The 56,379-nt window shown below is 71.6% G+C and carries 52 protein-coding genes (1 of these 52 only partly in view); 34 read left to right on the forward strand and 18 right to left on the reverse strand.

Annotated elements, in window-relative coordinates; genetic code table 11:
- The first annotated feature begins 288 nt into the window (after window positions 1-288).
- Window positions 289-1,515 carry a cytochrome P450 family protein gene (locus ACZ5GT_RS32030; RefSeq protein WP_469033250.1) on the forward strand — a complete coding sequence of 409 codons (1,227 nt, stop codon included), beginning with the start codon at window positions 289-291 and terminating at the stop codon, window positions 1,513-1,515.
- 150 nt (window positions 1,516-1,665) lie between these two features.
- Here ACZ5GT_RS32030 and ACZ5GT_RS32035 read toward each other — a convergent pair whose 3' ends face one another.
- On the reverse strand, window positions 1,666-2,496 hold the full coding sequence (locus ACZ5GT_RS32035; RefSeq protein ID WP_469033382.1) for a helix-turn-helix domain-containing protein: 831 nt from the start codon (window positions 2,494-2,496) through the stop codon (window positions 1,666-1,668).
- Window positions 2,433-3,233, reverse strand: a complete 801-nt coding sequence (locus ACZ5GT_RS32040) for a hypothetical protein (protein ID WP_469033254.1) — start codon at window positions 3,231-3,233, stop codon at window positions 2,433-2,435. The genes ACZ5GT_RS32035 and ACZ5GT_RS32040 overlap by 64 nt, the downstream gene beginning before the upstream one ends.
- 639 nt (window positions 3,234-3,872) lie before the next feature.
- Between ACZ5GT_RS32040 and ACZ5GT_RS32045 the strand changes: the two genes are divergently transcribed.
- From ACZ5GT_RS32045 to ACZ5GT_RS32060, 4 genes are all read left to right on the forward strand, one after another.
- Window positions 3,873-4,493 (forward strand): L-threonylcarbamoyladenylate synthase, encoded by a 621-nt coding sequence (locus ACZ5GT_RS32045; RefSeq protein ID WP_469033255.1) that lies wholly within the window; start codon window positions 3,873-3,875, stop codon window positions 4,491-4,493.
- A gap of 534 nt (window positions 4,494-5,027) precedes the next feature.
- Window positions 5,028-6,017 carry a hypothetical protein gene (locus ACZ5GT_RS32050; protein WP_469033257.1) on the forward strand — a complete coding sequence of 330 codons (990 nt, stop codon included), beginning with the start codon at window positions 5,028-5,030 and terminating at the stop codon, window positions 6,015-6,017.
- A gap of 674 nt (window positions 6,018-6,691) precedes the next feature.
- A complete protein-coding gene (locus ACZ5GT_RS32055) occupies window positions 6,692-7,435 on the forward strand; it encodes a dienelactone hydrolase family protein (RefSeq protein ID WP_469033259.1) in 744 nt (247 codons plus the stop codon).
- Window positions 7,436-7,608: 173 nt separating this feature from the next.
- Window positions 7,609-8,808, forward strand: coding sequence for a glycoside hydrolase family 64 protein (locus ACZ5GT_RS32060; RefSeq protein WP_469033261.1), 1,200 nt, complete (start codon window positions 7,609-7,611; stop codon window positions 8,806-8,808).
- 82 nt (window positions 8,809-8,890) lie between these two features.
- On the opposite strand, the gene ACZ5GT_RS32065 is transcribed toward ACZ5GT_RS32060, so the two are convergent.
- Window positions 8,891-11,284 carry a M4 family metallopeptidase gene (locus ACZ5GT_RS32065; RefSeq protein WP_469033264.1) on the reverse strand — a complete coding sequence of 798 codons (2,394 nt, stop codon included), beginning with the start codon at window positions 11,282-11,284 and terminating at the stop codon, window positions 8,891-8,893.
- A 489-nt stretch (window positions 11,285-11,773) separates the two neighbouring features.
- On the opposite strand from ACZ5GT_RS32065, the gene ACZ5GT_RS32070 reads away from it, so the two are divergent.
- The 4 genes from ACZ5GT_RS32070 to ACZ5GT_RS32085 all read left to right on the forward strand — a co-directional run bounded on the left by ACZ5GT_RS32070 (window position 11,774) and on the right by ACZ5GT_RS32085 (window position 15,946).
- Window positions 11,774-12,484: an SMI1/KNR4 family protein gene (locus ACZ5GT_RS32070; protein WP_469033266.1), complete on the forward strand. Its 711-nt coding sequence runs from the start codon at window positions 11,774-11,776 to the stop codon at window positions 12,482-12,484.
- 48 nt (window positions 12,485-12,532) lie between these two features.
- On the forward strand, window positions 12,533-13,225 hold the full coding sequence (locus ACZ5GT_RS32075; protein WP_469033383.1) for an NADPH-dependent F420 reductase: 693 nt from the start codon (window positions 12,533-12,535) through the stop codon (window positions 13,223-13,225).
- Between the two features lie 85 nt (window positions 13,226-13,310).
- Complete coding sequence (locus ACZ5GT_RS32080; protein WP_469033268.1) at window positions 13,311-14,813, forward strand: metallophosphoesterase family protein; 1,503 nt, start codon at window positions 13,311-13,313, stop codon at window positions 14,811-14,813.
- A gap of 68 nt (window positions 14,814-14,881) precedes the next feature.
- Entirely contained in the window at window positions 14,882-15,946 is a 1,065-nt protein-coding gene (locus tag ACZ5GT_RS32085) for an LLM class flavin-dependent oxidoreductase (RefSeq protein ID WP_469033271.1), read from the forward strand.
- A gap of 1 nt (window position 15,947) precedes the next feature.
- On the opposite strand, the gene ACZ5GT_RS32090 is transcribed toward ACZ5GT_RS32085, so the two are convergent.
- Window positions 15,948-17,084: a TauD/TfdA dioxygenase family protein gene (locus ACZ5GT_RS32090; RefSeq protein WP_469033275.1), complete on the reverse strand. Its 1,137-nt coding sequence runs from the start codon at window positions 17,082-17,084 to the stop codon at window positions 15,948-15,950.
- A 231-nt stretch (window positions 17,085-17,315) separates the two neighbouring features.
- On the opposite strand from ACZ5GT_RS32090, the gene ACZ5GT_RS32095 reads away from it, so the two are divergent.
- Window positions 17,316-17,750, forward strand: a complete 435-nt coding sequence (locus tag ACZ5GT_RS32095) for a cupin domain-containing protein (RefSeq protein WP_469033277.1) — start codon at window positions 17,316-17,318, stop codon at window positions 17,748-17,750.
- A 134-nt stretch (window positions 17,751-17,884) separates the two neighbouring features.
- Here ACZ5GT_RS32095 and ACZ5GT_RS32100 read toward each other — a convergent pair whose 3' ends face one another.
- The 3 genes from ACZ5GT_RS32100 to ACZ5GT_RS32110 all read right to left on the reverse strand — a co-directional run bounded on the left by ACZ5GT_RS32100 (window position 17,885) and on the right by ACZ5GT_RS32110 (window position 19,721).
- Window positions 17,885-18,352: a peroxiredoxin gene (locus tag ACZ5GT_RS32100; RefSeq protein WP_469033279.1), complete on the reverse strand. Its 468-nt coding sequence runs from the start codon at window positions 18,350-18,352 to the stop codon at window positions 17,885-17,887.
- Window positions 18,349-18,729, reverse strand: coding sequence for a DoxX family protein (locus ACZ5GT_RS32105; protein WP_469033281.1), 381 nt, complete (start codon window positions 18,727-18,729; stop codon window positions 18,349-18,351). The genes ACZ5GT_RS32100 and ACZ5GT_RS32105 overlap by 4 nt, the downstream gene beginning before the upstream one ends.
- 341 nt (window positions 18,730-19,070) lie before the next feature.
- Entirely contained in the window at window positions 19,071-19,721 is a 651-nt protein-coding gene (locus ACZ5GT_RS32110) for a TetR/AcrR family transcriptional regulator (RefSeq protein WP_469033283.1), read from the reverse strand.
- 321 nt (window positions 19,722-20,042) lie between these two features.
- Between ACZ5GT_RS32110 and ACZ5GT_RS32115 the strand changes: the two genes are divergently transcribed.
- From ACZ5GT_RS32115 to ACZ5GT_RS32150, 8 genes are all read left to right on the forward strand, one after another.
- Window positions 20,043-21,515 carry an MFS transporter gene (locus ACZ5GT_RS32115; protein WP_469033285.1) on the forward strand — a complete coding sequence of 491 codons (1,473 nt, stop codon included), beginning with the start codon at window positions 20,043-20,045 and terminating at the stop codon, window positions 21,513-21,515.
- A gap of 203 nt (window positions 21,516-21,718) precedes the next feature.
- Window positions 21,719-22,840, forward strand: a complete 1,122-nt coding sequence (locus tag ACZ5GT_RS32120; protein ID WP_469033287.1) for an ATP-dependent DNA ligase — start codon at window positions 21,719-21,721, stop codon at window positions 22,838-22,840.
- Between the two features lie 160 nt (window positions 22,841-23,000).
- Complete coding sequence (locus tag ACZ5GT_RS32125) at window positions 23,001-23,777, forward strand: NPP1 family protein (protein ID WP_469033291.1); 777 nt, start codon at window positions 23,001-23,003, stop codon at window positions 23,775-23,777.
- Window positions 23,778-24,190: 413 nt separating this feature from the next.
- The gene (locus ACZ5GT_RS32130; protein ID WP_469033294.1) at window positions 24,191-25,834 is read left to right on the forward strand and encodes an ABC transporter substrate-binding protein; all 1,644 of its coding nucleotides are present in this window, start codon (window positions 24,191-24,193) and stop codon (window positions 25,832-25,834) included.
- On the forward strand, window positions 25,831-26,787 hold the full coding sequence (locus tag ACZ5GT_RS32135; RefSeq protein ID WP_469033298.1) for an ABC transporter permease: 957 nt from the start codon (window positions 25,831-25,833) through the stop codon (window positions 26,785-26,787). Before ACZ5GT_RS32130 ends, ACZ5GT_RS32135 begins: the two co-directional genes overlap by 4 nt.
- 17 nt (window positions 26,788-26,804) lie before the next feature.
- Window positions 26,805-27,731 (forward strand): ABC transporter permease, encoded by a 927-nt coding sequence (locus tag ACZ5GT_RS32140; protein WP_469033301.1) that lies wholly within the window; start codon window positions 26,805-26,807, stop codon window positions 27,729-27,731.
- Window positions 27,728-29,434 carry a dipeptide ABC transporter ATP-binding protein gene (locus ACZ5GT_RS32145; protein WP_469033304.1) on the forward strand — a complete coding sequence of 569 codons (1,707 nt, stop codon included), beginning with the start codon at window positions 27,728-27,730 and terminating at the stop codon, window positions 29,432-29,434. Before ACZ5GT_RS32140 ends, ACZ5GT_RS32145 begins: the two co-directional genes overlap by 4 nt.
- A 111-nt stretch (window positions 29,435-29,545) precedes the next feature.
- Window positions 29,546-30,673 (forward strand): peptidase C39 family protein, encoded by a 1,128-nt coding sequence (locus tag ACZ5GT_RS32150; RefSeq protein ID WP_469033308.1) that lies wholly within the window; start codon window positions 29,546-29,548, stop codon window positions 30,671-30,673.
- Here ACZ5GT_RS32150 and ACZ5GT_RS32155 read toward each other — a convergent pair.
- Complete coding sequence (locus ACZ5GT_RS32155; RefSeq protein WP_360757284.1) at window positions 30,645-31,187, reverse strand: helix-turn-helix domain-containing protein; 543 nt, start codon at window positions 31,185-31,187, stop codon at window positions 30,645-30,647. The genes ACZ5GT_RS32150 and ACZ5GT_RS32155 overlap by 29 nt on opposite strands.
- Before the next feature lie 433 nt (window positions 31,188-31,620).
- On the opposite strand from ACZ5GT_RS32155, the gene ACZ5GT_RS32160 reads away from it, so the two are divergent.
- From ACZ5GT_RS32160 to ACZ5GT_RS32205, 10 genes are all read left to right on the forward strand, one after another.
- Complete coding sequence (locus tag ACZ5GT_RS32160; RefSeq protein ID WP_469033312.1) at window positions 31,621-32,952, forward strand: hypothetical protein; 1,332 nt, start codon at window positions 31,621-31,623, stop codon at window positions 32,950-32,952.
- A gap of 110 nt (window positions 32,953-33,062) precedes the next feature.
- A complete protein-coding gene (locus ACZ5GT_RS32165) occupies window positions 33,063-34,037 on the forward strand; it encodes a carbohydrate ABC transporter permease (protein ID WP_469033316.1) in 975 nt (324 codons plus the stop codon).
- Window positions 34,037-35,008, forward strand: a complete 972-nt coding sequence (locus ACZ5GT_RS32170; protein WP_469033320.1) for a carbohydrate ABC transporter permease — start codon at window positions 34,037-34,039, stop codon at window positions 35,006-35,008. The genes ACZ5GT_RS32165 and ACZ5GT_RS32170 overlap by 1 nt, the downstream gene beginning before the upstream one ends.
- Entirely contained in the window at window positions 35,005-36,117 is a 1,113-nt protein-coding gene (locus ACZ5GT_RS32175; RefSeq protein ID WP_469033323.1) for a Gfo/Idh/MocA family protein, read from the forward strand. Before ACZ5GT_RS32170 ends, ACZ5GT_RS32175 begins: the two co-directional genes overlap by 4 nt.
- Before the next feature lie 298 nt (window positions 36,118-36,415).
- On the forward strand, window positions 36,416-37,201 hold the full coding sequence (locus ACZ5GT_RS32180; RefSeq protein ID WP_469033327.1) for an SDR family NAD(P)-dependent oxidoreductase: 786 nt from the start codon (window positions 36,416-36,418) through the stop codon (window positions 37,199-37,201).
- Entirely contained in the window at window positions 37,198-38,358 is a 1,161-nt protein-coding gene (locus ACZ5GT_RS32185) for a CaiB/BaiF CoA transferase family protein (protein WP_469033330.1), read from the forward strand. Before ACZ5GT_RS32180 ends, ACZ5GT_RS32185 begins: the two co-directional genes overlap by 4 nt.
- Window positions 38,355-39,527: an extracellular solute-binding protein gene (locus ACZ5GT_RS32190; protein ID WP_469033332.1), complete on the forward strand. Its 1,173-nt coding sequence runs from the start codon at window positions 38,355-38,357 to the stop codon at window positions 39,525-39,527. The genes ACZ5GT_RS32185 and ACZ5GT_RS32190 overlap by 4 nt, the downstream gene beginning before the upstream one ends.
- Window positions 39,524-39,979, forward strand: a complete 456-nt coding sequence (locus ACZ5GT_RS32195; protein ID WP_469033334.1) for a MaoC family dehydratase — start codon at window positions 39,524-39,526, stop codon at window positions 39,977-39,979. The genes ACZ5GT_RS32190 and ACZ5GT_RS32195 overlap by 4 nt, the downstream gene beginning before the upstream one ends.
- A complete protein-coding gene (locus ACZ5GT_RS32200; protein WP_469033338.1) occupies window positions 39,976-41,151 on the forward strand; it encodes an ABC transporter substrate-binding protein in 1,176 nt (391 codons plus the stop codon). Before ACZ5GT_RS32195 ends, ACZ5GT_RS32200 begins: the two co-directional genes overlap by 4 nt.
- Window positions 41,148-42,020, forward strand: a complete 873-nt coding sequence (locus ACZ5GT_RS32205) for an amidohydrolase family protein (RefSeq protein WP_469033340.1) — start codon at window positions 41,148-41,150, stop codon at window positions 42,018-42,020. The genes ACZ5GT_RS32200 and ACZ5GT_RS32205 overlap by 4 nt, the downstream gene beginning before the upstream one ends.
- 83 nt (window positions 42,021-42,103) lie before the next feature.
- Here the strand turns inward: ACZ5GT_RS32205 and ACZ5GT_RS32210 are convergent, their stop codons facing one another.
- The 3 genes from ACZ5GT_RS32210 to ACZ5GT_RS32220 all read right to left on the reverse strand — a co-directional run bounded on the left by ACZ5GT_RS32210 (window position 42,104) and on the right by ACZ5GT_RS32220 (window position 45,603).
- Window positions 42,104-43,120, reverse strand: coding sequence for a LacI family DNA-binding transcriptional regulator (locus tag ACZ5GT_RS32210; protein ID WP_469033342.1), 1,017 nt, complete (start codon window positions 43,118-43,120; stop codon window positions 42,104-42,106).
- 10 nt (window positions 43,121-43,130) lie between these two features.
- On the reverse strand, window positions 43,131-44,384 hold the full coding sequence (locus ACZ5GT_RS32215) for a CaiB/BaiF CoA transferase family protein (protein ID WP_469033344.1): 1,254 nt from the start codon (window positions 44,382-44,384) through the stop codon (window positions 43,131-43,133).
- A 223-nt stretch (window positions 44,385-44,607) separates the two neighbouring features.
- Entirely contained in the window at window positions 44,608-45,603 is a 996-nt protein-coding gene (locus ACZ5GT_RS32220; protein ID WP_469033346.1) for a DUF5937 family protein, read from the reverse strand.
- A gap of 137 nt (window positions 45,604-45,740) precedes the next feature.
- Here ACZ5GT_RS32220 and ACZ5GT_RS32225 point away from each other — a divergent pair, with 137 nt between their 5' ends.
- A complete protein-coding gene (locus ACZ5GT_RS32225; protein WP_469033348.1) occupies window positions 45,741-46,943 on the forward strand; it encodes an MFS transporter in 1,203 nt (400 codons plus the stop codon).
- 114 nt (window positions 46,944-47,057) lie between these two features.
- On the opposite strand, the gene ACZ5GT_RS32230 is transcribed toward ACZ5GT_RS32225, so the two are convergent.
- A complete protein-coding gene (locus tag ACZ5GT_RS32230; RefSeq protein WP_469033352.1) occupies window positions 47,058-47,543 on the reverse strand; it encodes a carboxymuconolactone decarboxylase family protein in 486 nt (161 codons plus the stop codon).
- Between ACZ5GT_RS32230 and ACZ5GT_RS32235 the strand changes: the two genes are divergently transcribed.
- From ACZ5GT_RS32235 to hemC, 3 genes are all read left to right on the forward strand, one after another.
- Window positions 47,542-47,673: a hypothetical protein gene (locus ACZ5GT_RS32235; RefSeq protein WP_469033355.1), complete on the forward strand. Its 132-nt coding sequence runs from the start codon at window positions 47,542-47,544 to the stop codon at window positions 47,671-47,673. The two genes, ACZ5GT_RS32230 and ACZ5GT_RS32235, sit on opposite strands and share 2 nt — an antisense overlap.
- 108 nt (window positions 47,674-47,781) lie before the next feature.
- The gene (locus ACZ5GT_RS32240; protein WP_469033357.1) at window positions 47,782-48,732 is read left to right on the forward strand and encodes an RNA polymerase sigma-70 factor; all 951 of its coding nucleotides are present in this window, start codon (window positions 47,782-47,784) and stop codon (window positions 48,730-48,732) included.
- Between the two features lie 64 nt (window positions 48,733-48,796).
- Entirely contained in the window at window positions 48,797-49,732 is a 936-nt protein-coding gene (hemC, locus tag ACZ5GT_RS32245) for a hydroxymethylbilane synthase (RefSeq protein WP_469033360.1), read from the forward strand.
- A 76-nt stretch (window positions 49,733-49,808) separates the two neighbouring features.
- Here hemC and ACZ5GT_RS32250 read toward each other — a convergent pair whose 3' ends face one another.
- The 4 genes from ACZ5GT_RS32250 to ACZ5GT_RS32265 all read right to left on the reverse strand — a co-directional run bounded on the left by ACZ5GT_RS32250 (window position 49,809) and on the right by ACZ5GT_RS32265 (window position 52,642).
- A complete protein-coding gene (locus ACZ5GT_RS32250; RefSeq protein WP_469033363.1) occupies window positions 49,809-50,330 on the reverse strand; it encodes a hypothetical protein in 522 nt (173 codons plus the stop codon).
- A gap of 191 nt (window positions 50,331-50,521) precedes the next feature.
- Window positions 50,522-51,382 (reverse strand): ABC transporter permease, encoded by an 861-nt coding sequence (locus ACZ5GT_RS32255; protein WP_469033366.1) that lies wholly within the window; start codon window positions 51,380-51,382, stop codon window positions 50,522-50,524.
- On the reverse strand, window positions 51,342-52,184 hold the full coding sequence (locus ACZ5GT_RS32260; RefSeq protein WP_469033368.1) for an ABC transporter ATP-binding protein: 843 nt from the start codon (window positions 52,182-52,184) through the stop codon (window positions 51,342-51,344). The genes ACZ5GT_RS32255 and ACZ5GT_RS32260 overlap by 41 nt, the downstream gene beginning before the upstream one ends.
- The gene (locus tag ACZ5GT_RS32265) at window positions 52,181-52,642 is read right to left on the reverse strand and encodes a MarR family winged helix-turn-helix transcriptional regulator (protein WP_469033371.1); all 462 of its coding nucleotides are present in this window, start codon (window positions 52,640-52,642) and stop codon (window positions 52,181-52,183) included. Before ACZ5GT_RS32265 ends, ACZ5GT_RS32260 begins: the two co-directional genes overlap by 4 nt.
- 344 nt (window positions 52,643-52,986) lie before the next feature.
- Between ACZ5GT_RS32265 and ACZ5GT_RS32270 the strand changes: the two genes are divergently transcribed.
- Window positions 52,987-53,865, forward strand: coding sequence for a SigB/SigF/SigG family RNA polymerase sigma factor (locus tag ACZ5GT_RS32270; RefSeq protein ID WP_469033375.1), 879 nt, complete (start codon window positions 52,987-52,989; stop codon window positions 53,863-53,865).
- 38 nt (window positions 53,866-53,903) lie between these two features.
- Here the strand turns inward: ACZ5GT_RS32270 and ACZ5GT_RS32275 are convergent, their stop codons facing one another.
- A complete protein-coding gene (locus ACZ5GT_RS32275) occupies window positions 53,904-54,221 on the reverse strand; it encodes an ANTAR domain-containing protein (RefSeq protein ID WP_469033377.1) in 318 nt (105 codons plus the stop codon).
- A gap of 210 nt (window positions 54,222-54,431) precedes the next feature.
- Between ACZ5GT_RS32275 and ACZ5GT_RS32280 the strand changes: the two genes are divergently transcribed.
- On the forward strand, window positions 54,432-55,235 hold the full coding sequence (locus ACZ5GT_RS32280) for a VOC family protein (RefSeq protein WP_469033378.1): 804 nt from the start codon (window positions 54,432-54,434) through the stop codon (window positions 55,233-55,235).
- Window positions 55,236-55,490: 255 nt separating this feature from the next.
- Here the strand turns inward: ACZ5GT_RS32280 and glgX are convergent, their stop codons facing one another.
- Window positions 55,491-56,379: the final stretch of a glycogen debranching protein GlgX gene (gene glgX / locus ACZ5GT_RS32285; RefSeq protein WP_469033384.1), read on the reverse strand. It continues 1,232 nt past the right edge of the window; the window shows 889 of its 2,121 coding nt (coding positions 1,233-2,121); its start codon lies off the right edge, out of view; it ends in the stop codon at window positions 55,491-55,493.

Here is a 56,379-nt window from a genome sequence, read left to right on the forward strand (position 1 = left end):
CTGCGGTGGCGGCTGTGACGACGCAGGAGTCGCCCCCCCCCCCTCCCCCCCCCCCCCCCCCCCCCCCCCCCTCTCCCCCCCCCCCCCCCCCCCCCCCCCCCCCCCCCCACGGCAGTTCATGAACAAGCTCAGAAACAAGTTCAGCGACCAGCACGGAAACGATCAGGAATCGGCAATCCTGGCGGCGAAATCCAGCTCAACCGTGCGCGAGTGATCGACGACGGTGTGTACTGTCCTGCGAGCGTCTCCGCGAGGGGCCGCGGACCGTGACCTTCCTGGAGATACGTCGTGACCGTGCCCGCCCGCGTCGCCCTCGATCCGTTCGGCGCCGACATCGCCGCCGAGACCGCCCGCCTGCGTGCCCTCGGCCCGATCGTTCCCGTCGAGCTGCCCGGCTCCATCCCCGCCTGGGCGCCCACCCGCTACGACACCCTCAAGGACCTGATCCTCGACCCCCGGGTCAGCAAGGACCCGCGACAGCACTGGAAGTTGTGGCCGGAGATCGGCGAACACCCCTCGTGGGGCTGGATCCTGGGCTGGGTGGGCGTGATCAACATGCTGTCCACCTACGGCGCCGACCACGCCCGGCTGCGCAAGCTGGTGGCCCCGAGCTTCACGCACCGGCGCACGGAGGTCATGCGTCCGCGCGTCGAGGCGATCACCACTCGGCTGCTCGACGCCATGGCGGCATCCGGCACGGACGTGGTCGACGTCAAGGCGGCGCTGGCCCATCCCCTGCCGATGCGGATCATCTGCGAACTGTTCGGCGTGCCGGACGAACTGGTCGACGACACCGCCCGCCTGATCGCCGCCATCATGGACACCTCCGACACCGGCCCGGAGCACGCGGCCTCGGTGCAGCGGCAGATCGGCACGGTGCTGCCCGCGCTGATCGCCCACCGCACCGAGCATCCCGGCGACGACCTCACCACCGAGCTGATCCGGGTGCGCGACGAGGACGGCGACCGGCTCAGCGACGAGGAACTGCTGTACACGCTGCTGCTGGTGATCGGCGCCGGCTTCGAGACCACCGTCAACCTCATAGGCAACGCGGTCGTCGCCCTGCTGACGCACCCGGAGCAGCTGGCGGCCGTACGGTCCGGGACGATCGGCTGGGACGCGGTCGTCGACGAGACGCTGCGGGTGCACCCGTCCATCGCCGCGCTGCCGTTGCGGTTCGCGGTCAGCGACATCGCCGTCGGCGACGTCACCGTCGCGGCGGGCGACGCGATCATCACCACGTACGCCGCCGCGGGGCTCGATCCGGCGCACTACGGGCCGGACGCGGACGACTTCGACGCGGCCCGCGGCGCCGACGACCATCTGGCGTTCGGGATCGGCGTGCACCGCTGCATCGGCGCCCCGCTCGCCCGCGTGGAGGCGCTGACCGCGCTGCCCGCCCTGTTCGACCGCTTCCCCGGTCTGCGACTGGCCGTCGACGAGGGCGAGTTGCGGCAGGTGCCGTCGTTCATCGCGTCCGGCTGGCAGGAGATCCCGGTGCGGCTGCGCGGGTGAACCCGCGGGGGGCCGACCGGTCCCCCGTTCCGGTCGCGCCCCCGCGGCCCGTCGAACCTACGTCGCCGGCCCGCGCCTTGTGAATCGTGCCGGTGCCCGCCCCGGCGTCCCGAGGACTCACCTGTGCACAACTGCGTCCGGATCGCCCGGCTATGCCCCATGGAGGGCGGGTGGTTCGAGGGCGCCGAGCGCCAGATGGGCGAGGACGACCTCGTAGAGGTCGCTGCCGGCGGCGAGGAGCTGGCGTTCCAGCACCGGTTCCGCGCTGCGGACGTGCTCGCGCACGGTCTGCGCGTGCACGCCCAGGGTCTGCGCGGCCCGCTCGGCGTTGCCCCCGGCGGCGATCCAGGTGCGCAGCGTGCGACGCAGGTCGCGGCTGTCCGCGGCCAGGCGCCCCAGCAGGTCGCCGGCCCAGGTGCGTAAGGCGGCACCGGTGAGGAGGTCGCCGAGCCGGATCCGCGCCGCGGCGTCGGCGTCGTCCTGCGGCGCCTCGGTGAGGCCGGCGTGCGCGTTCAGCGCCAGGTGGACGACGGCGCGGACCGCGAGGTCGGAGAAGTCCGTCCGCAGCAGGGCCTCCACGCGCTCCATGCGGGCGCGGACCGTGTTCCGGCTCACGCCGAGGACCTTCGCGGCGCTGACGGCGGTGAACTCCAGGCCGAGCCGCGTGGTGGCGAGGAGTTCGGCGCGGGTGTGGTGGGCGAGGCCGTCGAGGGGGCTCAGCACCCGGGCGGTCCAGCGGTGCAGCGCGGCCGGGTCCATCAGCCGCTCGGGGTGGGTGCGTTCGGCGTACACGGCCTGCCGGTCGGGCCGGAAGCGGGCGACGGCCAGGGCGCTGACGGCCTGACCGTAGGCGGCGGCGGTGCGGGCGAGGCTCTGCGGGGCGCTGCCGCCGAGGAAGGTGCCGGGCCGCCGGCCGATCAGGGAGCGCAGCTCGTCGGCGGCCGTGTCGCGCGGGGCGAGGACGATGACGTGCGCGTCCATGGCGGGGCAGCGCACCACGAGCACCCGCTCGCCGGTCGCCTCGATGCACTCCTCCGCGGTCCGGTCGCGGTCGTCGACGTGCCCCTCCAGCACGTACACGCACGCGGTGTCCGCGTCGAGCAGGCCGGGCCACAGACCCGCGGCCACCCGGCGCGCTCCAGCACGTACACGCACGCGGTGTCCGCGTCGAGCAGGCCGGGCCACAGACCCGCGGCCACCCGGCGCGCCGAGACGGTGTCCTCCACCATCAACAGTTGCAGGATCGCCAGGCGCAGATCGGCGGCGGCCCGCTCCAGCCGGCGTCCGGCGGCGGACGTCTCCCGCGCCCGGAGCAGCACCTCCAGCACCTGGGCGGTGTACGCCACGATGTCGGAGGCCCGCCGGTCGAAGGGGGTCTCGCGGGAGGCCACGAGCACGCCGGCCGGCGCGGGCCGGGGCCGCGCGACCCGTACGAGACGCAGGTGGCGCCCCTGACCGTCCCATGCGGCGGAGGCGATCCGGCCCGAGACGATGTCGGCGGTCAGGTCCTCCTCCAGCGGCGTCGGGGTGCCCGCGACGAGTGCGCCGGCGCCGTCCTGGAGGCAGGCGGTGCCCCGCACGGCGTCGGCCAGCCAGGCGACGACGTTGCCGACGTCCCGTCCGGTGGGCCGGAGGTGGTCGAGCAGTTGCCGCGCCCACGCCGGGCCGTCGTCCTCCGTCACCGCCGTGGCACGGGTCCCGTCCTTACGGCCAGCCATGTCGGGCTTCCCCTCGTCAAACGCGTCGGCCTCGGCACATCGCTCGGGGACGCTACCGCACACAACCCGGCCAACGCCCGACCTCGCGCCCACGCCCGCCCCCTGACAACGCGGCACCGGTCGTCCCCGAGCCCCACGGCCCAGTCAGGCGCCCGAGCCCCACGACCGGTCGGCGCCCACCGGCACAACCGCCCCTCGGCGCAGCCCAGCCGCTTCCCCCCGGCACAACCCCCACGCCCCCGACGGACAGCCCCACCGTCGCCCGGCGACACAACCCGGTCGGTGCCCGCCGGGCCCCCTCGGCTCCCGACAGCGTCGCCCCGCCGACGCCCGCCGGCACAACCGCCCACTCCCACCGACACAGCGACTTCGCCCCCGGCGCGCCGAGCCCCCTCGTTCCCGCCTGCACGCCACAGCCCCCACGACCCCACCTCGGCCCACCGCCCCCGGCGGCACGGCCCGCCGATCGCGCCGGCACGGTCCGCCCACTCCCCCAGCACAGCCCCGCCCACCCCCTACGACGCAACAGCCCTGTAGCCCACCCCCGACAACGCAGCCGTCCCATCCACACCGCCGGCGCAGCGCCTCCGCGGCCCGTCCCAGTGCGGTCCTCGTGCGGGGACGGCATAAGCTCGGCAGATGGCCAAGTACTTCGACGTGCACCCAGACAATCCCCAGCCGCGCACCATCGGCCAGATCGCCGCTCTCGTCCGCGCGGACGCGCTCATCGCGTACCCCACCGACTCCTGCTACGCGCTGGGCTGCCGGCTGGGCAGCCGTGACGGGGTGGAACGCATCCGTTCCATCCGCCACCTGGACCAACGGCACCACTTCACCCTCGTCTGCCAGGACTTCGCGCAGCTCGGTCAGTTCGTGCGGATCGACAACGACGTGTTCCGGGCGATCAAGGCGTCCACGCCCGGCAGCTACACGTTCATCCTGCCCGCGACGAGGGAGGTGCCGCGGATGCTGCAGCACCCCAAGAAGAAGACGGTGGGCGTGCGCATCCCCGACCACGTCGTCACCCAGGCACTGCTCGCCGAGCTGGGCGAGCCGCTGCTGTCCAGCACGCTGCTCCTGCCCGACGAGGAGGAGCCGATGACCCAGGGATGGGAGATCAAGGACCGGCTGGACCACGTGCTGGACGCGGTGGTCGACTCCGGCGAGTGCGGCACCGAGCCGACGACGGTGATCGACTTCTCGGGCGGCGAGGCGGAGATCGTGCGGCGCGGCGCGGGGGACGTGACACGGTTCGAGTGAGACCGGGGCCGGACGAAGCGGGCATCTCCCCCCGTGGAAACATGGGTGTTCGATCATCCGGCCCCGGTCGGGCCGGTGGTGTGCTCTTCCGCCGTCGACCGCAGAGAGGCAGCCCCTCATGACCTCCGTACAGGGAACAGCCGTCGGCATTCTTCGACTGGACCGGCAGAGCTGACCCCATCGGACCCGCTCGACAGCGCGTCCCCGGCCGTACGGGACCACGTCCGCTGGGTACGGGCCGACTGATCACCGACGTCCGATTGAGCGCCCGATTGACGGGGGCTCAGTGCCGTTCGGACTCAGGCAGAACCAGCCGAGCACGACCCGTGTCATTCTTTACACTCATCTCAATGTCAACGACGGCTTCCCCATGATTTCAGCTGCCAATTGAGCGGACCGATTACCGCAGTGGCGAGGTCACTTCAGGTGTGCTATGTGTGGAATCAGGAGGTCTTGGCTGATTGCGGGGCCGGGTGCAGAACTGGTCAATTGCTCAGCTATGGCTGACGTGACAGTCGCGGGCGGGAGCATCTGATGTCGGACCTTCTCGATGAGACGAAAGTGTTGGACTCGGTCCAGGGGGCCCGGGGGTACCAACAGCAACAACTCCTGACGCAGGTGGAGCGGGACAACGACAGGTTGTTGGAGGCTTGCAGGCTCCGGAAGGATGGTCCGGTCTACCAGAAAGAGGTCTCGAAGCAACTACGCAGGGCGGCGAACGCTGCGTACCAAGCGAGTCAGATCCGGTGGTGGCGCCGCGATGCCACCCTGGAGTTCGCGTGGGGTGAGGTCCATGAGGCTGAATCACAAATCGACCGCATCCTGAAGGATGGCGAGCTCGCTGCGACGGCTCGCGATCTCCTGGTCAAGGCAGGGAAATTGCTTCCGCCGGATGACGAACGTGTCACAGCCGTAAGGCGGGATCTGGAATGGCAGTGCAAGGCCCCGAAACGGTTCCTCGACCCCATCGCTGTCGGGCACTTGGCCCAAGCGGTTGAGGCCAAGGTTGACGAGAGCTACGTACAGACGCGAACCTTCCGCAATCGACTGCTGCTCCTATCCGCCGTAAGCTTCCTCGCGCTCGGCGTTCTCATGTGGGCCCTGTCCATCGGTTCCTACGCACTGACGGTGTCGAATCCTGCATCCCGGGCGGGTTTGGTCCTGCTGGTCGCCCTGTTCGGCGCGATCGGCGCACTGATCAGTACAGTGCCCACAGCAGCAAGGACTGGGGGGACGTGGAATCCCTTCTCGTTGCCGATGCAGCAACTGCTGCTGAAACTCGTGCTCGGACCGATATTCGCCCTGGTGGGCGCTGTCTTGATCACCAGCGACGCGATTCCTGGCATGCAATCTCCTATGTCACTGGGCGATCTGCTGGTCTGGGCAGCGGGTTTCGGCATAGCGCAGCAGGCGGTAACCCGTCTGGTCGACTCGCGAGTCCGTGGCCTGGTGTCGTCGAACCCGGAAGACAAGGCTCCGGAGGACGTCGGCAGCAAGGCCCGGCCTGCGAGCCCCGCCAGCTGACCTCCGGGGTCAGGCGGCGATGTGTTGCCCAGAGCTGCATCATGATCCATAGCAGGTCTGACCGGCCATGCCGTCGAGCATGTACCGCGTCCGGCCGAGGCTCCTGTCGAGGAACATCCCCACGGACCGCGCGTCGAGCGGCTGGGGCAAGCCGAATCGATCAAGCGTAGGCTGCGGCCCCTCGCACACGGCGCGACCGCGGCCGAGCCCGGGGGTGTGCAGTGGCTTCGCGCGGCCCTGCTACGGGAGCGCGGTCGTACCGGCTCCACGGCTGCGCCGGAGAATGTCCGAAGCAGTGGAGGCTGAGCCAAGAAACTGACAGTCTGCCAGGAACAGATGATGCGGAAGCATCACCCGCCCCCGGCATGACCGAGGCGGACCGTGCGGTGGTCGAGACACGACCTGTCGAGTTGCGGGCACGGCTGAACCGGTCGGCCACAAGCGCATGATCGACAGGGCGCACGACGAGGACGCCAGGCGCTGGGACACGAGGGACGGTCCGCGCCGTCAGTCACCGTGGCGGTGAGTACGCCGCCACGAGCGGGTCCGCTCGCGCAGTCATTACGGTCAGCAAATCGGGCCTTGATCCGCATAAGTATCCGGCCGCTGACATGCGGGTATACCCTGCCCTTGGCCGTGTGGCCACGATTGAACTCGACTGCAAAGGTTGAAGAATGTCCATGTCCGTGGACGTCCCCACCGAGGACGGCGTCGCCGACGCCTATCTGGCCCATCCCGGCGACGGCCGCCCGCACCCGGGCGTCCTGCTGTTCATGGACGCCTTCGGCATCCGGCCGCACCTGCGGTCGATGGCCGACCGGCTGGCCGGCGCCGGCTACACGGTCCTGCTGCCCAACACCTTCTACCGTCACGGCCGCACGCCCGTCTTCGAGCTGCCCGAGTTCATCGATCCCGCCGCGCGGCCGGAGATCTGGCAGCGGATCGGTCCGGTGATGCGGTCCCTGACGTCCGACCTCGCCATGCGCGACGCGGGCGCCTTCCTGCGCTGGATGGCGGACTCCCCGCTGGTCGCCGACGGTCCGGTGGCGCTGACCGGTTACTGCATGGGCGCCCGGCTGGCACTGCGCACCGCCGGCGCGTACCCCGACCGGGTCGCGGCCGCGGCCGGCTTCCACGGCGGGCAGCTGGCCACGGACGCGCCGGACAGCCCGCACCTGGCCGCCGGGAACATCACCGCCGAGCTGTACTTCGGCCACGCCGACGACGACCCCTCGATGACGCCCGAGCAGATGAAGATCCTCGAAGACGCGCTGACCGCGGCGGGCGTACGGCACCGCTGCGAGGTGTACCCGGGCGCCCGCCACGGCTACACCCAGGCCGACACGGCCGCGTACCAGAAGGAGGGCGCCGAGCGGCACTGGGCGGTCCTGCTCGACCTGCTGGAGCGCACCTTCTGAGCGCGGGGGCGAGCGGCGCCACCGGCCGGCGCCGTCCGCCCCTCCCGTTCACCTTATTGACATGCACGCGCCCGGATGCCACTTTGAGAGCGCTCTCATGAAGGTACGGACCACCGTCGGCCCACGCCTCGTGAGATCCCCCCACAACTGGTGAACCCCCACGGAGGTGGAGCGTGTTCAAAAAGCCCCTGCGCCGGCTACTGGCACCGGCCGCGGCGGCAGCGCTGCTCGGCGCGGCCCTCGCGGTCCACTCGCCCTCGACCGCCGAGGCGGCGGTGCCCGACACCATCCCCCTGAAGGTGACGAACAACTCCGGCCGCGGCGAGCCGGTCTACATCTACGACCTCGGCACCCAGCTCAGCACCGGGCAGCAGGGCTGGGCGGACGCGAACGGCACCTTCCACGCCTGGCCCGCGGGCGGCAACCCGCCCACGCCCGCGCCCGACGCCGCCATCCCCGGCCCCGCGGCCGGGCAGTCGACGACGATCCGCATCCCCAAGTTCTCCGGCCGCATCTACTTCTCCTACGGCCAGAAGCTCGTCTTCAAGCTCACCACCGGCGGTCTGGTGCAGCCCGCCGTGCAGAATCCGAGCGATCCCAACCGCGACATCCTGTTCAACTGGTCCGAGTACACGCTGAACGACTCCGGGCTGTGGATCAACAGCACCCAGGTGGACATGTTCTCCGTGCCCTACGCGGTCGGCGTACAGCGCTCCGACGGGACCACGGCCAGTACCGGCCACCTCAAGTCCGGCGGCTACAACGGCTTCTTCACCGCCCTGCGCGGCCAGCCCGGCGGCTGGGCCGGCCTGATCCAGACCCGCTCCGACGGCACCGTGCTGCGGGCGCTGTCCCCCGGACACGGCCTGGAGACCGGCGCCCTCCCGGCGACCGTCATGGACGACTACGTGAACCGGGTCTGGCAGAAGTACGCGACCTCGACGCTGACGGTCACCCCGTTCGCCGACCGGCCGGACACCAGGTACTACGGCCGGGTGTCGGGCGGCGTCATGAACTTCACCGACGCCTCCGGCGCGGTGGTCACCAGCTTCCAGAAACCGGACGCCGACAGCGTCTTCGGCTGCCACAAGCTGCTCAACGCCCCCAACGACCAGGTGCGCGGCCCGATCTCCCGCACCCTGTGCGCGGGCTTCAACCGCTCGACTCTGCTGGTCAATCCCGACCAGCCGGACACCACCGCCGCGAGCTTCTACCAGGACCCGGTGACCAACCACTACGCCCGCGCGATCCACGCGCAGACGGCCGACGGCAAGGCGTACGCGTTCGCCTTCGACGACGTCGGCAACCAGGAGTCGCTGGTGCACGACGGCAGCCCGCAGCAGGCATATCTGACGCTCGACCCGCTGAGCTGACGGCCGCTCAGCCGACGCGAAGGACCTCACCCCGCGCCGCGGGGTGAGGTCCTTGTGCTCGTGCTTGTGCGTGTGCGGTGGATCAGCTGGTCGTCAGGGCGGTGTCGTCCACGACGAAGCTGGTCTGGAGCGAGGAGTCCTCGACGCCGCTGAACTTGATGGTGACGGTGGAGCCGGCGAAGGAGGACAGGTCGAACGACTTCTGGGTGTAGCCCGAGGCGGCGTTCAGGTTCGAGTACGTCGCCAGGGTCGTCGATCCGGCGGTGACCGTCAGCTTGTCGTACTGCGTGCTGGTGGTGGTCTCAGCGGTGTCGACGTGCAGGTAGAAGGTGAGCGTCGCCTTGCAGCCGCTCGGGACGGTCACCGACTGCGACAGCGTGTCGGTGTGGGTGGAGCCGTAGCCGTCCAGCCAGGCGTAGTACGAGCCGCCGTGGGCCGACTGGCTGGTGGAGTTGGTGATGACGCCGCTGGAGGCGGTCCAGGTGGTGTTGCCCGACTCGAAGCCCTGGTTGCCCAGGAGCTGGGCCGAGGTGCAGGTGCCGCCGCCGCTGGAGCTGACCGTCCAGGTGAAGGAGGCGGTGCCGGTCGCGCCGGTGGAGTCGGTCACCGTGACGGTGGTGCTGTAGGTGCCCGCAGCCGTCGGGGTGCCGGAGATGACGCCCGTGGAGCTGTTGATCGACAGGCCGGTGGGCAGGCCGCTCGCGGAGTAGCTCAGGGAGCCGCTGTTGGTGCTGCTCGCCGAGATCTGCAGGCTCACCGCGGTGCCGACGGTCGAGGACTGGCTGCCCGGATTGGTCACCGTGACGCCGTTGCTGGGCGGGGTGATGTGGCTGCCGACGTTGATGCCGGCGAAGGCGTTGCCGACTCCGGCGTACTGCGTGGAGCTGGTGCCGTACAGCGCGGCGGCGGCGTTCAGGGCGGCGGTGCGGGCGCCCGCGTAGTTGGTGCTGGACGTCATGTACGTCGTCAGCGCCTTGTACCAGATCTGCAGGGCCGCGGCCCGGCCGATCCCGGCGACCGCGACACCGTCGGAGGTCGGGCTGTTGTAGGTGACGCCGTTGATGGTCTTGCTGCCGCTGCCCTCGGACAACAGGTAGAACATGTGGTTCGCCGGGCCCGACGAGTAGTGCACGTCGAGGTTGCCGACACCGGAGTACCAGCTGTCGGCGGAGGAGCCGTCCTTGCTGGGCTTGTCCATGTAGCGCAGCGGGGAGCCGTCGCCGTTGATGTCGATCTTCTCGCCGATGAGGTAGTCACCGACGTCGGTGGAGTTGTTGGCGTAGAACTCCACGCCGGTGCCGAAGATGTCGGAGGTCGCCTCGTTCAGGCCGCCTGACTCGCCGGAGTAGTTCAGGCCCGCGGTGTTGGAGGTGACACCGTGGCTCATCTCGTGGCCGGCCACGTCCAGCGAGGTCAGCGCGTGGGTGCCGCCGGAGCCGTCGCCGTAGGTCATGCAGAAGCAGGTGTCGTCCCAGAACGCGTTGACGTAGGCGCTGCTGTAGTGGACGCGGGAGTAGGCGGCCACGCCGTCGTTCTTGATGCCGCTGCGCCCGAAGGTGTTCTTGTAGAAGTCCCAGGTCTCCTGGGCGCCGTAGGCGGCGTCCGCACCCGCGGTCTGGGTGTTGGAGCCGGCCCCGGTGCCCCAGACGTCGTCGGAGTCGGTCATCAGGGTGCCGGTCCCCGACGTGCCGTTGTTCAGGTTGTACGTCTTGTGGCCGCCGCGCGTGGTGTCGTACAGCTGGTACGTCGAACCGGACAGCGTGGTGTTCAGCGTCACGGTGCCGCTGTACTGGGTGTTGCCGGTACCGGTCTTGATGTCCTGGTAGCGGCCGAGCTCCTTGCCGGTGGTGGCGTCGGTGATGACGTGCAGCCGGCTCGGCGTGCCGTCGTCCTGCAGGCCGCCGACCACGGTCTCCCAGGCCAGCTTCGGGGTGCCGTTGCCCGCCCAGATCACCTTGCGGGCACTGTCGGCGGCGGGCTGCTTGGCGTCCAGCGCGCGGGCCGTCTTCAGCGCCTTGGTCTCGGCCGCCGCCTTGGTCAGGGTGGCGGCGGTGGAGGCGACCTTGATGGTGCGCTTGCTGTTGAAGGTCGTGCTGACCGTGCCGGACGCCTTGGAGGCGGGCGGGGTGTGCACGACGAGGTCGCCGCCGAGGACCGGGAGGCCGGCGTAGGTGCGCTCGTAACGGGTGTGGACGGTGCCGTCGTTGTCCTTGACGACGTCCTTGACGACGAGCTTCTCCTTGGCGCCCAGGCCGAGCGTGCGCGCGGTGGCGGCGGTCTTCTTCTCCGCGCTCTTGATCAGCGCGGTGCGCTGGGCCGGGGTCAGCTTGGCCTCGAGGCCACCGGTGCGCAGGGGGCTGGGGTGGGCGGCGGCAGGCGTGGCGGTCGCCGGGACCGACTGGATGCCGACGGCGAGCATGGCTGCGGTGGAGACCAGGGCTCCTACCGCGACGCGCTTGCGGGGAATGCGTCTCACTCGTTCTCCTACTGCGACGGCCGCGGGGGCGACCGGGAACAGACCGGGCAGACGGGTGTACTGACCGGGACGAGACAGCTGTGCGGGGCCGTGACGGTGCGACGGGCACGTGGGGGGTGCGCGGCAGTTGAGGATGGCAGGATTGACCAGGTCATGTCAGCCCTGCCCGGGGCATTCGAGGGTTATCCCTCTGTCCGCGCACCGGGAGGGCAGGGCAGCCCCCTGACCAGGGACGGCCCCGCCGCACACGGACGGCGGCCGCTACCGGGCGGGGCGTGGAAGGGCTTCCCGGCGGGGTGCGGAAGGGCGTCTACGCCGGGTGCGGGAGGGCTTCCCGGCGGGGCGCGGGCGGACGTCCCCGCCGGGTGTGGGCGGGCCGCCGGGCAGGGCACGGCCGACCCCTTCCCGCGAGGCACGGACGGGCTTCCCGGCGGGGCGCGGGCGGCGCGCCCGGGCCGGTTGTCAGTGGCGGCGCGTACGGTCTGCCCCATGACCGATCAGTGGTGGGCGGGCGTGCGTCAGCGCGTCGCGGCGGTGGGCGCGGGAGCCGCCGGCGGCAAGGTCTTCGGGGCGGCGGGACACGCGTGGGTGCTGGAGGAACCCCTCACACCCGACGAACTCGCCGGACTCGAGGCACAGACGGGCGTGCGGCTGCCCGAGGAGTACCGGGACTTCCTGCTGCACGTCGGCGCGGGCGGCGCGGGGCCGGCGTACGGCGTCTTCCCGGTCCGGCACGTCGAGGGCCGCTGGCGCTGGGAGGGCGACGGCGCGGACCTGGCCGACCTCGACAGGCTCGCGGAGCCGTTCCCGGAGCACGGCCCGGACCCCGAACTGCTGAAGAGCCTGCACGCGCAGTGCCCCGAGGAGGAGGACTTCGCCGACATCGAGGACTTCGACGAGGCCATGGAGGCGTGGGACGAGCGGTGGTCGGCGGTCCTGTTCGCCCCGGAGCGCACCGCCGGCGCCGTCGCGATCTGCCATCTGGGCTGCGCCCTGCGGGAGTGGCTGATCGTCAGCGGCGACCTGCGGGGCACGGTCTGGTCCGACTGCCGCGCGGACGACGGCGTCCTCGCCCCGCTCCTCGACGAGGACGGCACGCCGCTGACGTTCGCCCGCTGGTATCTGCGCTGGCTGGAGGAGGCCGAGCGGACGACCTCGACCACACCCGCCACCGGCACACGACCCCTGACCGGAACCTGACCGGCAGCAGCCGCTCCCGAGAAGCCGTCCGGTTCGTGGAGACCTAGGCTGGTTCATGTCTTTCGTCACGCGGGAAGGGCGCGGTCCATGCGGGTCTTCATCATCGGCACCGGCAAGATGGCGGGCGGGATCGGCACCCGGGCGCTGACCGGCGGGCACTCCGTGCGGCTGAGCGGCCGGGATCCGGACAGGGCGCGAGAGCTGGCCGAGGAGCTGGTCCGCCGGGTGCCCGGAGGGGACGCGGCGGCCGCCGACGCGGACGCGGTCGGGGAGGCCGACGTGGTGGTAGCGGCCGTGCCGTTCGAGGCCGCCAAGGAGGTCATGGCCTCCTACGGGCAGCGGCTGGCGGGGAAGACGGTGGTCGACATCTCCAATCCGGTGGACTTCTCGACCTTCGACTCCCTGACCGTGGCGGCGGGCTCGTCGGCGGCCGAGGAGATCGCCGCGGCGGCCGCGGCGGGAGTGCACGTGGTGAAGGCCTTCAACACCACGTTCGCCGGGACCCTGGTGGCGGGCGAGGTCGCCGGGATTCCGCTGGACGTGTTCATCGCCGGGGACGACGCGGGCGCCCGCGCGCGGGTCGCCGAACTCGTCTCCTCCGGGGGCCTGAACCCCGTGGACGTCGGCGGGCTGCACCATGCCCGCGAACTGGAGGGGATCCAGCTGCTGCACATGGCGCTGCAGACCCGGCCCGGGGGGCACGGCTGGATGAGCGGCATCAAGATCATCGCTCCCTCCTGACGGGCAGCCAATCTCCGGCGCGGGCAAACCAGTTGATACCTGACCGGCCTCGATCGCCGGCCGCGCTCGTTGTTACCGTGCACCGGTGTCTGACTCTTCACGCGATACCGCCGCGGGCGCAGGCTGGGGAACCGCGGAACCCGGCGAGTACGAGCGGCTGATGCCGCCCAAGGTCGAGAAGCTCTCCTGGCTCAGCCCGAAGACGCTGTGGGCCGCCCGCAACGGCGTACTGGCCTCCTGGTTCGGGGACCCCACGGGCCGTACCCGCAGCCGCTGGGTGGCGCAGCGCGCGGCGGCCGGCGCGCCCGCCGACAAGGTGATCCGGCGCGACGGTCCCGACCCTTTCTCCTTCATGGTCGTCGGCGACACCGGGGAGGGCGACGCCTCCCAATACGCCGCCGTGCCGGGCTTCCTGAAGACCGGCCGGGGAACCGACTTCGCGGTCATCGCGAGCGACGTGATCTACCCGGTGGGCAGCGCGGACGACTACGGCACCAAGTTCTTCCGCCCCTACCAGCACTACCGGGCGCCGATATACGCGATACCCGGCAACCACGACTGGTACGAGGACCTGGGCGCCTTCATGCGCGTCTTCTGCGACGACGCGCCGCCCCTGGCCCCCGAGCCGGCGCCGCGCCCGTTCACCCGCGCCTGGCTGCGCTCACTCCTGTGGCACCGGCCGCGCCCGGCGGACGGTCAGCACCTCGAGAAGGACAGGGAGTTGCGGTCGTCGGCCGACCAGCAGGCCGTACAGCCGGGCCCCTACTGGGCCATCGACGCCGGGCCGGTGCGGATCGTCGGCATCGACACGGGACTGCTCGGCACCCTCGACGCCGAGCAGGGCGCGTGGCTGCGCGAGGTGTCCAAGGGCCCCCGCCCGAAGATCCTGATCACCGGCTCGCCCCTGTACGTGGACGGCGAGCACCACCCCTGCCCCATCGAGGGCGGCGGCACCGTCGACGACGTGGTCCGCGCCCCCGAGCACCGCTATGTGGCAGCGATCGGCGGCGACATCCACAACTACCAGCGCTATCCGGTCCAGGTGGACGGCCGCACCGTGCAGTACGTCGTCTCGGGCGGCGGCGGTGCGTTCATGCACGCCACCCACACCATCCCCCGCGTCGGCGTCGCCGGCGTCACCGAGCGGGACTTCCGCTGCTATCCGCTGCGCGGCGACTCCCTCGCCTTCTACAGCGCGCTCTACGGCCGCCGGCTGCGGCTGCGCCGCTTCTTCGCCCTCACCGAGGCCGAGGCGACGGCGGTGGTCTCGGAGCGCCTGGGCATCCCGCCGACCCGCGCGCCGGGCGGCCCGGTGCGGGTGACGCGGCGGATGCGTCTGCTGGCGAGTCTGCTGGGTGCGGGCGGCCGTCCCGACCGCACCTCGCGGTTCCGGCTCCCGGTGCGCAAGCTCTACACGCGGCTGTTCTCGCCGGGCTCGGCGACGTACAGCCCGCCGTTCTTCAAGCAGTTCCTGCGCCTGGACGTCACCCCGGAGGCGATCCGGCTGCGCTGTCACGCCGCCACCGGCAACCGCGCGCAGGAGGTCGACCCGCCCGTGGAGGACGAGGTGATCATCCCGCTGATCTGATCACATTTCTGCAATGTTCGGCTGCCACAATCGGGACGAGCACTGACGTACGAACGCAGGAGAGTCCCGTGCCGCCCACTCCACGACCGTTGCGCAAGCTGGGCTTCCTCACGATCGGGCTGTTCGACGAGGCGGACCCGCGGCGCGGGCACGAGTCCACGCTGGAGGTCATCGAGCTGGGCGAGCGGCTCGGCTTCGACAGCGCGTGGGTGCGTCACCGGCACCTGCAGTACGGCATCTCCTCCCCGGTCGCCGTCCTCGCCGCGGCCTCGCAGCGCACCCGCCGTATCGAGCTGGGCACCGCCGTGATCCCGCTCGGCTGGGAGAACCCGCTGCGGCTGGCCGAGGACCTGGCGACGGTCGACCTGCTGTCCGGCGGACGCCTCAACCCGGGAGTGAGCACCGGTCCGCCGATGCACTACGAGCGGGTCAGGGAGGCGCTCCACCCGGACACCGGCGACGCCGAGGACTTCGGCTACGAGCGGGTACGGCGTCTGCTGGGCTTCGTGCGCGGCGAGCGGGTCACGGACTTCAGCGGCACCGAGGGATTCGAGGTGTTCTCCAGCCAGGTGCAGCCCCACTCGCCGGGGCTGGGCCGGCGGATGTGGTACGGCGGCGGGAGCCTGGCCTCCGCGCGGTGGGCCGGCGAGCACGGGATGAACTTCCTGACCAGCAGCGTCGTCAAGGCGGAGGGGCCGGAAGGGGCGGCGCCGGAAGGAGCGGGACCGGACGGGGCGGCGGAGTTCGATTTCGCCGGGATCCAGCTGTCGCACATCCGGGCCTTCCGCGCCGCCCACCCCGACGGCGAGGCCGCCCGTGTCTCGCAGGGCCTGGTCGTCGTCCCCACCGACTCCGCGTCGCCCGGACAGCGCGCGAAGTACGAGCGGTACGCGGCCGCCCGGCTGCCCCGCACCGCGTCTCCGCAGGGTCAGGGGCGGCTGCTGTTCGCGCCGGACCTGGTCGGCCCCGCGGACGAGATCGCCGGGCGGCTGTCCGCGCACGCCGCGTTCCGCGAGGTCGAGGAGGTCGCGTTCGCGCTGCCGTTCACCTTCGAGCACGAGGACTACGTGCAGATCCTCACCGACATCGCCACCAAACTCGGCCCGGCGCTGGGATGGCGCCCCGCCGGCTGAGTCACCACAGACCCGGCCGGGTGCCCACGACCGGCTCCGACGGCCGTCCGTCCACCCCGACGGGTACGTCGCCCGCGAGCATCACCCGGTGCATGATCCGCGGGAATCCGAGGTGGGCGCTGTCGGCGGGCGCGAGGTGGATGGTGGCCCGGTTGTCCCAGAAGGCCACGCTGCCCGGCTCCCACCGGAAGCGCACCGTGTACTCGGGCCGGGTCGCCTGCTCCAGCAGCATGTCGAGCACGGCCCGGCTCTCCGGGCGGGACAGGCCGGCGATCTGCTCGACGTAGTAGCCGTTGACGAACAGCACCCGCTCCCCCGTCTCCGGGTGCACCCGCACCAGGGGGTGCAGGGAGGCGACCTGGTGGTCGAGCAGGTGCCGCACGTACGCGTCGTCGCCCGGCCGGGGCTGGTAGCCGACGCCGAGGCGGTGCTCGGCCCTGAGCCCGTCGGCGAACTCCCTGACCGGCGCGGACAGTCCGGCGTAGGCGGCCGCCAGGTTCGACCAGGTGGTGTCGCCGCCGTACGGCGGCACCGTCTCGGCGCGCAGGATCGTCGCCGCGGGCGGGTCGACCCGGGCGCCGTGGTCGCAGTGCCAGCCGCGCAGCAGGGTGGGCCGGCGGCGGTGCAGCCATTCGTCGTGGTCCATGCCGAACCGGCCGCCGAGCTCCAGCCGGTCGGCGGTCGTCTCGACCTCGGGGAAGTCCGGCGGGGAGGCGCTGCCGCGCCTGGGCAGCACCACCGGTTCGCCGAAGCGCCGGGCGAACGCGATGTGCCCGGCGTGGTCGAGGCGCTGCCCGCGGAAGAACACCACCTTCCAGCGCAGTACCGCCGCCCGGACGGCGGCGACCACGGCGTCGCCGAGGTCGCCGGTCAGGTCGACGCCCGTGATCTCGGCCCCGATGTGCCCGGTGACGGGCCTCACTCCGATCCCCGGGGCCTCCGTCCTCGCGGCATCGAGCACCGTGGCGTCGAGCACCGTGTCATCGGTCGCCGTGGCGCCGGTCGCCGTGGCGCCGGTCGCCGTGGCGCCGGTCGCCGTGGCGCCGGTCCCTGCGACATCCATCCCCGCGGCCGCGTCGGGCTCGGTGACCGCGTCGACCGCTGCCGTGTCCCGCCCGGTGCCCCGCTCCGCCGTCATGCGCGCTCCACCGCTCGCTCGTCCGCTCCGGCTCCGGCTCCGGTCGATCCGGGCCCCTTCCCCTTTCTTCTCTCCCCCGGTCGATCACTCCTCACCCCGCCCGTGACGCCGGGAGGCACGACGCGGCCGGGCGCCGGGCGGATGGGACCGTTCCGCCCCCAACTCCCTTGCCGGGCCTCTATGTTCACGGCGGTACCCGTTCGCAGCCCCGCCTCCCGGAAGGTCTTCCGCATGCGCCACGCACTCCGCACCGCCGTCATCGGCACGGTCGTCGCCGGCACCGTCCTGACCTGCGGCACCGCCGACGCCACGCCTCCCGGACCGGGGGTGACCGGCCGGCTGATCAGCCAGACCACGATCGGGGACACCGACTACGTCCTGCGCGAGATCACCGTCCCGCCGGGGCAGAGCACGGGTTGGCACTACCACGACGGAACGCTCTACGGCTTCGTACGGCAGGGCACTCTCACCCACTACCACGCGGACTGCACGGTGGACGGCGTGTATCCGACCGGCACCACGGTCCGCGAGCCGAGCGGGCCGGACGAAGTCCACCTCGGCCGCAACCTGGGCGACACGCCGCTGGTCCTCGACGTGCTGTACGTCCTGCCGCACGGCGCGCCGCTGTCCGAGGACGCGCCGAACCCGGGCTGCGACGTGGAGTGACTCCGCGCGCAGGGGGCTGTCGGCGCGCCGGCGTGGATCTCGTTGCTGACCACCAGGAGGTCGTGGGACCGGACGGCTTCACCCACAAGCCGCCGGACAGGACCGGCGCCTGCCACGACGCCGGTGGGCGGATGTCACGTCCGGTGGGCGCGCAGGGCGGCGAGGGCCCGGTCGGCGTGGGTGTTCATGCGCAGTTCGCTGCGGACCACCTCCAGGACGGTGCGGTCCTGCGCGATGACGAAGGTGACCCGCTTGGTGGGTGCGAGGGTGAATCCCCGCTTCACGCCGAACGCCTCACGCACGGCCCCGTCAACGTCGGACAGCAGCGGCATGCCGAGGCCGTGACGGCCGGCGAACTCCTGCTGGCGTTCGACGGGGTCGCCGCTGACGCCCACGGGCCGGGCGCCGACGGCGGCGAACTCGGATGCCAGGTCGCGGAAGTGACAGGCCTCCGCGGTGCACCCGGCGGTGAGCGCGGCGGGGTAGAAGAACAGCACCACGGGCCCGTCGGCGAGCAGTTCGCCCAGGCTGCGGTCGGTGCCGGTCTCGTCCGGCAGCGTGAAGTCCCCGACCTTGTCGCCGATTTCCGGACGCCCCGTCATGACCGGCCCTCCGTCCCGCGCGCGACGCCACGGGCCCACAGCACGAGGGGCAGTTGCAGCGGCAGGCGTCCGAAGGCCGCGGCCTTCTGCGGTGCGGGGCGGTGGCGCCAGTCCACCGCCATCTTCACGTTCGCGGGGAACACGCCGACGAAGAACGCGGTCGCGGCGAGCGCGGCGGCCTTCCGGGTGCGCGGCACCGCGAGGCCCGCGGCCAGCGCCAGTTCGGCGGCGCCGCTGGCGTACGTCCAGGTGCGGGGGGTGCCCGGCAGGGCTCTCGGGACGATCGCGTCGAACTGGCGTGGCACGGCGAAGTGGGCGGCCCCCGCGGCGGCCAGCAGGCCGGCCAGGAGCAGGGGCGAACGTTCGGACCGGGACACGGTTCCTCCTATGATCGTCTGCGGCGCGATGTTACCGGACGGTAGAGGCCGGCCGGGCCGGCAACGACCCCTTCCGGCCGCGGACCCGGACGCGTCGCGGCTCGGTCCGCCCGGACCTGCCGCCGGCGGAACCCCGGAGCGCGGCCGGACGACCGGCGGAAGATCTCGGCGGTCGCGCCGGCGGAGGGCCCGTACGCGCCGGTGGGCGACGTTCGTCACGGGCGCGTCGTGGGCGGCGGACTTCACGGGCGCGTCGTGGGCGGCGGACTTCACGGGCGCGCCGTGGGCGGCGGACGTGCAGGCTGCCGGGGCGAGTCGCGCAGCCGCCGCGGGCGTCCGCGTCAGCTGCCCGGTGTCACCGGCGCCAGCCAGAGGCCGACGATGGCGTCGGCCAGGCCGGTGGCGGCGTCGTGCCAGGTGGAGCGGGGCGTCGGTCTGCCCTCGGCGAGCGCCCGTTCCCGTTCGGCGGGCATCTGCACGATCAGGAGGCGGGCCATCTCGCCGCGTTCGGCGCGGACCTCGGCGGGCAGATCGGGCAGGCACCGGTTCAGGCCGTCGATGATCTCGCGCAGGGACGGGGAGGCGAGGGACTCCTCCACGACGATCTCGCGCAGCGCCGGGTCGGTCATCAACTGCGCGCAGAACCGCGCGTACCAGGTGGGGCCGCCCAGCTCGCCGAGGTGTTCCGACATGGGGCGCACCAGGCAGTCCACCCAGTCGCGCACGTCGGTGGAATCGCCGATCCCGGCCAGCAGCCGGGCCCGGATCTCCTCGATACGGGTGGCGTGCTTGCGGACGATCGCGCGCACGAGGTCGGCCTTGGTACCGAAGTGGTAGCCGACGACGGTGTTGTTGCCCTGCCCGGCGGCCTCGCCGACCTGACGGTTGGACACCGCGTTCACACCGCGCTCGGCGAACAGCCGCTCGGCGGCGGTCAGGATCAGCTCCCGGGTCGCGCTCACCTGCCGCGCCCGCACCGTCCTGCCGGCCATGATCACCACCGCACCGGGACTTCGCTCCGCCCGCCGGCGGCCAGTCCCTGGAGCCGCCGCGGGTGCGCCGCCGACGCGGCGGCCTCCCGCGCGAAAGCCTACGCAACGGCACGTCACAGGGGTAACGGCCCGCCACGCAGGTCCGCCGTACAGGCACCCGGCACCGCCCGGATACCTACGGCCGTAGCGGCCGTAGCGGCCGTAGGTATCCGCGGCTGTCGCGCGGCCCGGCAAGGACAGCCGCTACAGTAAGTCAATCACCTGCCTTAAATCATGCAGGCGCGCACGGCTCCCCACCACCCCTGATCCGGAGGCACCTCCATGCCCGATGCCCTCGCCGAACCCGCCGACGCCACGGCTTCGGCCCCGCCGCGGCCGAACGCCGTGGTGCCCGTGCTGGCCTTCGCCGGCATCGTCGTATCGCTGATGCAGACGCTGGTCATCCCCATCGTTCCCGAACTGCCCAGATTGCTGGACGCACCCGCGTCGGACACCGCGTGGGCCGTGACCGCCACGCTGCTCGCCGCCGCCGTGGCGACTCCGGTGGTGGGCCGGCTCGGTGACATGTTCGGCAAGCGGCGCATGCTGCTGGTCAGCGTGGTCCTGCTGGTGACCGGCTCCGTGCTGTGCGCGCTCAGCGAGTCGCTGGTGCCGATGATCGTCGGACGGGCCGTGCAGGGCCTGTCGGCCGCGGTGGTGCCGCTGGGCATCAGCATCATGCGGGACGAGCTGCCGCCCGAGCGGCTCGCCGGATCGACCGCGCTGATGAGCGCCTCCCTCGGCGTCGGCGGCGCCCTCGGCCTGCCGACGGCGGCGCTGATCGCCGACCACTTCGACTGGCACGTGCTGTTCTGGAGCTCGGCCGCCATGGGCGCGGTCGCCCTGGTCCTGGTGCTGCTGTTCGTGCCCGAGTCCGCGGTGCGCAGCGGCGGCCGCTTCGACGTGGTGGGCGGCCTGGGCATGGCGACCGGGCTGGTCTGTCTGCTGCTGGCGATCTCCAAGGGCGCCGACTGGGGCTGGTCCAGCGGCCTGACCCTCGGGCTGTTCTCCGCCGCCGTCCTGGTGCTGCTCGCCTGGGGCCGGTTCGAACTGCGCGCCTCCGAGCCACTGGTGGACCTGCGTGCCACCGCCCGCCGCCAGGTGCTGGTCACCAACCTGGCCTCCGTCGCGATCGGGTTCGCGATGTTCGCGATGTCTCTGGTCCTGCCGCAGTTGCTGCAGATGCCGGAGCAGACCGGCTACGGCCTCGGCAGGTCGCTGCTGACCGCCGGCCTGGTGATGGCGCCGTCCGGCCTGGTGATGATGGCGTTCGCCCCGGTGTCGGCCGCGGTCTCCCGGGCGAAGGGACCGAAGGTGACGCTGATGATCGGCGCGCTCGTCGTGGCCGCCGGTTACGGCCTGAACATCGTCCTGATGAGCCAGGTCTGGCACCTCGTCGTGGTGTCCTGCGTCATCGGCGCCGGCATCGGTTTCACGTACGGGGCCATGCCCGCTCTGATCATGGGCGCGGTGGACCTGTCGGAGACGGCCGCCGCGAACAGCCTCAACACGCTGATGCGCTCGATCGGCACGTCGGTCGCCAGCGCGATCGCCGGGGTCGTGCTGTCGCAGATGACGATCAGCCTGGGCGGTTACGAACTGCCGTCGGAGGACGGCTTCAAGGCGGTCATGGGCCTCGGGGCGGGCGCCGCCCTGCTCGCCTTCGTCGTGGCGTCCTTCATCCCCCGCAGCCGGCCCCTGGCCTCGGCCGAGGCCGTGCCCCAGGCGGCAGAGGCATCGGCCGGCGCCTCCTAGGAACCGGCGCGCCGCTGCCCGGCTGCGTCGAGGCGCTCGGACTCGCTTACGCTGCGGCCGAGTTGAGCGGGACCGTGACCGGCCCGTCCTGTCCCGGCCCGTCCCGGCCCGCCCCCTCCCCGGCGGGCCGGCGGTTGCGCCGTCCAGGGGAAACCGGTGGGCGGGACGCGTGGCGGTGGGCGGGGGCGTCGAGATCTTCTGCCGTGACCCTGCCGCTGATCCCGCCCATGCTCGCCACCCCGGGCAGCCTGCCGCCCGCCGCGCAGGACGCGCGCTGGGCCTACGAGACCAAGCAGGACGGCCAGCGGGTGGTCGTCTACCTCGAAGGCGACGGCAGTGTGCTGCTGCGCGCCCGGTCCGGGGAGGACATCACCGCGGCGTATCCCGAACTGGCCGCGCTGGGGCGGGCGTTGGGCAGTACGTCGGCGGTACTGGACGGGGAGGTGCTCGCGCTGGACGAACAGGGGCGGGCGGACTTCCAGTTGCTGCAGTCCCGCATGGGTCTGGCGCACGCTCCGGGGCGCGCCGCGCGCCGGGCCGCACAGGCGCCCGTCCATCTCGTGCTCTTCGACGTCATGCATCTGGCGGGCCGCCCGCTGCTCGGGCTCCCGTACACCCGACGGCGCGGGCGCCTGGAGAACCTCGCCCTCGACGGGCCCTTCTGGTCGACGCCCGCCGCCCTCGTCGGGCACGGCGAGCAGGCGCTGCGCGCCACCCGCGAGCACGGCCTGGAGGGACTGGTCTGCAAGCGTCTGGACTCGGTGTACGAGCCGGGTGTGCGCTCCCGGTCCTGGATCAAGATCCGCAACATGCGCAGCGAGGACGTCATCGTGGGCGGCTGGCTGCCCGGCAAGGGACGTCTGGCGGGTCTGCCCGGCGCCGTCCTGGTCGGCCAGCGCGCCGCGGGACGCCTGCGCTACGTCGGCAGCGTGGGGACCGGATGGAGCGAGGCCGAGCGGTCGCAGTTGGCGGCACTGTTGCGGGCCGCCGCGTCGGAGGTGTGCCCCTTCGATCCCGTGCCTTCGGTGGCGGGGGCGCGCTGGGTGCTGCCCCGGCTGGCCGGCGAGGTCCGCTACAGCGTGCGCACCCGGGCGGGGATGCTGCGCCAGCCGTCCTGGCTGCGGCTCAGGCCCGACCTCGCGCCCGAGGACGCGGCGGCCGACCTGCCGACCGGTCTTCCCGACAGCCTTCCGGACGACCCGCCAGGCGGCCTCGCGGACGACCCGCCCGACAGCCTCGCGAACGATCCATCCGGCGGCCTCACGGGCGACCTCCCCGGCACCCTTCCGGACCTCTCCGACGACATTCCGGACGATCCCGCCTGACACCGGCGCGACACTCACCTGGCGGCACGCCATGACTCAAGTTTTGGGCAACGGTTCACCGCTGGTACGTGCGTGACCCCTTGGCTCGGAAGTGAAAAGCGGGGAAGCTGAACTCCCTTTTCCCCCACAGCCGTTGGGCTGCGCCCAAGAGGAGGACGCAGTGTCGTCAACGAAGTTCAAGGCGCACCGCAGGAGATGGCTGACCGGCCTGGCCGGCGCCGCCGCTCTGGTCGTCGCCTTCCCCGCCATCGCCTTCGCCGCCCCGCCCCAGGCGCTGCCCGCCAACGCGGAGGCCGCCGAGTTCACGTACCAGCCGGCGTTCGACTACGACACCGACGGCTGCTACTCGACCCCCGCCATCGGCCCCGACGGCACGATCAACGGGGGCCTGAAGCCGACCGGCGCCCTCAACGGCAGTTGCCGGGACGCCTCGGACCTGGACAACACCAACAGCTACTCGCGCTACAAGTGCAACAACGGCTGGTGCGCGTACATGTACGGGCTGTACTTCGAGAAGGACCAGGCCCTGGCCGGCAGCAGCATCGGCGGGCACCGCCACGACTGGGAGCACGTCGTGGTCTGGGTGCAGGACGGCCAGGTCAAGTACGTCTCGACGTCGAACCACGGCTCGTTCACCGTCCACGCGGCGTCCGACGTCCGCTTCGAGGGCACCCACGCGAAGATCGTCTACCACAAGGACGGCATCAGCACCCACTGCTTCCGGCTGGCCAACTCGGGCGACGAGCCGCCGGAGAACCACAAGGGCACCTGGCAGTACCCGCCGCTGGTCGGCTGGAACGGCTACCCCGCGGGCCTGCGCGACAAGCTGAGCGCGTACGACTTCGGCAGCGCCCACTTCGGACTGAAGGACGACAGCTTCGCCTCGCACCTGTCCAAGGCGCTGCCGTCCGGCATCACCTTCGACCCCAACGCCTGACGCGACAATCCCGACCGGGCGGCCGATCCGTCGGCCCGCCCCCTCCCTCCGGGCTCCCGGAGCCACCCCGGCTCCGGGAGCCCTGCTGTGCGCGGCACGGTGTAACGAGGGTCCGGCCCGTCCGGCCCGTTTGTTAAACCTGTGTGTCGGCTTGCCCCGCGCGGGCCCGGGCGCCGCTCCGGACCGCCCGCCGCCGACGCGTGCGCCCGCATCACGGATTTCCCTGCACAGTCGCGGAGTTGACCGCTCCGGCGGGGACGGACGCGGATCACGCGGCCTGCCAAGCCCGTTTCCGGGGCTCTCGCCTGCGAGCCGGCTCACAGATTCCGCTGGTGGCGGACCCGCGATCCCCGGGTGTTTACTAAGCCAACCCAATCGACCCATTCCAGTAGACACCCTGGACGGTACCCAGCATGCCCTTGACCCCAGGACCGGCTTTCTCCGGCCGACGCACCGTAATCAAGACCGCCCTCGCCGGGGCCGGCATGCTGTCGGCCTCGGCACTCCTGGGCGCGTGTGGTGCCCAGCCGTCGAAGAAGACGTCCCCCGACGCGGCCGCCACCATCGGCAAGGACACCGGCAAGCAGATCGGCCTCCTGCGGGTGGCCCTGCCCGGCTCCCTCTCCAACCTTTATCCGGGCCAGGAGTCCGGCATCCTCAACTACGTCGTGGCCGGCATCTTCCTGGAGGGCCTGTTCGGCGTCGATCCGTCCGGGCAGCTGGTGCCCGGCCTGGCGACCAAGGTGCGCCGGTCCGGCGCCAAGCGGTACGTCTACACGATCCGGTCCGACGCGAAGTTCCACGACGGCAGCCCGGTCACCGTGGCGGACATCCTCTACTCCATAGAGCGGGCCCGGGACACCGCGGCCTCCCCGAGCACCGCCGCCTACTGGGCGGACCTGGACACCGCCGAGCAGACCGGCGACCACCAGATCACCCTCACCAGCAAGAGCGGCAACGAGTCCTTCGCCTGGCTCCCCTCCAACGCCGACGCCCTGTGGATCCTCCCGAAGGCCACCTGGCAGAAGGCCAAGGGCAAGATCGGCACGGCGTCCGCGCTGCCGGTGGGATCGGGCCCGTACAAGGTCACCAGCTTCGCCCCCGACTCGCACGTGGAGTTCGAACGGGTGGACACCTGGTGGGGCACCGCCCCCAAGGTCGCCCGGATCCGCTTCGACTTCATTCCCGACGACAACACCCGGCTGCTGGCCTGGAAGGCGGGCAAGGCGGACCTCGCGCTCAACGTGCCGCCGACCGCCTCCCGCCAGTGGGAGAACGCCCCGCACACCCGGGTCGTCCACGCCCCGGACCGCTCCTACGTCGGGCTGACCTTCAACACCGCCGTCAAGCCGTTCGACGACGTGCACGTGCGCAAGGCCATCGCCCACGCCGTCGACCGGCAGGCGATCGTCCAGGACATCCTGCACGGCCACGGGACGGTCGCCACCGCCCTGTCCACCCCCGAGCAGTTCGGCGGCCTGTGGGGCCCCGCCGAGGCCACCCGGCGGCTCGCGGCGGTCCCGCAGTACGACCACAGCCTGGACCGGGCCCGGCAGGAACTGGCCAAGTCCTCCGTGCCCAAGGGCTTCACCGCGAGCATCTCCTACCCCAACACCGGCCCTCAGCTGGGCACCGCCGCGCTGGCGCTGGCCGCCGACCTGAAGAAGATCGGCATCACGCTGCACGTCAAGGAACTCGCCATCGAGCAGTGGCTCTCCGAGCTCGGCACCCACCCGGGCCTCGGCTACATGTGGTACTTCAACACCACCGGCGATCCCGGCGAGCTGGCCTCCTGGCTGCTCGGCGCGGACAATCCCGCCCGCTACAGCAACCGCCGGGTCACCACCCTGCTCACCGACGCGGGGACCGAGTCGGACCCGGCGAAGCGGGCCGGGCTGCTGATCCAGGCACAGAGCGCCCAGGCCGCCGACGTCGCCTACGCGCCGCTGTGGTGGGGCCAGTCGGCCGTCGCGCTGACCGACGCGGTGGGGCTGAAGAACTACACGTCCTACACCCTGCTGGGTGAGTGGCCGACCCGGGTGTACGCGGCGAAATGACCCGGCAGCTCCTCGCCTTCCTCGCCCGCCGCCTGGGCATGACGGTCCTGCTGCTGCTCGCGCTGTCCCTGCTGGTGTACGGGCTGATGTTCCTGGCGCCCGGGGACATCGCCCGCAACCTGCTGGGCACCAGGAACGTCACACCGCAGGCGCTGGCCGAGGTCCGCGCTCAGTACCACCTGGACAAGCCCTTCCTGTGGCAGTACGCGCACTGGCTGGCGGACGCGGTCAGGGGTGACTTCGGCGACTCCATCCGCACCGGCGCCCCGGTCGGCCGGATGATGCGCGAACGCCTCGGCCTGACGGCGGCGTTGTCCGCGCTGGCCTTCCTGCTGTCGGTGCTGGTGGCGGTCCCCACCGGGGTGGTCGCGGCACTGCACCGGGGCGGCCGGCTGGACCGGGCGCTGGTGGGCTGGTCCGTGGTCGGGATCAGCGCCCCCGGGTTCGCGGTGGGCCTGATCCTGCTGTACGTGTTCGCGGTCGACCTGGGCTGGTTCCCGGTCTACGGGACCGGCACCGGGTTCCTCGACGGCCTGTGGCACCTGGTCCTGCCCGCGGTCACCCTCGCCCTGGGCCTGGGCGCCTTCGTGGTGAAGCTGACCCGGGCCGCGGTGGCCCGCGAGCTGGACGAGGACTACGTGGTCTTCGCCCGCAGCCGGGGCCTGGGCCGCGCCAGGGTGCTGACGATCGTGCTGCGCAACGCCGCCATCCCCATCCTCACCAGCCTGGCACTGATGGTGGGTTACCTGTTCGGCGGCACCCTGCTGGTCGAGGTGACCTTCGCGCTGCCCGGCCTGGGCGCGCTGCTGGAGCAGTCGGTGCTGTTCAAGGACTTCCCCGTGGTGCAGGCGCTCACCGTGCTGGTGGCCGTGGTGATCTCGCTGACCGCGCTGCTGGCCGACCTCGCCTACCTGGCGGTCGACCCGCGGATACGCACCCGGATGGCGCGATGAGGAGCCCCGTGAGAACCGTGAGGACAGTGAAGACGCCGAAGAGGCCGAAGACGGCGGAGACGACAGCGACGACGGAGACCGGGAAGTCCGCGAAGTCCGCGGAGACGCCGGAGACGCCGGAGACCGTGCGGACCCGCCGGCCGCTCGCCCCCGCCTTGTCCGCCCTGCTGCTGGTGGCCGCCGCGCTGTGCGCGGCCCTCGGCTCGCTGATCGCCCCGCACGCGCTGGACCAGGACCTCTACACCGGTGTGGTGGGCGCCGGGGTGGAGGGCCATCTCCTCGGCACCGACCAGCTGGGGCGCGACATCCTGCAGCTGTCCGTCGCCGGGGCGCGCTCGGCGCTGGTCGGCCCGGTGCTGGTGGCGTGCGGCTCGATGCTGCTGGGAGCCGGGCTCGGCCTGCTGGCCGGCTACCACGGCGGAGTGCTGGGCGCGCTCGTCGGCCGCTACGCCGATCTGGTGCTGGCGCTGCCCGCGGTCCTGCTGGCGGTGGTGGTGGCCGGACTCCTCGGCGGCGGCTACTGGGTCACCGTGGCCGTCCTGACCGTGCTGTTCTCCCCCTCGGACGTGCGCCTGGTCCGGGCCGCCGTGCTGGAGCAGACCACCCGCCCGTACATCGACTCGGCGCGGCTGCTGGGCATCGGCTCCTGGCGGATCATGGTCCGGCACATCCTGCCCAACATCGCGCCCACCGTCGTGGCGAACGTGCTGCTCAACGCGGCCTTCGCGCTGGTCGCGCTGTCCTCTCTGTCCTACCTGGGGCTCGGCGCGCCGCCCGGCGCCCCTGACTGGGGCAGGCAACTGGCCGACGGCCGTGAACTGCTCGGCGACAACCCGCTCGCCTCGATCGTCCCGGGAGTGCTCATCATTCTCACCGCGACCGCCGTCAACCTGCTCGGTGACTGGGTCTTCGAGCGTCTGGACCGCTCGGTGGCCCTCCGATGAGCGCGCCGCTGCTCTCGGCCCGCGGGCTGCGGGTCACCGGCCCGCTGGGCACCGTCGTCACCGACGTGGACCTCACCGTCGAGCACGGCCGCACGCTGGGCATCGTCGGCGAGTCCGGCTCCGGCAAGTCCCTCACCGTGAAGGCGCTCAGCGGCCTGCTGCCGCGCGGGCTGACCGCCACCGGCGCCATCGAGCTGGACGGCGAGGCGCTGGACCCCGACGGCTCCGCGCCGCAGTGGCGCCGGATCCGCGGCTCCAGGATCGCCGTCCTGCCGCAGGACCCGTTCACCTCCCTCTCCCCGCTGCACCGCTGCGGCACGCAGATCGGCTGGGCCCTCGCCGACCGCCGCCTCCGCGCCGGACGGGTGACCGAATTGCTGGCCGAGGTGGGGCTGCCCGCCGAGGTGGCCCGCCGCCGCCCGTTCGAACTGTCCGGCGGAATGCGCCAGCGGGTGGCCATCGCCGCCGCGCTGGCCGGGGACCCCGACCTGCTCGTCGCCGACGAGCCGACCACCGCCCTGGACGTCAGCACCCAGGCCGAGGTGCTGGACCTGATCGCCGGGCTCCAGCGCACCCGGCGGATGGGGGTCGTCCTGATCACCCACGATCTCGCCGTGGCCCGCAGCCGCTGCGACCGGATCATGGTGATGTACGCCGGGCGTGTACTGGAGGAGGGGCCCGTCGCCGACGTGCTGGAGCGTCCCGCGCACCCCTACACGGCGCGGCTCGCGGCCTGCGACCCGCCGCTGGACGTGCGGCTGGCCACCCTGCCCACCATCCCCGGAGCGGTGCCGCCGCCGCACACCGTGGGCAGCGAGTGCGCCTTCGCGGTCCGCTGCGCCCTCGCCGTCGACGCCTGCCGCACCACCCGGCCGGAGACGGTCGAGGTGCGGCCCGGCCATCTGGCGTCCTGCCTGCGGATCGGGCAGGCCGACCCGCGACCGCCGGTCACCGAGGCGCCCGAGCCGGAGCTCGCACGGGAGGAGGCCGGCCCGGCGCTGACCGTCCGCGGACTCAGGCGGCGCTTCCCGGGCGCCGAGCAGCCCGCGCTGGACGGAGTCGACCTGACGGTCCGTCAGGGCGAGGCGGTGGCGGTGGTCGGCGAGTCCGGCTCCGGCAAGACCACGCTGGCGCGCTGCGTCGTCGGCCTGGAGCAGCCCGACGAGGGCAGTGTCGAGTTTCCCGGCGCCCCGGCCGGGCCGCAGCGGGTGCAGATCGTCTTCCAGGACCCGTACTCGGCGCTCAACCCCGGTCTGACCGTCGGCGCTTGCCTGCGGGAGGCGCTGGCCGCGGCCGGCCGCCCGGCCTCGGAGGTCGCCGGACTGCTCGCCCTGGTCGGGCTGCCCGCCGAGCACGCCCGCCGCAGGCCCCGGGCGCTGTCCGGAGGAGAGCGGCAGCGGGTGGCCATCGCCCGGGCGCTGGCCCCGCGGCCGAAGGTCCTGATCTGCGACGAGTCGGTGTCGGCCCTGGACGTCTCCGTGCAGGCCGGGGTGCTCAACCTGCTCTCCGGGCTGCGCCGCGACCTGGGGCTGACCCTGCTGTTCATCACCCACGACCTCGCCGTGGCCCGGCAGGTCGCGGACCGGGTGCACGTCATGCACCGGGGGCGTGTGGTGGAGAGCGGCCCGGCGCGGACCGTGCTGTCCGCGCCCACCCATCCCTACACCCGGCGCCTGCTGGCCGCCCGGCCCGCCGCCCACTGACCGCCGTCACGCGCGGCCGCAGCCGGGCCGCGCCGGGCGCCACCAGCGCACCGAGCGTGCCGAACGCATGGAGCGTGCCGATGCGCCGAACCGAGAAACGAGGAACAACCCGTGTCCGTGCATGTCGATGTGCTGCCGGTGACCGGCGCCGTGGCCGAGGTCGCCGACGGGGTCGGCGACCTGCCCGAGGAACTGCTGCGGCGCTGGGACCGGCGCGGCGGCGTCCAGGTCGCCACCCTGGCCACGGCCCGGCGCGACGGCGAACTGGTGGGCGCCGCCTACGAGGTGCACCGCCCGCTGACCGCCTACCGGAAGATCGTCGACGTCTGGGCGCCGGAGCCGCACGTGGAGCGGCTGCTGGTGGAGACCCTCGAGGAGCGGGCCTGGCGCGAGGGCGCCGTCGTGGTCAAGCGCGAGTTCCGGGCCCGGGACGAGTCCTGGTCGCGGTCGCTGGAACGCGGCTGGACGGAGGTGCCGGCGCCCCGCTGGGCCGGGCCGGTGGCCGGACCGCACCGGCCCGGGACCGTCTTCGGCCAGGTGCGCCGGCGCGGCCGGGCGCCCCGCCGGACGGTGCCGTACATGCGGCAGACCACCGACTTCACCTGCGGGCCGGTGGCGCTGCAGATGGGCGCGTCGGCGCTCGGGCTGCTCGGGGAGCCAACCCGGGAGGAGGAACTGCGGCTGTGGCGCCGCGCCACCACCGCGGACGGCTGCGACCCGCTGGGGCTCGCCCTGGCGGCGGCCGACCTCGGCGCGGCGCCCGAGGTGCTGCTGTCCACCGAGCGGCCCGTGCTGCTCGAACTGTGCCGCACCGACGAGGAGCGTGACCTGCGCGCCTTCGTCCAGCGGGGTTTCCGCGCGGAGGCGGCCGAGCGCGGACTGACCGTGCGCACCGAGCCCTTCGGTCTGGACACGCTGCGCGCCGCGCTCGCCGAGGGGGCGGTCGCGCTGGTGCTCATCGAGGAGTTCGGCATGCACGACGAGAGCTGCCCGCACTGGATCGTGGTGCACGACGTGGACGGCGACGTCTTCCACGTCCACGACCCGTGGACGGACGCGCACTTGGGCGAGTCCTACCTGGACGCGCAGGACCTCCCGCTGCCCGCCGCGACCCTGGACCGGCTGGCCTGGTACGGCAGGCCCAGCTACCGGGGCCTGGTGCTGCTGCACGGCCAGGACGCCGCCCGCCGATCCGAGGGCCGGCCGTCACTCACTCCGAGGGCATCGACAGCACCGTGACCAGCCGGACCGGCCGCCCGCCGGCGACGTACCGGTGCTCGGCCTCGCCGGAGAAGCGCACCGCCTCCCCCGTGCGCAGCGGCACCGACCACTGCCCGACTTCCAGCGTCACCTGCCCGGACACCACGTAGGTGAACTCGTCGGATCCGCGGCCGTGCGGGGCGCTCTCATGAATCTCCCGGGCGGCCAGCGTCGCCTCGTACAGCTCGATCCGGCGCCGGTCGGGGCTGGAGAACAGGGTGCGGGTGCCTGCCTCCACCGCATGGGCCGGGAGCACCTGGGGCTCGTACAGCGGGACGCGGATCAGCTCGGCGAAATCCAGGCCCAGGGCGGCGCTGACGGCCGAGAGCACCTCGATGGTGGGGTTGGCGACGCCCCTCTCGAGCTGGGACAGCAGCGCCTTGCTGACGCCCGCCCGGTCGGCCAGGTCACGAAGGCTCAGTTCCTGGGCGTGCCGGGCGTACCGCAGGTTGGCGGCGATCGCCGAGCGCAGCCGCTGTGTCGCGTCGTTCATCCCGACGTAAGCTACACGGCCCCGCCTGCCGGAGTCCCCCGGCCCGGGGTCCGACCGCCCACCTGATGAACCCTCTCCGCGCCCGCCTCGCCCGGACCTCGCCCGGTCCTCGGACGCCCGTCGGGCCGCGAGCGACCCGGCAAGCCGTCTGCCGCGCGCTGTCCGCGGCACGGGCACCAAGTCGAGTGACGCCATCAGCGTGCCCGCCCTCGCACCGCTCCGGGTCGGCGGAGATCCGAAGAGCCAGTCAGGCCAGTCAGGCCAGTCAAACGATTGATCACGCGCCCATCTGCGGCCTAACGTTTACGTAACATCAACTTAATGCGGCAGATCAAACGATTGCCCTGTTGCTGATTCCCGGTCTAGCGTTTGCGCAACTCACCGCCCGCTCACTTCTCGTGGCGATGACCCGAGCCCCAAAGGAACAATCCTCATGAAGCCAGTTCGTGCTCGTCTCGGGAAGAAGCACCTGGTCGCGGCCGCTGTAGCGATGAGCTCCATGCTCTCGCTGGCAGCCTGCGGCAATGGTGCCTCCAGCTCTGCCGCCAAGCAGACCGACACCGGGGGAAGGATCACGGTGTGGGTCGACCCGCCGCGTGTCCCCGCGGCGGAGGCGTTCAAGAAGGCCCACCCCGAGGTGCCCATCACCATCAACCAGATCGACGGCACCGTCGGCGGGAAGTCGCTGCAGCAGCAGTTCGCGCAGTTCAACCAGGCCGGAAAGGGCTGGCCGGACGCGATCTTCTTCCCTTCCAACGACGACATCGCCTGGGCGACCGGCGCGAAGATCGACTACGCCGCGGATCTCACCAAGCTGCTCCCCAAGGTCATCAAGGGCTACAACCCGGCGGTGATCGCACCCTGCGACATCGACGGCGCGATCCGGTGCCTGCGCAACGACGCTGCCCCCGACGTCTTCTGGTACGACAAGAAGTTCTTCGATAAGAACGGCTACAAGGCGCCCGCCACCTGGGAGCAGTACGCCGATCTCGCCGTCCGGATCGCCAAGGAGCACCCCGGCAAGATCAGCGGCTTCACGGGCGACGCGTACGCTCCCGACCGCTACCTCTGGGCGAGCGACTGCCCGACCAACGACCGGCTCTCGGAGACCAAGGTCCACATCGACCTCGACGACCCGAAGTGCCGGCGGGCCAAGAGTCTGCTGACCAAGCTCGTCAAGGGCAAGGCCGTCTCCACCGCCGGCATCTTCGACGCGGACGCCGCCAAGTCCGGCAAGAACCTCGTGATGAGCCCCGGAGCCGTGTGGTGGGGCGACTACCTGTTCCGCCAGACCTGGAAGATACCCGCGCGTCAGATGACGGCCGTGCAGCCGCTGAAGTGGAACGGCGAGAGCACCCCCGCCACCGGTGACGAGGGCGGCGGACTGTGGGGCGTGTCCAGTCACATCAAGGGCAAGGAACTCCAGAACACACTGAAGTTCGCCGAGTTCGTCGCCACCGACCCGGCCTGGCAGGTCGACCTGTCCACCGGTCTTCCGGCGTACGGCCCCGTTCAGGACGCCTGGATCGCCAAGCAGGAGAAGACGAACTACTTCGCCGACAACAAGACGACGTTCGCCGCGATGAAGTCGGCCATCGGCTACGTTCAGCCACGCCACGCGTACATGCTGTACAACACCGGCAGCGTGTGGACCGAGAAGATGGCAGCCGACCTCGTGAACGGCGCCGACGTCGACTCCGCCTGGAAGAAGTTCGGCGATGAGCTCGACAAGCAGGCGAAGGCGATCGGATACACCGTCCAGTGAGTCTCCGGTGGGGGCCGGCCGATTCGGCCCCCACTCCGGACGTCGAGCGTGTGACACACCGTCGCCACCCGCCGTCGTCCACCACCCCGCAACACTTGAAGGAGTCGAGCATGACCACGGGTGTGACGGAGAAGCACGTGGCAGTAGCCCCTGCCGAGGAACCCGTCCGAACACCTCTTCGGCGAACCAGAGGCTCACGCCCGGCCGAAAGCCGGGGCGCCTGGCTCCTGATGGCCCCCTACTCCGTACTGCTGCTCGTCGCCGGTGCCATTCCGATCGGCTACGCGATCGAAACCTCTCTGCAGAAAGCACCGACGGACCTCAATCCGGACGCCGGCTTCGGCGGCATCGACAGTTTCCGCTCGGTGGTCACCGACTTCCGATTCGTGGACACGTTCGTCAACATTCTCTCCGTCCTGGTGGTCTGGCTGCCGATCATGATGATCGGGATCGTCGGTCTGGCGCTCCTGCTCCACGCCAGTCCCGGCCGGTTCGGCGCCACGATGCGTTTCCTCTACTTCATCCCGGGTGCGCTGGCGGGAATCGCCAACCTCGTGCTCTGGGTGTACCTCCTGAACCCGAGCCAGTCGCCGATCGAAGGCCTCTGGCACGCGATGGGGATCACCACCATCAAGCAGGCCGTGGTCGCACCCCATCAACTGCCGGTGATTCTCGCGGCCATGATGTTCTTCCAGGGCGCCGGGTCCTGGATCATGGTGGTAAACGGCGGTCTCAACGGGATTTCCGAGGAAATACTCGAGGCCGCCCGCCTCGACGGCGCCAACGCCTGGCACCTCGCCTGGCACGTGAAGCTGCCGATCATCCGCCCGTGGGTCGGCTATGCCGCGCTGATGAATCTGGCTTACGGATTCCAGCTCTTCCTCGAGCCCCAACTGCTCGACCAGGTCGCGTCCAACGCGTTGCCAGATCAATGGACGCCCACGCAATTGGGCTACGCGTTCGCGTTCAGCAATTTCAACTTCCCGGCCGCGGCCGCGATGTCCTTGATCCTCCTGGTGATCACCCTTGGGATCGGACTGGTCATCGTCTTCCGCAGCGGCCTGTTCGGCAAGGAGGACCGCTGATGAGCACATCGGCCGCAGCCGGAGTCAGATCGGCAGAGCCCGTACGCGGCTCGTCACCGCGGCGCCAGGGCGGAATCGCGACCTGGAGCGCGGGCCGACTGGCCCGGGTGGTCACGATGCTCTTCGTCGCCGCCCTGTTCGTCGTTCCCATCGTGGGCTTCATCGCGATGGCGTTCCGCTCCAACGACCACGTCCAGGCGGGAAGCGACGGCTTTCTCGGTCTGGCCGGCGTCTCCTGGCAGAACCTGAAGTACAACTGGTCACAGGTCGATGCCTTCGGACCCGACGGTGGACTCTTCACCCAATGGATCCTCAATTCGCTCACCGTGAGCGTCGGCGGCGCCGCCATCGGCCTGGCCGCGGCACTTCCGGCCGGTTATGCGATGGCCCGGCTTCGCTTCCGTGCCCGTCGGGCGATGCTGCTGATCACGCTCGTCACGATGGTCATGCCGAACACCGTGCTGGTCATTCCGCTGTTTCTCGAAGTGAACGCGGTGGGGGCAATCGGCGAGTTGTGGCCGGTCGTCGTGATCATGGGTTTCTTCCCGTTCGGGGTCTATCTCTCCTACATCCACTACATCACGGCAATGCCGGGTGAACTGGTCGAGGCAGCCCGCATGGACGGCCTCGGAGAGCTGTCGATCTTCTTCAGGATCGCCGTGCCCATTTCCAAGCAGGCCGCTGTACTCGTCACCTTCTTCGCGTTCGTCGCCAACTGGACCAATTTCTTCCTGCCCCTCGCACTGCTGTCTTCCGACCAGTCGAAGAAGACCGTCTCCACCGGCCTGCAGGATCTCATCGGCTCCAGTCCCCTCTTCAATCCGACGGTGGCCGCCGGTCTGAACGTCAAGCTGTACATGCCGCAACTGGCACTGGCGACCTTCCTCAGCATGCTGCCACTGCTCGTCATCTTCCTCGGGGCACAGAAGTACCTCATCCGCGGCGAGGCTGTCGGGGCGGTGAAGGGATGAGCGAGTGGCAGACCACCCCGGATGTGCCCGAATTCCATCCCCACCCGGGGTACACCTTGACTCCGCCGCGTGATCCACGCCCGATCGTGATCGTCGGCGCCGGCGGAATCGTGCGCGACGCTCACCTTCCCGCGTACAAGAAGGCGGGCTTTCCGCTGGCTTCCATCGTCGACCGGCGCCCGGAGGCCGCCCGTGCGCTGGCGGACGAGTACGGCATCCCTCACGTGTACAGCCATGTGGCCGACGCGGTCGCCGCAGCACCCGACGGCGCCGTCTTCGACCTGGCGATCCCGCCGGAAGCACATGTCGAGGTCCTCGAGTTGTTGCCCGACGGCGCACCCGCGCTGATCCAGAAGCCGCTCGGCAATCACCTCCCCGAGGGAGTGCGCACCCGAGAGGTGTGCCGGCGCAAGGGTCTGGTGGCCGCCGTCAACACGCAACTGCGGTTCGCGCCCTACGTCGCCGCCGCACGTGAGCTGATCGCCTCCGGTGCGATCGGAGAGCTCTACGACATGGAGATCCGGGTCTGCGTCGAGACGCCCTGGGAGATGTTCCCTTACGTCCTGGAGCTCGATCGTCTCGAGATCAACATGCACAGCGTGCACTACGTCGATCTGATCCGCTCCTTCCTCGGCGACCCCACCGGCGTCTCGGCGGTCACCGTGCGCCACCCGCGCAAGACCCATGCCAACAGCCGCTCCGACATCGCCCTCCACTTCGGCGGCCGGCCGGTGCGAGCCGTCGTCTCCACCAACCACGACCACGTCTTCGGCCCCCGCTATCAGGACAGCTTCATCAAGTGGGAAGGCACGGCCGGTGCGGTCCGTGCCCAGATGGGACTGCTGCTGGACTACCCGACGGGCGGCCAGGACCTGCTCGAATACGCCCTGGTCGACGAACCCGAGGCCGGCTGGCGGCCGCTGCCTTTCAGCGGCTCGTGGTTCCCGGACGCCTTCATCGGGTCGATGGGCGTCCTGCAGCGCTTCCTCGAAGGATCCGTCGACTCCCTGCCGACCTCGGTCGAGGACGTCTTCCGCACCATGGCCGTCGTCGAGGCCGCCTACCGGTCGGCCGAGTCCGGCGGCGAGCCACCGCCGTACGACGCCTGAATTCCGACTTGCCACGTGACTCTCACCGAAAGACACCGATGAAACTCGCCCGCCTCGGTCCCCGAGGATCCGAAATTCCCGTCATCGCCGGCGATGGCGGAACCTGTCTCGATCCGCGCCCCGCCACCGGGGGCAGGCCGCGGCAGCTCCCCGGCGCCGGAAGCTCCGGTTTTGGCAGAGCCGGTGGTTCTCACGAAGGATGGCTCCACGATCGCGGGTCCGTTCGCCTGGGCGACGGCGACGTCGTCGAGTTCCCGGTCAGCGGCCTCGGCGCCGCCCGGCAGACCTTCGAGGCGGCATGAGCGGCGAGTACGACGGCCTGGTCGCGGCAGTGACCGGCGGTGCGGCCGGTATCGGGGCCGCCGTCGCGGAAGAACTCCGCCGCCGGGGCGCCCGGGTAGCGGTACTGGACCTCGACGTGTCCGCCGTCCCCGCGCACCTGACCCCGGCGCTCTGCGACGTCACGGACCGTGCGTCCGTGTCCGCGGCCATCGCCGGAGTCACCCAGGAGCTCGGCGGGCTCGACGTCCTGGTCAACAACGCCGGCGTCAGCGCCGTAGGCACCGTCGAGGACAACGACGACGCCGAGTGGGCGCGGGTTCTGGACGTGAACGTGACCGGCATGGCCAGGGTCACCGCGGCGGCGCTGCCCCACCTGCGACACTCCCGGCACGCGGCGGTCGTCAACCTGTGCTCGATAGCGGCGCTCAACGGATTGCCCCAGCGTGCGCTCTACAGTGCCTCGAAGGCCGCCGTACTGGGTCTCACGTACGCCATGGCCACGGACCACGTCGGCGAGGGCATCCGGGTGAACTGCGTCAGTCCCGGCACGGTGCACACAGGGTTCGTCGACCGAATGCTCCAGGGCTTCCCCGACCCGGTGGCGGAGCGGGCCGCTCTCGACGCGCGGCAGGCCACCGGCCGCATGGTCACCCCACAGGAAGTGGCGGCCGCCGTGGCCTACCTCGCCAGCCCCTTGTCCGGATCCACCACCGGCACCGCCCTCGACGTCGACGGTGGCGTCACACACCTGCGCGTTCGGTCCGTACAGGCCGTCGCCGCTTCCCGGGGGGAATCCCAGTGACCGACTTCGGACTGCCGCTCGAAGGCATCACCGTCCTCGACTTCAGCCAGTTCCTCGCGGGTCCCGTCGCCGCGCTGCGATTGGCGGACCTCGGCGCACGCGTCATCAAGATCGAGCGTCCCGGAACCGGTGACCTCGGCCGGCGACTGGCGTTCGCCGGACGCATGGCAGGCGACGACAGCATGTCCTTCCACGCCATGAACCGGAACAAGGAGAGTGTCACCGCCGACCTGAAGGACCCCGACGACCTGGCTTTCGTCCGCGGCCTCGTCCGCGAGGCCGATGTGGTGATCCAGAACTTCCGGCCGGGAGTGATGGAGCGCATCGGCCTGGACTTCGCCTCGGCCTCACAGCTCAATCCCACGCTGGTGTACGGCAGCGTCAGCGGATACGGAGACCACGGCCCGCTCAAGGACCGGCCGGGGCAGGATCTGCTGGCCCAGGCTGTCTCCGGCATCCCCTGGCTCAACGGCTCGGCCGACGACCCGCCGGTGCCGATCGGCCTCGCCATCGCCGACCACCTCGCCAGTTGCCACCTCGCGCAGGGCATCACCGCGTTGCTGGTGCGGCGCTTCAGGGACGGACGGGGCGGCCTGGTCCAGACGAGCCTGCTGGAATCACTCCTCGACCTGCAGTTCGAGCTTCTCACCACCCGGCTGAACGACCCGACGGTCACGGTGCGGCGCAAGGGACCCCGTTCCGCGCACGCGTTCCTGTCGGCGCCGTACGGGATCTATCCCACGAGTGACGGCTGGCTGGCCATCGCGATGAATCCGGTTCCCGCCCTCGGCCGGCTGCTCGACATACCGGAACTCGTCGAGATGACGGATCCCGCGACCTGGTGGGAGCGGCAGCAGGAGATCGAGGATCTGCTCTCGAAGCGGCTGGCCGCCCGCACCCGCGACGAGTGGCTGGCCGTACTGGACCCCGCCGATGTGTGGTGCGCTCCGGTGCTGACTCAGGAGGAGCTGCTCGGCCACGAGGGATTCCGGGCCATCGCGATGACCCAGCGGCTGAACCGCGAGGGACTGGACCTGACGACGACGCGCAGCCCGATCCGCCTCGACGGCCGCCGTCTGCTGAGCGACCGCCCGGCTCCGCGGCTCGGCGAGCACAACCACGTACTTCGCGAACGCGGGACGGGAGTGACCGCATGACCAGGTTGCGCGGCATGACATGGGAGCACCCCCGTGGCTACGACTGCCAGGTGGCGGCGGCCGAGGAGTACGCCAGATCGACCGGCGTCCAGGTGGTGTGGGAATTCCGCTCGCTGCAGGCGTTCGCGGACGCGCCTCTGGAGGTGCTCGCCCGCGAGTACGACCTGCTGGTCATCGACCATCCGCACGTGCCGTTGGCGGCGCACGAGAACCTGCTCGCACGGCTCGACGGCTGCGGGCACGACCAGGAGCTGGCAGCCCTGGCGGCCGCGTCGCTGGGCGCGGCCCACGGCACGTACGCCCATGACGGGCACCAGTACGGCCTTGCCACGGACTCGGCCGCGCAGGTCTCGGTCTTCCGCCCCGACCTCCTGCCGAGGCGGCCGGAGACGTGGGACGAAGTGCTGGAACTGGCGAAGCGGGGCAAGGTCCTGTGGCCGGCCAAGCCCATCGACGCGTTCTCCACCATGCTGACGCTCGCGGCCAACAACGGGACCCCGGCCAACGCCGTCCCCGGCACGTTCCTGTCCGAGGAGGAGGCGGCGCCCGTACTGGAGCTCATGCACCGGCTGACCGAGCACGTCCCCGAGTGGTGCCTCGACGCCAATCCCATCAAGGTCGCGGAAGCACTCAGCACACAGGACACCTGGTTCTGCAGCCCGCTCTCGTTCGGCTACACGAACTACTCCCGCACCGGCTTCAGGCCGCACCGGCTGCGGCACGCCGACATCCCCCGCGGCCCGCGTGGCGTCGCCGGGTCGCTCCTCGGCGGTGCCGGGGTCGCCGTGTCGGCGCTGTCCCCCCATCTGGACGCCGCCCGCGCCTACGCCTTCTGGGTGGCCTCACCCGAGGTGCAGGCCGGCGTCTACTACGACGCGGGCGGCCAGCCCGGCTACGCACCGGCCTGGGACGACGACCGCCTCAACGCCGACTCGTGGGACTTCTTCAGAGGCACGAGGCAGACCCTTGAGCAGGCGTACGTCCGCCCGCGCTACGCCGGCTACATGGAGTTCCAGGACACCGTGTCTCCCTGGGTGACGCAGGTCCTGCGCGGGGAGCTGACCGACGCCGAGCTGATCCGCCGCAGCTCACATCTTGCCGAGCTGCTTCTCACCGCGGAGGACGGGCAGCGCTTCCAGGCTTCCGAGACCATGAAGGAGATGTCATGAGGACCGAAGACCGCTGGTTCGAGGACTACCGGATCGGTGAGTCCCGCACCTCCGTGGGACGCACCATCACGGAGGCCGACATCGTTCTCCACGCGGGCCAGACCGGTGACTTCTTCCCTCACCACATGGACGCGGAGTGGACGGCCACCCAGCCGTTCGGGCAGCGCATCGCTCACGGCACGCTGATCCTCTCCGTCGCGGTGGGGATGACCGCGGGCGACATCAATCCTCAGTCGATGTCCTACGGATACGACCGCATCCGTTTCATCAAGCCGGTGTTCATCGGTGACACGATCACGGTCACCGCCGAGATCACCGAGAAGGCCGACCACCCGAAACTGCCCGCCGCGTACGGCTACGTCCACGAGAAGGTCACCGTGGTCAACCAGCGCCGTGAGACCGTCCTCGTGCTCACTCATCTCTACCTGACCAACAAGAGGACCGACGCGTGACCGATCGTCCGTTGCGGCTGCTCGGCCGTGACTTCGCGGGATTTCGTGGGGCCGTCACCGCCCACTCCTTGGCCTGGCCCGCGGGCACGGTCACGGCACGGTGGGTGGAGCTGCGAGTGCTGCGGGAGTCCGTCCTGCGCCAGGACACCGACGCGGAACTGCTGCTGGTGCCCGCCGACTGGTTGCCCGCCCTCGCCGCGCGCGGCGCGATCACCGGCCTGACCGGTCATCTCGCGCGGCAGCGGCCCGAGGGATGGCCCGACGCGTGGTCGGCGTCGTTCCTCGAGGGCGTCTCGTTCTCCGGTGACGTGTGGGGACTGCCTTTCCACGACGGCCCCCAACTGCTGTTCACCCGCACCGACCGGTATGCCGCCCACGGCCTGACGCCTCCCGCGACGTGGGCCGAGCTGGCCGAACACGCCGCTCGGCTGCACGAGCCCGGCCGCTGCGCCGGAACCGTCCTCGCCGGCGCACCCGATGGCCACAACAACGTCTACGACTTCGTCGTCCACCTCTGGCGTTACGGAGGTGACCTGTTCGGCGACAACGGTGTGCTGCTGGACGGACAGCCCGCTCGGCGCGCTCTGTCCTTCATGCGGGAACTCGTGACGACCGTCGTCGACCCCGGCGCCCACGCGCTCGACAGCGCCGGCAGCGGAGTGGAGTTCGCGGAGGGCCGGGTGGCGGTGACCGTCAACTGGGCGGGCTTCGCGGCCCTGGCGGCGGACGGTCCGGTGGCAGGGCGGTTCGACACCGCGGTGGTCCCCGCTCACGACACCGGGGAGCCGACCACCACCGTCAACGCCTTCTGGGCCTTGGCGGTCAGCAGCCGCTGTGACCGTCCGGTGCTCGCCTGGGACTACCTCTGCCACACGGCGTCCGCCGCGATGGACCGCGCCACCAGCCAGGCCGGAGCCTCGGGTGTCCGGAAGAGCACCTGGACCGACCCGGAGGTGCTGGCCCGACGGCCCGAATACCGGCTTTTCGAGGCCGCCCACGCGCACTCCAGACCACTGCCGCGCGTCCCTGAGCTCGTGGAGGTGGTGGAGATCCTCAACGGGCTCGTCGACGCCGTGGTGTGGCGCGGTGAGGAAGCCGGGCCGGCACTCGCGCGTGCCCACGCCCGGATCGAGGACGAACTGCGGGCCTCTCGCAGGAAAGGCATTTCATGATCATCGACGCTCACCAGCACGTGTGGGACCTCGACCGTGCGCCGTACCCGTGGCTGGGACCGCACGTTCCCCAGTGGAACCGGACGTTCACCTTCGAGGAGCTCCAGCCGGACCTCCGTCGCAACGGCGTCAGCGCGACCGTCATGGTGCAGTCGGCCGACAACGACCAGGACACCGACCACATGCTCGCGGTCGCCGACGAGCATCCGGAAGTGGTCGGCGTCGTCGGATACGTCCCCCTGGAGAAGCCCGGGGAGGCGAGCGCGCGGCTGGCGGAGCTGCGTACGGACCGGCGCGTCGTGGGCATCCGCAATCTGACCCACGACCGCCCCGATCCCGACTGGATCCTCCGCCCCGACGTGGACGAGGGACTGAGCATGCTGGAAGCCGCCGGCATTCCGTTCGACTACGTGGCGGTGATCCCGCGACACCTGGAGCACGTCCCCGTGCTGTCGGAGCGGCACCCCGAGCTGAACATGGTCATCGACCACCTCGCCAAGCCCCCGATCGGCCGCACGGACGTCGAGCCGTGGTGGAGCCTGCTGGCAACCGCCGCGGAGAACCCGCGTGTCTGTGCCAAGATCTCCGGTCTGTACCCGGGCGAGGCACCGGACCGATGGAACGCCGACGCCATCAGGCCCTTCGTCGAGCACGCGCTGGAGGTGTTCGGGCCGTCCCGGCTGATGTACGGCGGTGACTGGCCCATCTCGGTCGCGGCAGGGGGCTACAACCGCGTCTTCGACGGTGTCACGCAGGCCCTTCAGGGGGTGGCCCGGCAGGACCGGGACGAGATCCTGTCAGGTACCGCGCGCCGCTTCTACGGCCTGGACGACGATCTGCTCGCCGCCGCCGTGGCGCGGAGCAGCTGACAGGTCGTCCCCTCTCCCCCGCCGGTGATCCGCCTGGCCATGAGATCGCTCATGGCCGGGCGGATCTTGGCTTGGGATGCCGCTCATCGGGTGTGCGGCGGCGCCGTGGACTCGCGTACGACGAGCACGGGCGCCGGGTCGGTGATGACCTCGTCGGTGGTCTTGCCCGTCTCGATGCGGCGGATCACCGCGCGTACCGCGACGCGGCCCATGGTGTGGAACGGCATCCTGACCGTCGTCAGGGGCGGCCAGGTGTTCTCAGCGGTCCACGAGTCGTGGACCGACACGATCGAGAGATCCTCGGGGATCCGGATGCCGAGCGACCGGGCCTCGGCCAGGACACCCACCGCGGCGTTCACATTGGCGACGACTATTCCGGTCGGCCTCTCCGGAAGCGACATCAGGTTCCGCAACGCCGCCCGCCCGTTCTCCGGCGTATAACCCAGCCGCGTCTCGTAGCTGCCGTTGAACGGCAGGCCCGCGGCGGACATCGCGTCCTTGAATCCGAGACGTCGTTTCTGGGCGGTGAAGGAACGCCTCAGTCCATTGGCCAGAGCGATTCTTCGGTGCCCCAGTTCGATGAGATGCTCGGCTGCCAGACGGGCACCCGTCCGGTCGTCCAGGACGACCGAACCGACATGATCACGGCACGCCGTGTTGAGCAGTATGACCGGGGCCGGCATTTCCAGGAGATCTTTCAGACCGGCCGGCGGAACCGCATCGCCCAACTGCACGACCATGCCGTCCACACGGCCTTCGCCGATCAGCCGGGCGATGACGTCACCACCAGGACGAACGTCGTCGGAACGGCCGAGCAGGACGGTGTAGCCGTTGGCTGACGCTTCCTCCTCAGCTCCGTGCATGAGCTCGGTGAACAGCGCGTTCGTGAGGTCCGGAACCACCAGGCCGATCACCTGGGTACGCGCGGATTTCAGCGCGCGCCCGGCGAAATTCGGCCGATAGCGGAGATCACGGGCAGCGTCCATGATCCGTTGGCGGGTGGCCTCGCTGACCCGGGCCGAGGGGTGGTTGCTGAGCACCCGCGATACAGCCGAAATGGACACGCCAGCGCGTGATGCGACATCTCCCAGTGTGACCATGCGATAAAGCCTACTGATCGTCGGCACCTTGGCCTACGAGTGCGACGTTCCGCTCGCCCGTGATGGTGGACGTATGACGGGCGCGATCGGAGATGATCTCGTCACGTACGTGGCCGTCTTCGCTCACTCTCGGTGCCGCCTTCGCGGAAACCAGGCGGTGGCCGTCTATACGGATGGGACTCCGGGTCGTCACCACCCTCACCGGGGCCGTGCCGGCAGTCCGCGGAGGACGCAGCACTTCCTGGGTCATGCGGACTGCCCGGAAGGCCTCGTGGTCCAGCAGTTCCTCGAGGGACAGGACCGGAGCGCACCAGCCGTCCTGACCGGACAGCAGGTCGACCCAGTCCTGCGTCGACCGCACGGCGAAGGCGGCACGCAGGGGTCCTTCGAGGTGGGTCCATCCGTCCCGCCGCTCGTCGGGGTCGTCGTACCGGGTGAGCCCGGAGTCGCCGAGGACGCGGCTGAGCACATCCATGGGTACGTGATCCAGTGCGATGTGCCCGTCGGACGTGGCGAAGACACCGGCTACAGCCGACGAGTGGCCGCGCACGTGCCGAGTCGCCGAGTCGCCCCCGGCCGGGACCGGGGTCGGGGCTTCGCTGAGTCGCGCGGTCAGGCGCTCGAACTGCAAGTCGAGCATGGCCTCGAGGAGGCTCGTCTCGACGAGACCGCCAACTCCCGTGCGTGCCTTGCGGACCAGGAGGGCAGTCACTCCCTGCGCTATGTGGCAGCTCATCAAGTGGTCGGCGACAGCCAGGCCCATCGGCACCGGGCGGTCCCCCGTCGTCACCGCCCACGGCAGCGCTGAGACGGACTGTGCGAGCAGGTCCTGGCCCGGCCTCCGCGCCCAGGGGCCTTCATCGCCGTAGCCGGTCGCACTCACGTAGATCAGACCGGGGTTGATCCCGCGCAGGGTCTCGTGGTCGAGCCCCAGGCGCGCCATCACGCCCGGCCGGAAGTTCTGGATCAGCACGTCCGCCCGGGAGACCAGCTCCTTGACCAGCTCCAGGTCAGCGGCATCCTTCAAGTCCGCGACGACCGCCCGCTTGTTGCGGTTCATCGCGTGGAAGGACAGCGTGTCACCGTCGGCCCATCTGCCCGCGAAGGCGAGTCCGCGGCCGATCTCACCGACGCCGGGCCGCTCGATCTTGGTGACGTCCGCCCCCAGATCGGCCAGCCGCAGCGCGGCGACCGGACCGGCGAGGAACTGGCTGAAGTCCAGGACGCGCACGCCGTGAAGCGGCAGATCGTGTGCCCCGAGCATGTCGTCCCCTCGCCGGTCGAAGGGGGCAACTCGCGCCTTCCTTCGGATGAGCAATCGTTTTATCAAGGATAGGGTCAGCATCCGAGTCAGAGCAACCACGACTCGACGGGGACCCCACCGGCCCCGGAGAACACACGGGTCAGCGCCGCGTGGACGCAGGCAGGACGTGCGGGTCCGCCGCGGTGTGCGCCGGCCGTCTCCGCCGGTGCCCCCTCCCGCAGGATCAGGGCTGACGGCCCTCGGCCAGGGCGTCGCCGAGGGCGGTGCGCGCATACAGCACGTAGTAGCCCTGGCGGCGCGCGTCGAGCAGGCCCGCCTCGCGCAGGACCGTCAGGTGCGCCGACACGGTGGACGGGGCCATTCCGTGCCGACGGGCGAGTTCCGTGGTCGAGGCGGGCGCGGTCAGGCCGGTGAGGACGGCGGCCCGCCCGCGGCCCAGGAGCCGGGCGAGCGCCTCCGGCGGGCGGGGCGCCGGTGCGGTGTGCAGCCGGCCCATGCCGCGGGCGGGATAGACGACCGTGGGCTGCCAGGGGCGGGCGAAGCCGCTCACCACGTCCGGCCAGACGAACACGCTCGGCATGAGCAGGACGCCGCGCCCGTCGGCGCGCTGGGCGTCGGCGAGGTCGCCGTACATGCGCAGGGTGAGGGTGTGGCCGGCCCAGTCGATGCCGGGGTGCAGGCCGGTGAGCAGCGCGTCGAGGCCGCCGTCGGCCGCCCGGCGCGAGCGGTGGGCGATGTCGGCTTCCAGGACGGCCCGGTGGCGCGGCCAGTCGGGGGCGAGCAGGGCGTGCCAGGCCAGCTCGGTGAGGCCGGCCAGGCGCCGGACGGTCCCCGCCGGGTCGTCGAGGGCGGCGCGGCCCGCGGGTGACTCGGCGAGCCCGGGGGTGCAGGCGAGCGATCGGGCCATCTCGGCGCGGGCGAGGGCGGGATCGGTGGCGCGCATCCGCGCCAGTTCGTCGTCGATGGACGGGAACGGCTCGTCGGGGGGCGCGCCGAGGAAGTCGGGGGTGTAGCCGCCGGGGCTCGGGACGAACAGCCACAGGGGTGACAGGTCCAGGCCGGCCAGGGTGCGGCGCATCCGGCGGAGCCAGGCGCGGTGGTAGCCGTGCCGGGCCGGGCGGCGCAGCATGCGCAGCGCCTCATGGGTCTGGCACAGCGGCGAGACCGCGAACCGGCAGCGCGCCAGATCGTCGGTGCCCAGGTGCAGGGTGAGCGGCAACACGGCCTCCTGGAGCGCGGCTTCTGTTTCGGCCCGGACCGAAACAGTAGAAGCCCCGCCGTGCCTCCGGAAACGCTGGTCCCGGCCCCGTCGGCGGCCACCTGGACCACCTACCCACCTACCCGGAGGACACCTGAATGGGCAGCGGACGTCCGGCCGCCTGGCGCAGGGGAGCCCTCGTCGCGGCGCTGATGCTGGCGGCGTTCACCTTCAACACCGTCGAGAACCTGCCGGTGGGCCTGCTGTCGCTGATCGCGGCCGACCTGCGGGTGTCGCTCGCCGCGGCGGGCCTGCTGGTCACCGGGTACGGCCTGACGGTGGCGGTGGCGTCGCTGCCCGTCGCGCACGTCACCCGCTCGGTGCCGCGCCGGTATCTGCTCGCCGGGCTGCTCGGCCTGCTGGCGGTGGCGAGCTGGATCCCGGCGCTGGGCACCGTCTCGTACGGGGTGCTGCTGGCGGCGCGGACGGCGACGGCGCTCGCGCAGGCGCTGTTCTGGGCGGTGACGGGGCCGGTCGCGGTGGGGCTGTTCCCGCCCGAGCGGCGGGGCCGGGTCATCGGGCTGCTGTCGGTCGGCGGGTCGCTGGCCACGGTGCTCGGCGTGCCGGCGGGGACCTGGCTGGGCGGACACCGCGGCTGGCCGGCGCCGTTCGCGCTGCTCGGCTGTCTCGCGCTGGTCTCGCTCGCCGTCGTCGCCGCCCTGCTGCCGACCTCACGGCCCGAGGAGAGTCACGCGGCGTACGGCGCCGCCCCCGACCGGCGCCGGTTCCTGATCGTCCTCGCCACGACCGCGCTGTCGGTGACGGGCGCGTTCACGGGCTTCACGTACGTCGTCGCCTTCCTGAACGACGTCAGCGGGTTCGGCGGGGGCTCGGTGAGCGCGGTGCTGTTCGCGTTCGGCGTGGCCGGGCTGGCCGGGGTGACCGCGGCCGGGCCGCTGCTGGACCGGTTCCCGCGCGCCACGCTGAACGTGCCGGTGGCGGCGCAGGCGGCGGCCCTGCTCGGGCTGTACGCGGGCGGCAGCGGCCGGGCGGTGGCCGTCGCGCTGCTGATGCTGCTCGGCGCCTCGGTCGGGCCGGTGTTCATGGCGACGCAGAGTCAGGTGCTGCGGGTCGCGCCGGGCCGCACCGAGACGGCGCTGGCGGCCAACTCGGCCGCGTTCAACGTGGGCGTGGCGGCCGGGGCGCTGCTCGGCGGCGTCCTGCTGCCCGTGGCCGGGGTGCGGGGCGCGTTCCTGGCCGGCGGGCTGCTCACCGCGGCGGCGCTCGTGGCGCCGGCCCGGCCGGAGCCCCGGGCGGGCCGCGCGGCCGGCCGGCGGGCCCCGGTGGAACACGGCGGGTAGGCCGCGGTGGAGCGCCTGCCGCGGCACGCCCGGAGCGCGCGGTGGGCCGCGGTGGAGCGCGCCGCCTCCGGGCCGGGGCGAAGGTCCCCCGGACCGGACGCGGGCGCCGGTCGGTCAGCCGAGCATGGCGGCGAACATGCCGGGCTCGTAGGAGCCACCCTTCTGGTGCACGATCACGGCGAGCCGGTTGGCCGCGTTGATCAGGGCGACCAGGCAGACCAGCGCGGCGGTCTGGTCGTCGTCGTAGTGCTCGCGCACCTGGGACCAGGTCTCGTCGGAGACGCCCTGCTGGGCGTCGGCGAGGCGGGTGCCCTCCTCGGCGAACGCCAGGGCGGCCCGCTCGGCCTCGGTGAACACGGTGGCCTCGCGCCAGGCGGCGACCAGGTGGAGCCGGACCGCGCTCTCACCGGCGGCCGCGGCCTCCTTGGTGTGCAGGTCGACGCACCAGCCGCAGCCGTTGATCTGGCTGGCGCGCAGCGACACCAGCTCCTGCGTGGAGGCGGGCAGCGGTGACTGGCTGATCACCATGGCGGCATTGGCGAAACGCTTGCCGAAATTCGCGGCGATGTCGTTGGCGAACATGTCGAAACGGGCGTCCATGACGGCGTCCTCACTCGTGGGCGGTGAACCGGAACTGGTGGTCGGTGAACAGGAACTCGTCGGCTGTGAACCGGAACTCGTCGGCTGTGAACCGGACGAACACGAGATGCCGGCGCCCCGCTCGCTGTGACGGCGGCGCCCGTGTGACGTGCGCCACGGCCGGCGCGTGTCACGGATCCGCGGGCCGCGGCGTCCTGTGCGTGTGACACCGTCGGGAACGGACAGGCAGGAGCGGCCGGTGACCAGCGAGGACAGCGAGCGGACGAGGGACACGGCCGGGCAACCCGCGGACAGCACGGACGGCACGGGCGGCGCGGACGCCGCCACCGACGCGTTCGTCACCCACCGCAACCTGCTCTTCACGGTCGCCTACGAGATGCTCGGCTCGGCCGCCGACGCCGAGGACGTCCTCCAGGAGACCTGGCTGCGCTGGGCGGGCGTCGATCTCGCCGCGGTGCGGGAGCCGCGCGCGTACCTGGTGCGGATCACCACCCGCCAGGCACTGACCCGGCTGCGCGCGCTCGGCCGCCGCAAGGAGTCCTACGTCGGCACCTGGCTGCCCGAGCCGCTGCTCACCGCGCCCGACGTGGCCGAGGACGTCGAGCTCGCCGACAGCGTGTCGATGGCGATGCTGCTGGTGCTGGAGACCCTCGCGCCCACCGAACGGGCGGTGTTCGTGCTGCGCGAGGTGTTCGACGTCGGCTACGACGAGATCGCCGAGGCCGTCGACAAGAGCCCGGCGGCCGTACGGCAGATCGCGCACCGGGCGCGGACGCACGTCGCCGCGCGCCGGCCGCGCGGGACGGTCTCCCCCGCCGAGACCCGCAGCGCGCTCGACGCGTTCCGGCACGCGGTGGAGACCGGCGACCTGCAGTGCCTGGTCGACATCCTCGCGCCGGACGTCGTGTTCCTGGGCGACGGCGGCGGGATCAAGCAGGCCGTGCCGCAGCCGGTCAGGGGCGCCGACAAGGTGGCCCGGCTGCTGGCGGGCGGCCTGGGCCGGATCACCGCGGCGTCGCTGCGGCCGGCGCAGGTCAACGCCTGTCCGGCGCTGGTGCTGCGGATGGACGGCGCGATCGACACCGTGGTGGCGGTGCGCGTCGACGACGGCCTCGTCACCGGGCTGTACGCCGTGCGCAACCCGGAGAAACTGTCGCGCATGCAGCGCGAGACGGTGCTGCGCCGCTGAGCGCCGGGCGGCCGACCGGGCGGTGGCGCACGGCAGTTGGCGTCCGAGGGTCTATCGTGTCCGCATGTCCGTACCCGAACTGATCCGGATCGTCTCCCGCGACTCGCCGATGGCGCTCGCCCAGGTGGAGCGCGTCCGAGCGGAACTGACTGCCCTTCACCCGGGTGTGCGCACCGAGGTCGTGCCCGTGCGGACGACCGGTGACAAGTGGCTCGGTGACCTCTCGCAGGTCGAGGGCAAGGGCGCCTTCACCAAGGAGGTGGACGCCGCGCTGCTGGCCGGTGAGGCCGACCTCGCGGTGCACTGCGTCAAGGACGTGCCCGCCGACCGGCCGCTGCCGGCCGGGACGACGTTCGCCGCGTTCCTCGAACGCGACGACATCCGCGACGCCCTGGTCCACCCGGACGGCCTCACCCTGGACGAGCTGCCCGAGGGAACCCGGATCGGCACCTCCTCGGTGCGCCGGGTCGCCCAGCTCGCCGCCACCCACCCGCACCTGGAGTGTGTGCCCTTCCGCGGCAACGCCAACCGGCGGCTGGAGAAGCTGGCGGCCGGCGACGCGGACGCGCTGCTGCTGGCGGTGTCCGGCCTGCGGCGCATCGGCCGGGACGACGTCATCAGCGAGATCCTCTCCCCCGAGACGATGATGCCGCCGATCGGCGCGGGCATCCTCGCCCTGCAGTGCCGGGAGGACGACGCGGCCCTCATCGACGCGGTCAGCGGGCTCGGCGACCCGGACACGCACCGCGAAGCCGCGGCCGAGCGGATGTTCCTGCACGTGCTGCAGGGCCACTGCAACAGCCCGATCGCCGGGTACGCGCGCGTGGACCGCAGCGGTGAACTGTCCCTGAGCGCCTGCGTGTTCACCCCGGACGGCAAGACCCGGCTGAACGCCCACGAGTGGGCGGGACGGCTCGACCCGGCCACCCTGGGCACGTCGGTCGCCGTAGCCCTGCTGCGCCAGGGCGCCCGCGAGATCATCGACGGCATCCCGCACTGAGGCGCGGGAACCTCGACGGCGTCCCGCACCGAGGCGCGCGGAACCTCGGCGGCGTCCCGCACGCCGGCGTACGGGATCAGGCGGTGCCCTTCTCCGCCTGGTCCCGCAGGTAGTTGCTCACCTGGTGGGCCAGGCAGTCGCGGCCGGCGCCCGGGGCCGCGCCGGCGCCCTGCTCGTGCAGTCCGATGCCGCCCACCCACATCCGGCGGTCGGCCCACTCCTCGTCGGCCCGCAGCTGCACCTGCACGTCGATCTGGCTCAGCGACGTCTCCGGTCCGGCCGCGTACAGCACGGCGGTGACCCGGCGCAGCGGATAGACGTCGAAGCCCTCGACGAACTGCGAGTTGCGCCAGTCGATGAACGCGGCCTCGCCGTCCGGACCGGTCCGCACGTCGATCTGGCCGTCCTCCAGGTGGATGCCGACGTTCCGGCTGCCCCGGTTCTCGACGGTGACGCGGAGGCTGAAGTAGGTCAGCCCGGCGGCCGCGTCGTCACGTCCCCGCGGTGGCTCGGCGGCCTCGAGACGGTGGACGCGGACACGCAGACCGGCATGCTCGTCGTACTCCTGCCAGTCCCCGACCACGTTGGGCTCGTACACGATCCACCTCTCGACCTCAGAGAGCTGCTTCCTATCTGTGGGCTCAGTGCACTGTCAAATGAGCGGAATGCGCTGTGGGCAGCCGGTTCACCCCCTTTGATCGCTGATCAAGCCGTGCGCAGGAACAATCGCCGGGTGCGCCCCGACACACCCGGGCGCGCGCGTGCCGCACATCACGTTCGGCCGTACCCTCAGCGGGCCAGCCGGCCGAGGAGCGAGGACGCCGCGGTGATGCCGAGCGCGGCGGCCACGACGAGCACCCCGAAGTCGAGCGCGAGGTGCGCGTGCGTGCCCAGCAGCAGGCCGCGCAGGGCGTCCACCTGATAGCTCAGCGGGTTGGCCGTGCTGACGGCCTGGAGCCAGCCGGGCATCAGGGAGACCGGGTACAGGGCGTTGGAGGCGAAGAACAGCGGCATGGTGATGGCCTGCCCGAAACCCATGAGGCGGTCGCGGCTGAGCACGATGCCGGCGATGGTCATGGACAGGCAGGCGAAGAAGGCCGATCCGAGGACCACGACCGCGGCGACGCCGAGCAGCTTCAGCGGGTTCCAGGTCAGCGCCACCCCGAGCACGGCGGCGATGAGCACCACGACGACCGCCTGGACCAGCGATTTCACGCCCGCCGCGAACGCCTTGCCGGTGATCAACGCCGAGCGCGGGGTCGGCGTGACCAGCAGCTTGTTGAGGATGCCGGCGTCCCGTTCCCAGATGATCTGGATGCCGTAGAAGATCGCGATGAACATCGCGGACTGGGCGATGATGCCGGGCGCCAGAAAGTCGATGTAGGGGATGCCGCCGGTGGGGATCGCCTTGAGGCGGGTGAAGGTCTGACCGAAGATCAGCAGCCACAGGGCGGGCTGGACCGCGCGGGTGTACAGCTCGGTCCGGTCGTGGCGCAGCTTCTGCAGTTCGACCGCGCACATCGCCACGACCCGGGCGGGCAGCAGCCGCCAGCCCGCTCGGGGCGCGGGAGGCTTCAGCAGCAGGCCGATGCCTTCGGCTCGGGCGCGGTCAGCCGACGCGGCCTGCGGTGCGGCGGGTGCTTCGGACATCGCGGAAATCTCCTGACTGGTCTTCCAGACCGCTGCCGGCGACGTCGCGGAAGACGTCCTCCAGGGTCGGCAGGGTGTCCGTGCCCCGGCGCTCGGCGAGGCCCTGCCGCAGTTCGCCGGGGGTGCCGAGGGCCCGGATGCGGCCGCGGTGCATCAGGCCGACGCGGTCGCAGTACCGGTCGGCCTCGTCCATGTAGTGGGTGGTCACCAGGACGGTCATGCCGGTGGCGGCGCGCACGGCGTTGATGTGCTCCCACACGCCGGTACGGGCGATGGGGTCCAGTCCGATGGTCGGCTCGTCCAGGATGAGCAGGCGGGGGGCGCTGACCAGGGCCTGCGCGAGTTCCAGACGACGGACCATGCCGCCGGAGTAGGTGCCGACGAGCCGGTCGGCGGCCTCGGCGAGACCGACGGCGGCCAGCGCCTGCCCGACGCGCTCGGCGCGCTCGCGGCGGGGCACGTCGAAGACGCGGGCGAACAGGACCACGTTCTCGCGGCCGGTGAGGCCCGCGTCGGCGGACAGTTGCTGGGGCACGTAGCCCAGCAGGCGCCGCACCGCCATCCGTTCCCGGGCCGCGTCGTGGCCGAAGACCCGCACCCTGCCGGTCGGCACCGGCAGGAGGGTGGTGATGCAGCGGATCGCGGTGGTCTTCCCGGCGCCGTTCGGGCCGAGCAGTCCGAAGACCTCGCCCTTCCGCACCGTCAGCTCCAGCCCGTCCACCGCTTTCGTGTCGCCGAAGGCGTACACGAGACCCGTGCAGGTGACGGCCTCGGGATGCCCGCAGCCGCGGTCTTCCGTCATGACTCCTCGGCCTCCTCGCGCAGGTTGCCGGCCAGTTTGCGCAGGGCCGGGACGGCCGCGCGCAGCACCTCCCGGTCCGCCTCGTCGAGGCCGGACAGCGCGCCCCGCACGAGTTCCGCGCGTCGTCTGCGCCACTCGCCGAGCCGGGCGCCGGCCGCGGGCGTCGGCAGCAGCCGGGCCGCCCGCCGGTCGGCGGGGTCGGTCTCGCGGAGCAGGAAGCCCTGCCGGGACAGCTGGTTGACCAGCGTCGACACGGAGTTGCCGGCGAGGTGCAGCTCCCTGGCGGCGTCCGAGATGCCGATGCCGGGCCGCGTCACGACCAGGCGCAGCAGCTCCACCTCGGCACCGCGCAACTGCGGGTCGATCTGCCGCCGCAGCCGGCGCCGGGTGCGCCGCTGGACGCCGACGAGCGCGTCGATCAACGCGTCGGGGAAGGCCTCCGGTTCCGCGTCTTCCACATCGGCAGATTACCTCTGTAGCAGAGGTAAGGGATCCCACAGGTTGGTCAAACCGTGCGTCACGTCCGCGAGCGCCGCGGATTTCACGTGACGAATTCCCGCGATTTCAGTCCGTGGCGATCCGGGCCATTTCCGCGACGATTCAGGGTCGCCCGGTCGCCTTGCGTCACCGTATTGACTGAATTGTTTTGGAATCTCTTCGGGCGGGAATGCCCATCGCAGTGCTTCGGACCGGAGGCACGTCCACGGAAGCCGGCAGCAGGCCCCGGATGCCCTCCGTCAGGTCCATGCCCGCCTCTCCCGTGGTGTCTGTCCACACAGCACCGGCCGAGGGAGGTGCGCCCATGCGCGTCACCACCGGAACCACGCCGCATCCGCACGACGACGCGCCCGACACCGCCCGTGCCTTCGAACGGCTCGCGCGGCTGCCGGAAGGCCCGCAGCGCAAGGAGCTCAGGGACGAGCTGGTCCAGGCCTGGCTGCCCATGGCCGAACGGATCGCGGTCCGATTCAAGGGACGCGGTGAGGCTCTCGAAGACCTGTACCAGGTCGCCGCCCTCGGCCTGGTCAAGGCCGTCGACCACTACGATCCGGCACGCGGCCACGCCTTCGAGGCGTACGCGGTGCCGACCGTGACCGGTGAGATCAAGCGCCACTTCCGTGACCACATGTGGACCCTGCACGTGCCGCGCCGGGTCCAGGACCTGCGCAACCGGGTGCGGCACGCGGCGAAGGAGCTGTCGCAGACGACCCCCGGACACGCCCCGACCGTCGCCGAGATCGCCGCGTACACGCGCCTGGAGGAGAGCGAGGTGCGCACCGGCATGGAGGCCCTGGAGTGCTTCTCCGCGCTGTCCCTGGACGCCGAGGTGCCGGGCACCGACGGGTACGCCCTGAGCGACACCGTCGGCGGGTCCGACCCGGCCTACGACGTCGTCGTCGACCGGGTGGCCGTCGCCCCCTGTCTGCAGGCCCTCCCGGAGCGCGAGCGGACCATCCTGTACCTGCGCTTCTTCAAAGGCATGACGCAGAGCAGCATCGCGCAGCAGCTCGGCATCTCGCAGATGCACGTCTCACGTCTGCTCAGCGGCTGCTTCGCGGAGCTGCGCAGGGAACTCCTCAGCGAGACGAAGGCGCAGGCACAGCCGCAGACGCAGACGCAGACGCAGGCAGCAGAGGCACAGGCAGAAGCACGGACCCGGCCCGGGCCGCTTCCCGGCTGAGCCGTGAAGCGGCCCGGGAGCGGGCGGCGGGCGTCCCGTCACTGCGGCGGGGCGCCGGGGATCTGCGTGGGGCCGTAGCGGTCCAGCGCCTCTTCCAATTCCGTGCGTATTTCCGGGGGCAGTGTTCCGTTGCGGCCCCAGATGAGAATCAATTCCGCGATATTGCGCAATTTGATGTTCGTGTGCTGGGAGATGTCTTTCAGCACCTGCCAGCCCTCGTCCGGCGACAGCCGGCCGAGGGCGACGACCATGCCGATCGCCTGGTCCACGACGGCGTGCGAGGCGACCGCTTCCTTCAGCTGGTCGACTTCCTGCTGCAGCTCGACGATCCGGTCCGAGCCCCCGTCCACGGGCATGGCCACCTCCCGCCGGCCGCTCGCGTACTGGTGTCCGGCCCTTCCATGCTCGTCACTCGCGCGGACGCCCGCCACCGGGGAGCCGCCCGGCGGGGGCCGCCGTTTCGGCCCCTTCGCCGGGGTACTCGACAGGCGCGGAGAGCCGTTCCGGTTGGACACTGGTGGCAGGCAGACCGGTGGCCGCCGGTGGACGAGACCTGGACGTGAGCCATGAACCACGACATCACGCGCCCCGGCCCTGCGACGAGCGTCATCTCCTCGCACTCCGTGTTCGGCGCCCCCTGCTGGGTGAGTCTGACCAGCCGCGACCTGCGCGCCACCGAGGAGTTCTACACGGCCGTGTTCGGCTGGCGGTGGCGGGCGGCCAAGCTGGGCGAGCACTTCCGGATCGCCCTCGCGGACGGCACGCCCGTCGCCGGGATCGCCGCCGTCGCCACCATGTGGCAGATGGTCGTGACATGGACGCCGTACTTCGCCGTGCCCGCTGCGGACCAGGCCGTGGCCCGGGCACAGGAGCGCGGCGGCACGGCGGCGGTGGGGCCGATCTCCTTCCCGCCCGGCCGGGCGGCGCTGCTGGCCGACCGGGACGGCGCGACGTTCGGGATCTGGGAGGGGGAACTGGTCTCGGAGTGGGAGAGCTGGCGCCGTGCGGCCCCGACCTTCATCCGGCTCCACACGCGTGACGCCTTCGACTCCGCGATCTTCTACGGCGAGGTCCTCGACTGGGCTACGGGGCGGCCCGGCTGCTGCGAGGTCGGCTACGAGGGCGAGGAGGTCGTGCTGCGCAGCCAGGGCGTCGTGGTGGCACGCATCGAGTCGGGCGCCCTGGAGGCGGCCCCCGACCCGACGATCCGGCCCCACTGGCAGGTCCACTTCGCCGTCGTGGACGTCGAAGCCTGCGTCGGGGCCGCGGAGCGGCACGGCGGCGGCGTCCTGTCGAAGGGCAGCGACGAGGCCGTCCTGCGCGACCGCGACGGCGCCCAGTTCACGGTGACCTCCCGCCGCGAGCACTGAGAGCCCACCCCCGCCCCGAGCACCGCACCGCCACCGCGGACACACCGGGCCCCGCCAACACGCTCACACCGCGCCCGGCAAGCACCGCAAGCCGCGAGCACAGCCACCGCAAGCCGCGAGCACACCCACACCGCAACCACCGCGAGTGCCGGAAGGCCGCCAGGCCGGAAGGCCGCCAGGCCGGAAGGCCGCAGTGCTCGGGACGGGCGCGCGCCGGGTGGCGCGTGCCCGTCGCATCGCACGCGCACGCGCGTGTCAGCGTGCGGTGCGGGAGGGACGGGAGAGTACGACGAGGCTGCGCGGCTCGACGGTCATCTCCGTGCCCGCCTTGTGCTCCACCTCGTCGGGGGCGCCCTGCGCCTCCTCGGCCGTGTCGAGGAGTGTCCTCCAGCGCTCGCCGTAGGCGACGTCGGGCAGCCGGAACGGCACCGGCTCCCAGTAGCTGTTGAACAGCAGCAGGAAGGAGTCGTCCACCACGCGCCGCCCGCGCGCGTCGAGTTCGGCGATGGCGTCGCCGTTCAGGAAGACTCCGACGGAGTGCGCGTCGGGCCGCTGCCAGTCCTCGTCCGTCATCTCCCGCGCGTCCGGCGCCAGCCACACCAGGTCCGGCAGCGGCTGGCCGGCGCGCCGGACGGTCTCCCCGCGGAAGAACCGGCGGCGGCGCAGCACGGGGTGGGCGCGGCGCAGCCCGATGAGGTACCGGGTGAAGTCCGCCAGGCCGCGCTGCTCCTCGGTGAGCCGCCAGTCGATCCAGGAGACCTCGTTGTCCTGGCAGTAGGCGTTGTTGTTGCCGCCCTGGGTGCGGCCGAGTTCGTCGCCGTGGGACAGCATCGGGATGCCCTGCGACAGCAGCAGCGTGGTGAGGAAGTTGCGCTGCTGGCGGGCGCGCAGTTCGAGGACGGCGGGACGGTCCGTCTCTCCCTCCACGCCGCAGTTCCAGGACCGGTTGTGGCTCTCGCCGTCCTGGTTGTCCTCGCCGTTGGCCTCGTTGTGCTTGTCGTTGTACGAGACGAGGTCGCGCAGGGTGAACCCGTCGTGCGCGGTCACGAAGTTGACGCTGGCGCGCGGGCGGCGCCGGTTGTGCTGGTACAGGTCGGACGAGCCGGTCAGCCGGGAGGCGAACTCGCCGAGGGTGTGCGGCTCC

Source organism: Streptomyces sp. NPDC031340, assembly GCF_055569945.1.

Excerpts from the sequence above, each read along its gene's own strand:
- ACZ5GT_RS32160 (WP_469033312.1), top strand. The coding sequence starts at position 31,621 with ATGAAGCCAGTTCGTGCTCGTCTCGGGAAGAAGCACCTGGTCGCGGCC.
- ACZ5GT_RS32095 (WP_469033277.1), top strand. The coding sequence starts at position 17,316 with ATGCGCCACGCACTCCGCACCGCCGTCATCGGCACGGTCGTCGCCGGC.
- ACZ5GT_RS32270 (WP_469033375.1), top strand. The coding sequence starts at position 52,987 with ATGCGCGTCACCACCGGAACCACGCCGCATCCGCACGACGACGCGCCC.
- ACZ5GT_RS32205 (WP_469033340.1), top strand. The coding sequence starts at position 41,148 with ATGATCATCGACGCTCACCAGCACGTGTGGGACCTCGACCGTGCGCCG.
- ACZ5GT_RS32195 (WP_469033334.1), top strand. The coding sequence starts at position 39,524 with ATGAGGACCGAAGACCGCTGGTTCGAGGACTACCGGATCGGTGAGTCC.
- ACZ5GT_RS32225 (WP_469033348.1), top strand. The coding sequence starts at position 45,741 with ATGGGCAGCGGACGTCCGGCCGCCTGGCGCAGGGGAGCCCTCGTCGCG.
- ACZ5GT_RS32255 (WP_469033366.1), bottom strand. The coding sequence starts at position 51,382 with ATGTCCGAAGCACCCGCCGCACCGCAGGCCGCGTCGGCTGACCGCGCC.
- ACZ5GT_RS32170 (WP_469033320.1), top strand. The coding sequence starts at position 34,037 with ATGAGCACATCGGCCGCAGCCGGAGTCAGATCGGCAGAGCCCGTACGC.
- ACZ5GT_RS32070 (WP_469033266.1), top strand. The coding sequence starts at position 11,774 with ATGACCGATCAGTGGTGGGCGGGCGTGCGTCAGCGCGTCGCGGCGGTG.
- ACZ5GT_RS32045 (WP_469033255.1), top strand. The coding sequence starts at position 3,873 with ATGGCCAAGTACTTCGACGTGCACCCAGACAATCCCCAGCCGCGCACC.
- ACZ5GT_RS32155 (WP_360757284.1), bottom strand. The coding sequence starts at position 31,187 with ATGAACGACGCGACACAGCGGCTGCGCTCGGCGATCGCCGCCAACCTG.
- ACZ5GT_RS32165 (WP_469033316.1), top strand. The coding sequence starts at position 33,063 with ATGACCACGGGTGTGACGGAGAAGCACGTGGCAGTAGCCCCTGCCGAG.
- ACZ5GT_RS32050 (WP_469033257.1), top strand. The coding sequence starts at position 5,028 with ATGTCGGACCTTCTCGATGAGACGAAAGTGTTGGACTCGGTCCAGGGG.
- ACZ5GT_RS32260 (WP_469033368.1), bottom strand. The coding sequence starts at position 52,184 with ATGACGGAAGACCGCGGCTGCGGGCATCCCGAGGCCGTCACCTGCACG.
- ACZ5GT_RS32035 (WP_469033382.1), bottom strand. The coding sequence starts at position 2,496 with ATGGACGCGCACGTCATCGTCCTCGCCCCGCGCGACACGGCCGCCGAC.
- ACZ5GT_RS32055 (WP_469033259.1), top strand. The coding sequence starts at position 6,692 with ATGTCCATGTCCGTGGACGTCCCCACCGAGGACGGCGTCGCCGACGCC.
- ACZ5GT_RS32115 (WP_469033285.1), top strand. The coding sequence starts at position 20,043 with ATGCCCGATGCCCTCGCCGAACCCGCCGACGCCACGGCTTCGGCCCCG.
- ACZ5GT_RS32130 (WP_469033294.1), top strand. The coding sequence starts at position 24,191 with ATGCCCTTGACCCCAGGACCGGCTTTCTCCGGCCGACGCACCGTAATC.
- ACZ5GT_RS32175 (WP_469033323.1), top strand. The coding sequence starts at position 35,005 with ATGAGCGAGTGGCAGACCACCCCGGATGTGCCCGAATTCCATCCCCAC.
- ACZ5GT_RS32280 (WP_469033378.1), top strand. The coding sequence starts at position 54,432 with ATGAACCACGACATCACGCGCCCCGGCCCTGCGACGAGCGTCATCTCC.
- ACZ5GT_RS32190 (WP_469033332.1), top strand. The coding sequence starts at position 38,355 with ATGACCAGGTTGCGCGGCATGACATGGGAGCACCCCCGTGGCTACGAC.
- ACZ5GT_RS32100 (WP_469033279.1), bottom strand. The coding sequence starts at position 18,352 with ATGACGGGGCGTCCGGAAATCGGCGACAAGGTCGGGGACTTCACGCTG.
- ACZ5GT_RS32110 (WP_469033283.1), bottom strand. The coding sequence starts at position 19,721 with ATGGCCGGCAGGACGGTGCGGGCGCGGCAGGTGAGCGCGACCCGGGAG.
- ACZ5GT_RS32230 (WP_469033352.1), bottom strand. The coding sequence starts at position 47,543 with ATGGACGCCCGTTTCGACATGTTCGCCAACGACATCGCCGCGAATTTC.
- ACZ5GT_RS32090 (WP_469033275.1), bottom strand. The coding sequence starts at position 17,084 with ATGACGGCGGAGCGGGGCACCGGGCGGGACACGGCAGCGGTCGACGCG.
- ACZ5GT_RS32275 (WP_469033377.1), bottom strand. The coding sequence starts at position 54,221 with ATGCCCGTGGACGGGGGCTCGGACCGGATCGTCGAGCTGCAGCAGGAA.
- hemC (WP_469033360.1), top strand. The coding sequence starts at position 48,797 with ATGTCCGTACCCGAACTGATCCGGATCGTCTCCCGCGACTCGCCGATG.
- ACZ5GT_RS32215 (WP_469033344.1), bottom strand. The coding sequence starts at position 44,384 with ATGCTCGGGGCACACGATCTGCCGCTTCACGGCGTGCGCGTCCTGGAC.
- ACZ5GT_RS32180 (WP_469033327.1), top strand. The coding sequence starts at position 36,416 with ATGAGCGGCGAGTACGACGGCCTGGTCGCGGCAGTGACCGGCGGTGCG.
- ACZ5GT_RS32210 (WP_469033342.1), bottom strand. The coding sequence starts at position 43,120 with ATGGTCACACTGGGAGATGTCGCATCACGCGCTGGCGTGTCCATTTCG.
- ACZ5GT_RS32145 (WP_469033304.1), top strand. The coding sequence starts at position 27,728 with ATGAGCGCGCCGCTGCTCTCGGCCCGCGGGCTGCGGGTCACCGGCCCG.
- ACZ5GT_RS32235 (WP_469033355.1), top strand. The coding sequence starts at position 47,542 with ATGACGGCGTCCTCACTCGTGGGCGGTGAACCGGAACTGGTGGTCGGT.
- ACZ5GT_RS32040 (WP_469033254.1), bottom strand. The coding sequence starts at position 3,233 with ATGGCTGGCCGTAAGGACGGGACCCGTGCCACGGCGGTGACGGAGGAC.
- ACZ5GT_RS32135 (WP_469033298.1), top strand. The coding sequence starts at position 25,831 with ATGACCCGGCAGCTCCTCGCCTTCCTCGCCCGCCGCCTGGGCATGACG.